Annotated in this window: 41 protein-coding genes; 28 read left to right on the top strand and 13 right to left on the bottom strand. The window is 33.5% G+C overall.

Annotated elements, in window-relative coordinates; all coding sequences use genetic code 11:
- Window positions 1-191: 191 nt before the first annotated feature.
- The gene (locus tag ABEY15_RS21045) at window positions 192-809 is read right to left on the bottom strand and encodes a GTP pyrophosphokinase (RefSeq protein WP_335473931.1); all 618 of its coding nucleotides are present in this window, start codon (window positions 807-809) and stop codon (window positions 192-194) included.
- A gap of 306 nt (window positions 810-1,115) precedes the next feature.
- On the opposite strand from ABEY15_RS21045, the gene ABEY15_RS21040 reads away from it, so the two are divergent.
- Window positions 1,116-1,895: a phosphatidylserine decarboxylase gene (locus tag ABEY15_RS21040; RefSeq protein WP_429892021.1), complete on the top strand. Its 780-nt coding sequence runs from the start codon at window positions 1,116-1,118 to the stop codon at window positions 1,893-1,895.
- Between the two features lie 128 nt (window positions 1,896-2,023).
- Here the strand turns inward: ABEY15_RS21040 and ABEY15_RS21035 are convergent, their stop codons facing one another.
- Entirely contained in the window at window positions 2,024-2,185 is a 162-nt protein-coding gene (locus ABEY15_RS21035) for a sporulation histidine kinase inhibitor Sda (protein ID WP_429892020.1), read from the bottom strand.
- A 238-nt stretch (window positions 2,186-2,423) separates the two neighbouring features.
- Here ABEY15_RS21035 and ABEY15_RS21030 point away from each other — a divergent pair, with 238 nt between their 5' ends.
- Genes ABEY15_RS21030 through ABEY15_RS21000 form a run of 7 tightly spaced genes read left to right on the top strand, consistent with a single transcriptional unit; the run spans window position 2,424 to window position 6,909 of the window.
- Window positions 2,424-2,945 carry a YqeG family HAD IIIA-type phosphatase gene (locus tag ABEY15_RS21030; RefSeq protein WP_069035111.1) on the top strand — a complete coding sequence of 174 codons (522 nt, stop codon included), beginning with the start codon at window positions 2,424-2,426 and terminating at the stop codon, window positions 2,943-2,945.
- Window positions 2,942-4,051 carry a ribosome biogenesis GTPase YqeH gene (gene yqeH, locus ABEY15_RS21025; RefSeq protein WP_429892019.1) on the top strand — a complete coding sequence of 370 codons (1,110 nt, stop codon included), beginning with the start codon at window positions 2,942-2,944 and terminating at the stop codon, window positions 4,049-4,051. Before ABEY15_RS21030 ends, yqeH begins: the two co-directional genes overlap by 4 nt.
- Window positions 4,052-4,074: 23 nt before the next feature.
- Window positions 4,075-4,911: a shikimate dehydrogenase gene (aroE, locus tag ABEY15_RS21020; RefSeq protein WP_335408096.1), complete on the top strand. Its 837-nt coding sequence runs from the start codon at window positions 4,075-4,077 to the stop codon at window positions 4,909-4,911.
- Complete coding sequence (yhbY, locus tag ABEY15_RS21015; protein ID WP_098846366.1) at window positions 4,905-5,195, top strand: ribosome assembly RNA-binding protein YhbY; 291 nt, start codon at window positions 4,905-4,907, stop codon at window positions 5,193-5,195. The genes aroE and yhbY overlap by 7 nt, the downstream gene beginning before the upstream one ends.
- A gap of 37 nt (window positions 5,196-5,232) precedes the next feature.
- Entirely contained in the window at window positions 5,233-5,808 is a 576-nt protein-coding gene (yqeK, locus tag ABEY15_RS21010) for a bis(5'-nucleosyl)-tetraphosphatase (symmetrical) YqeK (RefSeq protein WP_429892017.1), read from the top strand.
- Between the two features lie 4 nt (window positions 5,809-5,812).
- Entirely contained in the window at window positions 5,813-6,169 is a 357-nt protein-coding gene (gene rsfS / locus ABEY15_RS21005; RefSeq protein WP_429892016.1) for a ribosome silencing factor, read from the top strand.
- The gene (locus tag ABEY15_RS21000; protein WP_429892015.1) at window positions 6,166-6,909 is read left to right on the top strand and encodes a class I SAM-dependent DNA methyltransferase; all 744 of its coding nucleotides are present in this window, start codon (window positions 6,166-6,168) and stop codon (window positions 6,907-6,909) included. The genes rsfS and ABEY15_RS21000 overlap by 4 nt, the downstream gene beginning before the upstream one ends.
- Window positions 6,910-7,028: 119 nt before the next feature.
- On the opposite strand, the gene comER is transcribed toward ABEY15_RS21000, so the two are convergent.
- The gene (gene comER, locus ABEY15_RS20995; RefSeq protein WP_429892014.1) at window positions 7,029-7,844 is read right to left on the bottom strand and encodes a late competence protein ComER; all 816 of its coding nucleotides are present in this window, start codon (window positions 7,842-7,844) and stop codon (window positions 7,029-7,031) included.
- Between the two features lie 90 nt (window positions 7,845-7,934).
- Between comER and ABEY15_RS20990 the strand changes: the two genes are divergently transcribed.
- Window positions 7,935-8,552 carry a helix-hairpin-helix domain-containing protein gene (locus ABEY15_RS20990; RefSeq protein WP_429892013.1) on the top strand — a complete coding sequence of 206 codons (618 nt, stop codon included), beginning with the start codon at window positions 7,935-7,937 and terminating at the stop codon, window positions 8,550-8,552.
- An 11-nt stretch (window positions 8,553-8,563) separates the two neighbouring features.
- Complete coding sequence (locus ABEY15_RS20985) at window positions 8,564-10,903, top strand: DNA internalization-related competence protein ComEC/Rec2 (protein WP_429892012.1); 2,340 nt, start codon at window positions 8,564-8,566, stop codon at window positions 10,901-10,903.
- A 39-nt stretch (window positions 10,904-10,942) separates the two neighbouring features.
- Here ABEY15_RS20985 and ABEY15_RS20980 read toward each other — a convergent pair whose 3' ends face one another.
- On the bottom strand, window positions 10,943-11,077 hold the full coding sequence (locus tag ABEY15_RS20980; RefSeq protein ID WP_335408090.1) for a YqzM family protein: 135 nt from the start codon (window positions 11,075-11,077) through the stop codon (window positions 10,943-10,945).
- A 208-nt stretch (window positions 11,078-11,285) separates the two neighbouring features.
- Between ABEY15_RS20980 and holA the strand changes: the two genes are divergently transcribed.
- Together holA and ABEY15_RS20970 are read left to right on the top strand one after the other, a co-directional pair.
- Window positions 11,286-12,293 carry a DNA polymerase III subunit delta gene (gene holA / locus ABEY15_RS20975; RefSeq protein ID WP_429892010.1) on the top strand — a complete coding sequence of 336 codons (1,008 nt, stop codon included), beginning with the start codon at window positions 11,286-11,288 and terminating at the stop codon, window positions 12,291-12,293.
- A 194-nt stretch (window positions 12,294-12,487) separates the two neighbouring features.
- Window positions 12,488-13,297 (top strand): aminoglycoside adenylyltransferase domain-containing protein, encoded by an 810-nt coding sequence (locus ABEY15_RS20970; protein ID WP_429892008.1) that lies wholly within the window; start codon window positions 12,488-12,490, stop codon window positions 13,295-13,297.
- A gap of 89 nt (window positions 13,298-13,386) precedes the next feature.
- On the opposite strand, the gene rpsT is transcribed toward ABEY15_RS20970, so the two are convergent.
- On the bottom strand, window positions 13,387-13,653 hold the full coding sequence (gene rpsT, locus ABEY15_RS20965; RefSeq protein WP_056472820.1) for a 30S ribosomal protein S20: 267 nt from the start codon (window positions 13,651-13,653) through the stop codon (window positions 13,387-13,389).
- A gap of 219 nt (window positions 13,654-13,872) precedes the next feature.
- On the opposite strand from rpsT, the gene gpr reads away from it, so the two are divergent.
- From gpr to ABEY15_RS20905, 12 genes are all read left to right on the top strand, one after another.
- A complete protein-coding gene (gpr, locus tag ABEY15_RS20960; protein ID WP_129688143.1) occupies window positions 13,873-14,973 on the top strand; it encodes a GPR endopeptidase in 1,101 nt (366 codons plus the stop codon).
- 24 nt (window positions 14,974-14,997) lie between these two features.
- Window positions 14,998-15,348 carry a hypothetical protein gene (locus ABEY15_RS20955; protein ID WP_429892007.1) on the top strand — a complete coding sequence of 117 codons (351 nt, stop codon included), beginning with the start codon at window positions 14,998-15,000 and terminating at the stop codon, window positions 15,346-15,348.
- 109 nt (window positions 15,349-15,457) lie between these two features.
- Complete coding sequence (lepA, locus tag ABEY15_RS20950) at window positions 15,458-17,278, top strand: translation elongation factor 4 (RefSeq protein WP_097978151.1); 1,821 nt, start codon at window positions 15,458-15,460, stop codon at window positions 17,276-17,278.
- 284 nt (window positions 17,279-17,562) lie between these two features.
- A complete protein-coding gene (hemW, locus tag ABEY15_RS20945) occupies window positions 17,563-18,699 on the top strand; it encodes a radical SAM family heme chaperone HemW (protein ID WP_429892006.1) in 1,137 nt (378 codons plus the stop codon).
- A 167-nt stretch (window positions 18,700-18,866) separates the two neighbouring features.
- Window positions 18,867-19,895 carry a heat-inducible transcriptional repressor HrcA gene (gene hrcA / locus ABEY15_RS20940; RefSeq protein ID WP_429892005.1) on the top strand — a complete coding sequence of 343 codons (1,029 nt, stop codon included), beginning with the start codon at window positions 18,867-18,869 and terminating at the stop codon, window positions 19,893-19,895.
- A gap of 57 nt (window positions 19,896-19,952) precedes the next feature.
- Window positions 19,953-20,525 (top strand): nucleotide exchange factor GrpE, encoded by a 573-nt coding sequence (gene grpE / locus ABEY15_RS20935; RefSeq protein ID WP_429892004.1) that lies wholly within the window; start codon window positions 19,953-19,955, stop codon window positions 20,523-20,525.
- 95 nt (window positions 20,526-20,620) lie between these two features.
- Window positions 20,621-22,444, top strand: a complete 1,824-nt coding sequence (dnaK, locus tag ABEY15_RS20930; RefSeq protein ID WP_335408083.1) for a molecular chaperone DnaK — start codon at window positions 20,621-20,623, stop codon at window positions 22,442-22,444.
- 301 nt (window positions 22,445-22,745) lie between these two features.
- The gene (dnaJ, locus tag ABEY15_RS20925; protein ID WP_429892003.1) at window positions 22,746-23,879 is read left to right on the top strand and encodes a molecular chaperone DnaJ; all 1,134 of its coding nucleotides are present in this window, start codon (window positions 22,746-22,748) and stop codon (window positions 23,877-23,879) included.
- Between the two features lie 145 nt (window positions 23,880-24,024).
- On the top strand, window positions 24,025-24,975 hold the full coding sequence (gene prmA / locus ABEY15_RS20920) for a 50S ribosomal protein L11 methyltransferase (protein WP_429892002.1): 951 nt from the start codon (window positions 24,025-24,027) through the stop codon (window positions 24,973-24,975).
- Between the two features lies 1 nt (window position 24,976).
- Window positions 24,977-25,729, top strand: coding sequence for a 16S rRNA (uracil(1498)-N(3))-methyltransferase (locus ABEY15_RS20915; protein WP_429892001.1), 753 nt, complete (start codon window positions 24,977-24,979; stop codon window positions 25,727-25,729).
- A 4-nt stretch (window positions 25,730-25,733) separates the two neighbouring features.
- Window positions 25,734-27,068: a tRNA (N(6)-L-threonylcarbamoyladenosine(37)-C(2))-methylthiotransferase MtaB gene (gene mtaB, locus ABEY15_RS20910; protein ID WP_429892000.1), complete on the top strand. Its 1,335-nt coding sequence runs from the start codon at window positions 25,734-25,736 to the stop codon at window positions 27,066-27,068.
- A gap of 267 nt (window positions 27,069-27,335) precedes the next feature.
- Window positions 27,336-27,527 (top strand): hypothetical protein, encoded by a 192-nt coding sequence (locus ABEY15_RS20905; RefSeq protein WP_429891998.1) that lies wholly within the window; start codon window positions 27,336-27,338, stop codon window positions 27,525-27,527.
- A 46-nt stretch (window positions 27,528-27,573) separates the two neighbouring features.
- On the opposite strand, the gene ABEY15_RS20900 is transcribed toward ABEY15_RS20905, so the two are convergent.
- From ABEY15_RS20900 to nikC, 8 genes are all read right to left on the bottom strand, one after another.
- The gene (locus ABEY15_RS20900; protein ID WP_429891997.1) at window positions 27,574-28,248 is read right to left on the bottom strand and encodes an epimerase; all 675 of its coding nucleotides are present in this window, start codon (window positions 28,246-28,248) and stop codon (window positions 27,574-27,576) included.
- Between the two features lie 677 nt (window positions 28,249-28,925).
- Complete coding sequence (locus ABEY15_RS20895) at window positions 28,926-30,245, bottom strand: sodium:solute symporter family transporter (RefSeq protein ID WP_429891996.1); 1,320 nt, start codon at window positions 30,243-30,245, stop codon at window positions 28,926-28,928.
- 3 nt (window positions 30,246-30,248) lie between these two features.
- Entirely contained in the window at window positions 30,249-30,947 is a 699-nt protein-coding gene (locus tag ABEY15_RS20890) for a response regulator transcription factor (RefSeq protein WP_069035085.1), read from the bottom strand.
- Window positions 30,944-31,705 carry a sensor histidine kinase gene (locus tag ABEY15_RS20885; protein WP_429891995.1) on the bottom strand — a complete coding sequence of 254 codons (762 nt, stop codon included), beginning with the start codon at window positions 31,703-31,705 and terminating at the stop codon, window positions 30,944-30,946. The genes ABEY15_RS20890 and ABEY15_RS20885 overlap by 4 nt, the downstream gene beginning before the upstream one ends.
- A gap of 308 nt (window positions 31,706-32,013) precedes the next feature.
- Complete coding sequence (locus ABEY15_RS20880; protein ID WP_429891994.1) at window positions 32,014-33,000, bottom strand: ABC transporter ATP-binding protein; 987 nt, start codon at window positions 32,998-33,000, stop codon at window positions 32,014-32,016.
- Window positions 33,000-34,028, bottom strand: a complete 1,029-nt coding sequence (locus ABEY15_RS20875) for an ABC transporter ATP-binding protein (protein WP_429891993.1) — start codon at window positions 34,026-34,028, stop codon at window positions 33,000-33,002. The genes ABEY15_RS20880 and ABEY15_RS20875 overlap by 1 nt, the downstream gene beginning before the upstream one ends.
- 12 nt (window positions 34,029-34,040) lie before the next feature.
- Window positions 34,041-34,961, bottom strand: a complete 921-nt coding sequence (locus tag ABEY15_RS20870) for an ABC transporter permease (RefSeq protein WP_429891992.1) — start codon at window positions 34,959-34,961, stop codon at window positions 34,041-34,043.
- Between the two features lie 12 nt (window positions 34,962-34,973).
- Entirely contained in the window at window positions 34,974-35,876 is a 903-nt protein-coding gene (nikC, locus tag ABEY15_RS20865) for a nickel transporter permease (protein WP_429891991.1), read from the bottom strand.
- Window positions 35,877-36,088: 212 nt separating this feature from the next.
- Between nikC and ABEY15_RS20860 the strand changes: the two genes are divergently transcribed.
- The 4 genes from ABEY15_RS20860 to ABEY15_RS20845 all read left to right on the top strand — a co-directional run bounded on the left by ABEY15_RS20860 (window position 36,089) and on the right by ABEY15_RS20845 (window position 42,409).
- Window positions 36,089-37,645 (top strand): glutathione ABC transporter substrate-binding protein, encoded by a 1,557-nt coding sequence (locus ABEY15_RS20860; RefSeq protein WP_429891990.1) that lies wholly within the window; start codon window positions 36,089-36,091, stop codon window positions 37,643-37,645.
- A gap of 75 nt (window positions 37,646-37,720) precedes the next feature.
- Entirely contained in the window at window positions 37,721-39,199 is a 1,479-nt protein-coding gene (locus ABEY15_RS20855) for an amidohydrolase family protein (protein WP_429891989.1), read from the top strand.
- A gap of 31 nt (window positions 39,200-39,230) precedes the next feature.
- Window positions 39,231-40,727 carry a chlorohydrolase family protein gene (locus tag ABEY15_RS20850; protein ID WP_429891988.1) on the top strand — a complete coding sequence of 499 codons (1,497 nt, stop codon included), beginning with the start codon at window positions 39,231-39,233 and terminating at the stop codon, window positions 40,725-40,727.
- 116 nt (window positions 40,728-40,843) lie between these two features.
- A complete protein-coding gene (locus ABEY15_RS20845; RefSeq protein WP_429891987.1) occupies window positions 40,844-42,409 on the top strand; it encodes a glutathione ABC transporter substrate-binding protein in 1,566 nt (521 codons plus the stop codon).
- The last annotated feature ends 147 nt before the right edge of the window (window positions 42,410-42,556 follow it).

Below are 42,556 nucleotides of genomic sequence, written 5' to 3'. Positions count from 1 at the left end.
TCAACATCACTCTACTCCTTTACGAAAATTTGGTAAGTTAATTGGCAAAGTTGTTTTTCAACAGCGTGAAAACAAGGTATGTAAGTATACCTTGTTTTCTTATATTCTAATTTAATTTCGGATTAACAGGAAAGAAAAGAAAGGGTTCGAATCTATCATCTTCCTAAGATCTTTCCAAAATCCTGCCTAAATCAATTCAACTGTTCTACTTGATCTCTAATCAGTTCCATTTTGTAATCTAATGAATTTACAGTTGCGGAAGCTTCATTCAAACTTTCGATAATTGCTTTTGGAACCTTTTTATTGTATTTATAAAAAATCTTGTGTTCAAGGCTTGCCCAGAAATCCATCGCAACGGTTCTAATTTGGATTTCTACTTTTACTCTTTTCGTTTCAGAAGCAAGGAAAATGGGTATTTCAATAATCATATGAAAACTTTTATAACCATTTGGTTTTGGATTCTTTATATAATCTTTTATTTCTATTATATAAATATCGTCTTGTTGTTTTAACAGTTCATAGATCATATAAATATCACTAATAAATGAACAACTAATACGAACGCCAGCTATATCACTCATATAATTTTCTAGATTATATTGTGTTAATTCTAAACCTTTTCGCTCAAGCTTTTCCATTATACTGTCAGGTTTTTTTAAGCGTGATTTTACGTGTTCAATTGGATTATGATTATGAGTTAAAGTAAATTCTTCATTTAAAATTCTAATTTTAGTGTTGATTTCATCTAACGCAAATTTATATATTAAAAGTGTGTTAGTCCATTCACCTAAGCTTTGATCTTTCAACATAGGCAACCTCCTAATGTATATTACATCAGTATTCTACCAGCTTAATGTGAACTCAGTGTGAAATCTTGGTGAACAGTTAGTGACAAGTAAAGTATAGTATAGGGATATTTAAGGTATTAGGAAAAAGGGAATAGTAATAGTAGCAATGGCAGGAGCCTTAAACAAGGATCAAAGATGTAGAGAGTTCAAGTTATATTAAAAGAATAAGCAATTGATAGTAACAGCAGTAAGATCATTTAGGGTTTTGTTAGTTTTGGAATAATATGTTATAAATTTATATATATAATTTTAGTTAGGAGTACATTGATGAAACAAAGTTTTTATCGTTTGTTTATAGAGTTGACGAATAATCGTTTTACTTCTGGTCTTTTGCGTAGATTTGCTACTTCTAGATTTAGTAGACTGTTTATTAATCCATATATTAAAGCGTTTAATTTAAATATGGATGAAAGTAAAGAGACTGATTTTCCTACTTTACATGCCTTGTTTACTAGAGAATTAAAGCAAAATGTCAGACCGATTCATGCTGGTGAAAGTGAATTAGCTTCTCCTGTAGATGGTGTGTTAGAGTCTTGTGGGAAAATTGAAATGGATATTAAATTTGTCGTAAAAGGAAAGACATATAGCATTATTGAGATGTTAGGTTCAAAGGAAATGGCAGAAAAATATGATGAGGGTTATTATATGGTATTGTACTTAAGTCCTAGCCATTATCATCGTATACATAGCCCAATCGAAGGCGAAATTGTTTCACAATTCGAGTTAGGTGCTAAATCTTATCCCGTGAATAAAGCAGGATTAACGTATGGTAAAGATCCACTTTCAAAAAATTATCGAATTATTTCAGAAGTATTATGTTCTGAAAACAATAAACATGTTGCGATGATTAAAGTTGGTGCTATGTTTGTTAACACAATCGTAGTAACAAAAAAAGAAAAACGTGTGAAAAAAGGTGAAGAAGTAGGGTATTTTTCTTTCGGTTCTACAGTTGTTTTACTTTTTGAAGCTAATAGTTTTTCGCCAAATTTGAAACTTCAATCTGGCCAAGCGATAAGAGTTGGTCAAAATCTTGGTAAATTACACTAAGTATGCACTTTTTTTCACGAAATGGGAGCCATCGTATAGAAAGATGGTTCTTTTTCTGTTATTGTAAAGAGTACTTGTATTTTAATTTCACTTGTATTATTTGCACATATTGAAAATAATAAAAATGATTAAGATGTTTTTTTAATATAGAAATCTAATCCTCTTCGTTTAATTTCTTTTTCAATTAAATAAATGAAAGCCGGATCAAGCTGTAAACCAAGAGCTTTTTTGTACGACTCAAGTAACAACTCATCATTTAATTTGTACATATTTTTTGCCCGGTTGGGCATTCACCTCCGAGTGAGTAAAGTTTTTTGAATTTCTTCGTAAACTTACTGTATCAAATTTTTAAAAATAGAACAATCGTTCGTTTATCCACAGAAATAGGTGGATAAGTTGTGGGTAATTTGTTTATATATTCTGAAAAGGTAGGTTCTTGGACTAAGGATAATGTGTATAGATTTATCCACAGTTAGAATGGTTGTAGTTATTTGTCGAACGATTTTAAGAATATATTGAGGTGTAATAATGTTTAATAAATTTTTACCGAGTGAAACTGTTAATAATGTTTATGCAATTACGCCTGAGCATTTAAAAGGCTTAGGAATTAAGGGAATCATTACGGATTTAGATAATACGTTAGTAGAATGGGATCGTCCATTAGCTACTCCAGAGCTAACGAAATGGTTCAAAAGCATGGATGATGCAGGGATTAAAATTACAGTTGTATCGAATAACAATGCAGAGCGTGTTGGAAAATTTTGTGATCCTTTAGGAATTCCATTCATTCATCGTGCGCGTAAGCCACTCGCTACATCATATAAAAAAGCATATAAACAAATGAATTTAAAACCAAATGAAGTCGTGATGATTGGAGATCAATTGCTTACAGACGTATTTGGTGGCAATCGTCAAGGCATTCATACAATTTTAGTTGTTCCAGTTGCAAGTACAGATGGAATTTGGACAAGATTTAATCGGATGGTAGAACGTAGAATTCTTTCATCCTTAAGGAAGCAAGGATTGCTACAATGGGAGGATAAAAAGTGAGTAATACTGTAATAAGATGTATTGGTTGTGGAGTTGAAATTCAAACAGAGGATAAGAACAAGCTTGGATATTCACCTCCATCTTCATTAGAAAAAGAAGAGATTATTTGTCAACGTTGTTTCCGTTTAAAAAACTATAATGAGATCCAAGATGTGGAGTTGACTGATTCTGACTTTATTCGTATCTTAAATGGGATAGGTTCTAAGGATTGTCTTGTTATTAAAGTAGTTGATGTTTTTGATTTTTCTGGTAGCTGGTTAAATGGAATTAATCGATTCGTTGGAAACAACAAAATATTATTAGTTGGAAATAAGGCAGATTTAATTCCGAAGTCAGTTAAGAAAAATAAGCTTACGCAATGGATGAGCGGAACTGCAAAACGTTGGGGACTTAAACCCGCAGGTGTTCATTTAATTAGTGCAGTAAAAGGCACTGGTATAGACGAATTAGCTGAAAGTATTGAGAAGCATCGTGAAGGTAAGGATGTGTACGTAGTAGGTTGTACAAATGTTGGGAAATCAACATTTATCAACACAATGATTAAACGTTATAGTGAAGAAAATAGTAATATCATTACTACATCGCATTTTCCGGGTACAACACTTGATATGATCCAAATCCCACTTGATGATCAGAGTGATCTAATTGATACACCTGGTATTATTAATCATCATCAAATGGCTCATTTTGTTGATAAAAAAGGTTTAAAGATTATTACACCGAAAAAAGAAATTAAGCCTATGGTTTATCAATTAAATGAGGGGCAAACCTTATTCTTTGGTGGGTTAGCTCGTTTTGATTATTTAGAGGGTGGAAGACGTTCCTTTACTTGTCACTTCTCTAACGAATTATCAATTCATCGTACTAAACAAGAAAACGCTGATGAGTTATATGAAAGACAAGCTGGGGAATTATTAGTACCACCATATGGTGAACAAATAAATGAACTTCCTAAATTAGTGAAGCATGAATTTATGATAAAAGATGCTAAAACTGATATAGTTTATTCAGGGTTAGGTTGGATCACAGTGAATGAACCAGGTGCCAAAATCGTAGCTTATGTACCAAAAGGAGTAGCTATAACTCTTCGTAATTCTATTATATAAGAATAATTTGGGGGCTAAGAGAAATGAAAGACCAATATTATGTAATCGGTCAACCGATTGGTCATTCAATGTCACCAACTATGCATAATGAATGGTTTCTCTCAAATCAGATTTCGGGGCACTATTCAGCAAAAGAAGTTGGGATAACAGAATTAGAATCAGTTATGACAGAATTTCGTTCAACTGTAAAAGGATTTAATGTTACAGCACCACTAAAAGTAGAAATTATGCAGTACTTAGATGAAATTGATCCATTGGCAAAAGCAATTGGAGCTGTTAATACAGTTATCAATAAAAATGGAAAACTGTACGGTAAAAATACTGACGGTATGGGGTATTGTAGAGGCTTATCCTATGTTTTGAAAAATCCGATTGAAGAAGAAAAGATTTTGATTATCGGTGCAGGCGGTGCTGCTAGGGCGATCCTTTATAGTTTACTGCACTTGGGTGTTAAGCATATTACAGTCACAAACCGAACAATAGAAAAAGCAGAGGATCTACTAGATGGTAAGCTGATGAATGAGGTTAATATTATGTCTATTTCAGATGCTGAAGAACATTTAGGTCACTTTTCTCTTATCATTCAAACAACTTCTGTTGGAATGAAGCCAAATGAAAATAGCACGCCATTAGCGCTAACTAATTTATCACCAGATGCAATTGTATCGGACCTAATATATAGCCCATTTAAAACAGTATTCTTAAAAGAAGCTGAAGAAAGAAATGCGACTATACAAAACGGATTACCGATGTTTATTTATCAAGGAGCATTAGCATTTCAAGAGTGGACGGGAATTTTTCCAAATACGATTGATGCATACTCATTATTAGAAAGAAAACTTGGAGGAACAAAATGTTAACAGGTAAACAAAAAAGATTTTTACGTTCGAAAGCTCATCACTTAAACCCTATTTTTCAAGTAGGTAAAGGTGGAGTTAATGAAAATATGGTTAAACAAATTTCAGAAGCGCTAGAAGTAAGGGAACTTTTAAAAGTAAGTATACTTCAAAATTGCGATGATGATCGTTATGATGTAGCGGATCAGCTAGTTGAAGGTACAAACGCTGAACTAGTACAAGTAATTGGACATACAATTGTTTTATATAAAGAGTCTGAAGAAAATAAAACAATCGTACTGCCTTAATATGTAAAATACCGTTAATTAGAGGAGAAGCGGATTAATGGATAAACAAAAAGCACTTTCACTTGTAAAAGAAAAACTAACGAACGGGCGTTTTACACATACTATTGGTGTGATGGAAACTGCAGTTAGACTAGCCGAAAAGTACGGTGCGGATGTAAAAAAAGCAGAGCTAGCTGCAATTTTCCATGATGTCGCAAAATGCATGCCGATTAAAGAATTAAAATCAATTATGGAAGAAAATAAACTTTCATTAAAGCTTTTAAAGTACAATAAAGAATTATGGCATGCTCCTGTTGGTGCATTTCTTACTGAACATGAATATGGAATTGATGATCAAGAAATATTACAAGCAATCACATATCATACAAGTGGTCATAAAGAGATGAATTTATTAGATAAAGTAATATATGTAGCAGATTATATTGAACCTAATCGTAGTTTTCCAGGTGTAGAGGAAGCTCGTGAATTAGCGGATCAGGATTTAGATCGAGCTTTATTATTTGCATTAAAAAATACAATTACATTTTTGATTGATAAAGAACAAACAGTCTACCCATTAACGGTTAAAACATATAACTCAATATTAAAGCAAGTTAAAAGCCAGGGGGAATAAAAGAATGAATGAAAAAGAATTAATGATGCTAGCTGTAAATGCTGCTGACGATAAAAAAGCTGAGGAATTAGTCGTATTAGATATGAAAGGAATCTCTGCAATTGCAGATTATTTCATTATTTGTCACGGTAATTCAGATAAGCAAGTTCAGGCTATTGCAAGAGAAGTAAAAGATCAAGCTCAACAAAATGGTAAAGATGTTAAACGTTTAGAAGGATTTGACGAAGCTCGTTGGGTATTAGTAGACATCGGTGACGTTGTCGTTCATGTTTTCCATCGTGACGAAAGAAACTATTATAACTTAGAAAAACTTTGGGGAGATGCACCTTCTCTTGATGTTTACGGAGAGCTTCTTTCGTGACATACAATCGCTTCGCGTATTTGTATGATCAATTAATGAATGATGTCCCTTATGAAAGATGGGTTCAATTCCTAAAAAATGTATTTCAAAAATATGAAGTGCTTCAGCCTTCAATATTAGATATAGGATGTGGAACTGGTACATTACCCATCTCATTGGCAAAATTGAACTATTCAATTAGCGGGGTTGATTTATCTGAGGAAATGTTAAGTGTCGCAATGGCAAAAGCAGAACAGGAAAAAGTTAATATCCCTTTTTTCCAACAAAATATGGTGGAATTAGAAGGTTTTGATCAATTAGATTGTGTAACAATTTTCTGTGATTCACTTAATTATTTAGAAACAGAAGATCAAGTAAAACAAACCTTTATAAAAGTAAATGAAAGCTTAAAAGATAATGGTTTATTTTTATTTGATGTACATTCACCTTATAAAATTGAAGAAATCTTTGGTGAAGAGACATTTTTTATTGATGGTGCAGAGTTAAGCTTAGTCTGGTCTTGTACGCAAGGGGAATACCCATTAAGTGTTGAACATGATTTAGTTTTCTTTATGAAAGAGGAAAATCGTGATTTATATGAACGCTTCGAGGAATATCACAACCAAAGAACATTTCCTATAAATATGTATAAATCATTATTAAATCAAACCGGATTTGAAGTGAAAGAAATCATAGCAGATTTCGATGAAGCTGTAGATGATACTTCTGAACGAATCTTTTTTATAGCAATGAAAAAATAAAAAACCCTTTAAAGAAAATTCCTTTTCTTAAAGGGTTTTTTACTTTATTAGTACTACAAAATTGAATTTTGTATTTTTGTTACGAATGGAGTAAAGGGGTATAATCATTTCTAAGTTAATCAAAATTGTTCCTTTACTCGCTCAATTTCCTTATCAAATTTATCATGTGTTTTTTCAAAAATTTCTTCGAATAAATCCCCTACTCGTGCTTCTAATACTTTAATACCTTCTCCAGTAATTCCGCCTTTTACACATACTTTTTCTTGAAGTGTTTCAAGCGTAAAATGTTTTTGTTCAATTAGTTTACCAAAACCAATAATCATTTCTTCTGCTAAGATCGTTGCTTGCTCTTTTGAAATTGAAGTTTGACAAACAGCCGCATCGATAAATTTTCGAAGTAAGTAACTAAAAAATGCGGGTCCACAGCTTGCGATATCCGATGAAACTCTTGTTATATCTTCTGTAATCATGACAGGTTTAGAAACGTTCGAAAAAAGCTCGATTATTTGCTCCTTACTTTTGGCCGTGCATCTATTCCCAAAATTAACTAAAGTTACCCCACTCAATGCTTGATTCGTAATGCTTGGAATAACGCGTGCAACCTGACAAGGTAATATAGCTTCTAATTGTTCAACGTTAATCGGACTAGTGATCGATATAACACAATGTTTTTTAGTGAAATGCTTTTGTAAAGATGATAGAAGTGGCTGAATTTCTAAAGGTTTTACACACACTAATACAATATCAGAAGCGGTAATTACTTCTTTGGCTGTCTCAACAACATTTAAATCAGGATATATATTTTTTAGCTCATAAGCTTTATACATTGAGCGGTTTGTAACAGTTAATTCGGAGGGCTTCACGGCATTTGATTTTATAAATCCATTGAGCAATATAGTGCCCATATTTCCTGTACCTATGATTCCTACGTTCATGAGTACATCCCTTCCTTTGCATACATTCTCTCCTACACTATATGAAGCAAGGTAGAAAATAATGATATAAGTTAAAATGGAGGACTAATAATGAAAAAGTTAATTCATAATAAACTAGTTTGGATCGCTCTCGTAATTGTCGGTATTTTAGTCGTAAATTTTTATCAAACTGAGCGTAAAAATGAGGTAGTTTTTGCAAAAAAATCACTTGAAGAAGAAATAGTAAAGAAGAACGATGATCAGAAAAAAGAAGTTAGTATGCCAGTGATTTCAAAAGTATTTATGGTTGATGTAAAAGGTGCAATACAAAAACCAGGTGTAATCAAATGTAACGAAGGAGAGCGTGTTTTTGACGCGATTAGATTGGCGGGCGGATTTAAAGAAAAAGCTGATGTTAATAAGGTTAATTTAGCTGAAAAAATTTTTGACGAGATGGTCATTTATGTACCGTTTATTGGAGAAGAAACTGATCAAACTATAATTACTAATAGGGAGGATGAAACCAAACAAAATGAGACGATTGATATAAACCATGCATCACAGTCAGAATTGGAAAAAATACCGGGTGTTGGTCCAGCAAAAGCAAAAAATATTTTAGATTATATTGATCAAAATGGACCATTTACTTCAGTAGAACAATTAGAATCTGTAAATGGAATCGGCAAAAAATCCCTTGAAAAAATGACTCCGTTTATTGTCATTCGCTAAATTAAATTATTATGAGTATTTATCTTGCTTATATTGTTTTTGTACAAATAATAACAATCGTCTTTTTTAAAAACTATAATTTAATGTTTATATTAATATTTCTCATTTTAATAATTTTTTTAGTCGGAAAGAAAAAATGGCTACTTTTATTAATTTGCATTATTTCGCTATGTATTACATCTAGTATATGTTACCTACAAAACAAAAAGATGAATTCCCCTAAACCAAAGCCCTCGCAAAATGTTCGTGGTGAGATCACTTCTACTCCAATAATAGATGGTAACAAAGTTTCGTTTACATTTAAACTCCATAATCAAGAAATCTTACTAAATAGTTTTGCTAATACAAAAGAACAATTAAAAGTTTTTCAAAAAAGAAAAATAGGTGAAATATGTGAAGTAAAAGGTGAGGTTACTTTGCCTTTAGAAAATTCGAACCCATACTTATTTAATTATAAGAAGTATTTATTAAATCAAGGAATTCACTGGATTATTACTGCGAATCCAAATAGTTTAGGGGAATGTGAAAATGGAAAACGAACCATCCTTCAATCAATAAATTATAGTCGACATGCCATAACTAAATATGTAGAGATGAATTTTAATTCCAATACAGAAGGCTATATTAATGCGCTCTTATTTGGGGATCGATCAAAAATGAATTCAATTACAGAATCACAATATCAAATAGTGGGAATTGTTCATTTACTTGCGATTAGTGGTTCTCATATTAGTTTGTTGAGTCTTGTCATCTATTTTCTATTAATTAGAATTGGGGTAACAAAGGAAACCAGCTTGTTTATAACGATTTTGTGTATTATTTCTTATGGGTTTCTAGCAGGTGCTTCAGCATCAGTTGTCAGAGCAGTTATTATTGGTGTTCTAATTTGCTTCTACAAGTTAGCAAAAATGAAAGTTGATATTACTTCATTATTATTCATTTCTTGTATAATCATGTTATTTGCAAAACCAAATTATATTGATGATATTGGATTTCAATTTTCCTTTGTAACAAGTTTTGTACTCGTTTTAACGTCTGAACAAATATTAAATTACAAATCTTGGTATGCAAGGGCTCTTTATACATCGAGTATTACTCAACTAGTATCAATCCCAATATTACTTTTTAATTTTCACGAATTATCACCATACAGTATAATAATTAACTTACTTTTCATTCCTTATATTAGTTTTATTATTATGCCACTATGTATTTTTTGTTTTAGTTTAAGTTTTATTAATTTAGAAATAAGCGAACAGTTAACATTACTACTAACATTCTTTATTAACTTGTCAGATCAATTACTAAATATATGCATGCAATTACCGTTTATTAAGTTGATTTTTATACATCCATCAAAAGGAATTCTGCTTATATATATAGTTTTAATATTTTTAATTTTATACTTTATGGAAAGTGAGAAAGAAAAGAAATTATTTAATAATTGCCTGATTGGATTTTTTATTCTTATAAGCGGGCATTTATTTTATCCCACTATTAACCCAGTTGGAAAGATTATGTTTATTGATGTTGGTCAAGGTGACTGTATTCTTATAAAATTGCCTTTTAATAAAGGGAATTATGTAATTGATACGGGAGGTAAGTTAACTATAAAAGAAGAAACATGGATGAAGCGTAAAAAACCATTTTCAACAGGCAATGATTTATTGATTCCAATTTTAAAAGGAGAAGGAATTAGTAAAATAGATAAATTAATATTTACACATGGTGACATTGATCATATTGGAGGCGGAAAGGAGGTACTACAATCATTTTACGTAAAACAATTAATTGTAGGTGACAAGACGAATTTTAGTTCAGCAGAAAAAGAAAGAATTAATATAGCCATAAAAAAGGGAGTCGAGATTAAAAAAATAAGCGAAGGTATGAGTTGGAAAATCGGTCCGAATTATTTTCAAGCTATTTCGCCAATTAAGGATTATGAAGGTGAGGAAAATGAAGGGTCAATTGTTCTAAGGGCATACATTGGTGGGAAAAATTGGATATTTTCTGGCGATTTAGATGAAAATGGAGAAAATCGGCTGATCTCTAAATATCATGATTTAAAGGCAGATGTTTTGAAAATAGGGCATCATGGGAGCAAAACATCTACTTCCGAAAAATTTATTAAAGCAGTTATGCCTAAAATTGGCATTATTTCAGTTGGGGAAAAAAATAGATATGGTCATCCAACAAAAGAAGTACTTAATCGATTAAAAAAGTACAATGTTAAAATCTTACGTACTGATGAACTTGGAGCGATAACTTATGAATTTAAAAGAGGACAAGGTACCATTTATACATTTAAAGCATATCGTAAAACAAATAACAGAAACCAAGAAGTAAATTAAAAAGACTGCCGAGGCAGTCCAATCATTTGATTCTATGTATTATCTCGTAACAAACTCCACAACTGTTGCGATGATAAATAGAATTGCGAAGAAACCAAATGAAACAGCAAAGCCAACGCCAGAATCTGTTGAATCATTACGTTTGCTTTGAACATTTTTTTCAAAAGTATTCACAAATAACCCCTCCTAATTCAATTTTAGTATAAATCAATATAACTAAAAAATCCATAGTATGTTTGTTTAGTTATACCGTTTTAAATGAAGAAACCGGGTCTTTATTTAAAACGTTAATATAAATTAGAGATTAGTATTTACTAATCTCTTCCTTCTCATGTAGGACATGTTATACTATACTAAGAAAATTAGTGTAGAGGAGCAAAACATGATTAATGATTTACATAAAAAATTGAAAAAGAATGTGTCACCAATGTATTTATTGGTAGGTACTGAAGATTTTTTACTTCAAGAAGCGGAAAACTTAATCGTGAAAGCAGCTTTACAAGGAGAAATTGATGATTTTAACTATCAAACATATGATTTAAAAGAGGCTTATTTAAGTGAAGCACTTGAGGATGCTCAAACACCGTCCTTTTTTGGCGGCAACAAAGTCATCATCATAAAATCATGTTTGTTTTTAACAGCTCAAAAAGAAAAAAATGTACAAGATATAGAACCATTATTTGATTATATTGAAAATCCTGCACCTTTTACTACTGTTGTTTTTGTTGCTCCTTTTGAGAAATTGGACGAGCGAAAAAAAGTAACAAAAGCGTTAAAAAAACAAGTAGAGCTAGTTGAGTGTCATCCTGTTGAAACGAGTAATTTAGACGGCTGGATTAAAGAGCGGTTCACTGGGAATGTAACGATTACTAAAGAAGCAATTGAAAAATTAAAACTACTCGTTGGAAATAATTTATCGATATTAAAACTTGAATGTGAGAAACTACAATTGTTTATCGGGGATGAAGGCGAAGTTGATGCTGATCTTGTGGAAATGATGGTAGCAAAAACTATTGAACAAAACGTTTTTTCTCTTATCGAAAAAACAGCAGTTAGACAGACAACTGAGGCACTTAAAATTCTTCATGAGCTATTGTTTATAGGTGAAGAACCGATAAAGATTGTTGCATTATTAGCTAGCCAGTTTAGATTATTGTACGGAATAAAACAATTATCAAGTAGTGGGTACTCAAATAATCAAATCGCTTCTGCGGTTGGCGTATCTCCAGGAAGAGTATTTTATGGACAAAAGCAAGCGAATAACTTTCAGGCAAGTGAATTAAAAGAAGCAACACGATTAATTGCTGAAGTTGATTATAAAATGAAGACTGGTCAAGGAGATAAGGTTATGATCCTTGAAATGTTGATACTTCAATTAAATAAAAAATAGTAAGAAATTCAGTCTTAAATGAGTAGTATTTTAAAAAATTAAATAACAAATCAAATGGCAGTCCGATAACGTTAAATTGGACTGCCATTTTTGTGTTATAAAAAGGCTCAATTTTCAGTCTACTAATTATACAATTTGTTATAATGTAGTAATTGTGAAATTTTACCAACAAATGGTATTTGGGAGATGGGTGAATGGAGGAAATTCCTAAAGAAATAAACGTTGTATTAGATACATACTTTCATTATTTTGATTTAAAATTACCCAATTTAATTGATTCTTTTTATCTTTATGGATCGATTACATTAGGTGCTTTTAAGAATGGATCTAGCGATATCGATTTTATAGCTGTTGTTAAGCGCAAAGTATCTGATGCCGAATTAAAGATACTGAAAGAAATTCATAAAGCTGTGCAAAGAAAGTTTCCTAGTACAATTTTGGATGGGTGGTATATTCTTAATGAAGATATCAAGTCCTTAAATGAAGAAGGGAATTTATGTATTCGTTTCAATGATGGGAAGTTTCAAGGCTTAAATAAATTTCAAAAGAACTCCATTGATGCTTTTCAATTAAAAAAATACGGTATAACTGTAAGAGGGCTAAATATTGATAATGTGGATATTTCGGTAAACTGGGATACAATACTATCTAATATGGGAGATAATCTTAATTCTTATTGGCTTAGCTGGTTAAACAACTGTAAGAAGTTCCTTACAGTTAAATACTTGAGTTTATTTGTAAGTTTAAGAAGTATTGAATGGGGAATTTTGGGAGTTTCTCGACTTTATTACACATTTAAAGAAAAAGATATTACATCGAAAGTAGGAGCAGGTGAATATGTTTTAGAGGCGGTTCCCCAAAGATGGCATAAGATTATTAAGGAGTCAATGAGATTACGAACTGATCATAAGAAATCATATTACAAATCAATTTATACAAGAAGAAAAGATGCAATTGACTATATGGAGTTTTTGATTAAAGAATGTAATAAACTTATTCGATAAGTAAAACATCTGATTAGATTAAAAAAACGTCAGCGAAAAACTTTATTGCACGAAAAAATGGTGTCTCAGATGAGACACCATTTAATTCATTACGCGTTCATAGCGTTAACTTTTTTAGCTAAACGAGACTTTTGACGTGAAGCAGCGTTTTTGTGGATTAGATTGCTGTTAACAGCTTTATCTAATTTTTTAGAAGCAGTTAATAAAGCTTCTTGCGCTTTTTCAGTTTCGTTATTAGTAACTAAAGCTTCAACAGTTTTCACTGCAGTACGCATTTCTGATTTTAGAGATGCGTTGTGAGCACGATGAGCTTCAGCTGTTTTTACACGTTTAATAGCTGATTTAATATTTGGCATACCTTTCACCTCCCGAATGCAGTCGAGAAATTTGCCTCGAATACAAATAGAACAAAACTTATTTTATCAAAACAAGTCCCATTTGGCAATAGAATTCATAAAGCTATTTTCGCCTTTTCAAAAGAAAAATAAACAACTCGTTTAGAATTGGTAACATCTAGCTAAACTAGTTAAGAAGAGAATTGTTAAATTTCGATGAGTATTGTGGAGGCTAGATAAATGAGTGAGTTAGATTTAAGTCAATATAGTGTTCGAACAGATTTAGCAGTAGAGGCAAAAGAGATGCTCGAGGAGCGAGAACAAACAAAGGAAGAAATTACCGGCGTAATCGTCAAAGAACGTGAAGCAGATGGTGTAAGTATTTCTCATGTTCATATTAAAGAATCGGCATCTGAAAGAATTGGTAAAAAGCCAGGGAATTATTTAACACTTCAAGTTCAAGGTATTCGTGAACAAGATACTGAACTTCAAGAAAAGGTCGAAAAAGTTTTTGCAAACGAGTTTTCTGCTTTCTTAAAAAATTTAGGCATAACGGAAGATCAAACTTGTTTAGTAGTTGGATTAGGAAATTGGAATGTGACGCCTGATGCACTTGGTCCAATGGTTGTTGAAAATTTAGTTGTTACGAAGCATCTTTTTGAATTACAGCCTGAAAGTGTACAAGATGGTTATCGTCCAGTTTGTGCTTTATCCCCTGGTGTAATGGGGATAACTGGTATTGAAACGAGCGATATTATTTCAGGTGTCATTGATAAAGTAAAACCAGATTTTGTTATTGCGATCGATGCACTTGCAGCTAGGTCCATTGAACGAGTTAATACAACAATCCAAATTACAGATAATGGTATTCATCCAGGTTCTGGAATAGGGAATAAACGTAAAGAATTGAGCAAGGAAACACTAGGTATTCCGGTAATTGCTATAGGTGTTCCAACTGTTGTTGATGCTGTTGCGATTACAAGTGATACAATTGACTTCATTTTAAAACATTTTGGACGAGAAATAAAAGAGGGAGACAAGCCTGCTAAAGCGCTAATCCCTTCAGGAATGGCATTTGGAGAAAAGAAAAAGTATACCGATGAAGATATGCCTAGTGAAAAGGAACGAATGGCATTTATGGGGATTGTAGGAACACTTGAAGAGAATGAAAAACGAAAATTAATTCATGAGGTACTATCACCACTAGGTCATAACTTAATGGTTACACCAAAAGAAGTGGATACATTTATTGAAGATATGGCAAATATTATTGCTGGCGGTATGAACGCTGCTCTGCATTCTAAAATTAATCAAGACAATATTGGCTCATATACTCATTAATATTTCGTAAGTGAGGAGTAACAAATGAAATATATGGTTCGGTATTTTACGCTAATCATTATTTTTTCGATAACAATCATTACTTGTATGCAAGTTGCGAAAGACGGAATAAGTAAAGTTACTTCGACTGATTACTATCATGTAGACGATGTAGTAAAAATTTCAAAAGAAGATGGGAAAGCTGGTCCAGTACTTTTTGGAAAAGATTACACGAAAGAAGGACTAGCAATTAGAGAAGATTATTTAGAAAGATTAGGGGCATTTAATTATTTTACAGTTGTTGGTAAAGGACTATCCCATTTTGTTACGTATGTAACTGAAAAAGGGGTTAAGATTGTTGAAAAAATTCCTTCTATTATTGATAGCTTTAATTAGACCTTCTAAACTTCATTCGACATATACTGCTAATAGAGATTGAATATTTCCCTATTTTTTTGATATAATCAAAACTATCTATGCTGTCGAGAAATTTAGGAGTGATGAAATGAATAAAGAGTCAAGATCAGAAAGACAAAAGAGAATTAGAAACTTTTCAATCATCGCACACATTGACCATGGAAAATCTACATTAGCAGATAGAATTCTTGAGAAAACAAATGCATTAACTCAGCGTGAGATGAAGTCTCAGCTATTAGACTCAATGGATTTAGAGCGTGAACGTGGAATTACCATTAAATTAAATGCTGTGCAGTTACAATATAAAGCTAAAAATGGTGAAGAATATATTCTTCATTTAATCGATACACCTGGACATGTCGACTTCACTTATGAAGTTTCACGTAGTTTAGCAGCGTGTGAAGGCGCAATTCTTGTAGTTGATGCTGCACAAGGTATCGAAGCACAAACGTTAGCCAACGTATATTTAGCTTTAGACAATGATTTAGAAATCTTACCAGTTATTAATAAGATTGACTTACCAAGTGCTGAGCCTGAACGTGTAAGACAAGAAGTTGAAGAGGTAATCGGTCTAGATGCTTCTGAAGCGGTATTAGCTTCTGCTAAAGCAGGAATCGGAATAGAAGAAATTCTAGAACAAATCGTAGAAAAAGTACCAGCACCAACAGGTGATCCAGATGGGCCTTTAAAAGCACTTATTTTTGATTCATTATTCGATCCATATCGTGGTGTAGTTGCTTATATTCGTATCGTAGAAGGTACTGTAAAAGTAGGTCAAAAAATTAGAATGATGGCTACAGGTAAAGAATTCGAAGTAGTTGAAGCTGGCGTATTTACTCCTCGTACTACACAACGAGACGAATTAACTGTAGGTGACGTAGGTTTCTTAACAGCTTCTATTAAGAATGTTGGAGATACTCGCGTTGGGGATACAATTACCCTTGCTGAGAATCCAGCAACTGAGCCACTACCAGGTTATCGTAAATTAAATCCTATGGTATTCTGTGGATTATATCCAATTGATACTTCTAAATATAATGATTTACGTGATGCACTTGAAAAGCTTCAATTAAATGATGCAGCTTTACAATTTGAAGCAGAAACTTCACAAGCTTTAGGATTTGGTTTCCGTTGTGGATTTTTAGGATTATTACACATGGAAATCATTCAAGAGCGTATTGAACGTGAATTCAAAATTGATTTAATTACAACAGCACCAAGTGTTATCTATAATGTATACACAACAAAAGACGAGATGATTATTGTTGATAACCCTGCTCATATGCCAGACCCTCAATCAATTGATCGAGTAGAAGAGCCTTACGTTAAAGCAAAAATAATGGTTCCAAATGACTTTGTTGGAGCAATCATGGAGCTTTGCCAAAAGAAACGTGGAAACTTTATTGATATGCAATATTTAGATGCAAACCGTGTAACATTAACTTACGAAATTCCATTATCTGAAATTGTTTATGATTTCTTTGACCAATTAAAATCAAGCACAAAAGGTTATGCATCATTTGATTATGAATTAATTGGCTACAAAGTTTCTAAACTTGTGAAAATGGATATTTTATTAAACGGTGAACAAGTAGATGCTCTATCATTTATCGTTCATAGAGACGCTGCTTATGATCGTGGAAAAATTATCGTTGAAAAATTAAAAGAACTTATTCCAAGACAACAGTTCGAAGTACCAGTTCAAGCGGCAATCGGACAAAAAATCGTTGCTCGTTCAACAATTAAGTCAATGGGTAAAAACGTATTAGCAAAATGTTACGGTGGGGATATCTCTCGTAAACGTAAGCTATTAGATAAGCAAAAAGAAGGTAAAAAGCGAATGAAAGCCGTTGGATCTGTAGAGGTTCCACAAGAGGCATTCATGGCTGTTTTACGTATGGATGACTAATAATTAAAAGGAATTCATCAATTGTAGAATTGATGAATATCTAAAGTTGCCACCGTAATTTATTTACGGTGGCATTTTTCATTTTAGATTCATTATTTTTTTACTTAAATTGTTATTAATAAAAAGTAAGATGTAAATAATGATTAATAATAGTAAAGCGATTAATTAGACAAATATCATAAGAAAATATACAATCATAAAAGTTAAAATCAACAAAAGTCCCTGAATCTGCACCTTAGTTGGTATTGGATCAGGGGCTTTTCACATAGAAAAGAGGAGAAGGTATGGCATCTTCCGTTTATATTCATATACCATTTTGTCAGCAGATTTGTTACTACTGCGATTTTAATAAATTTATGATGGACCGTCAGCCGGTTGATCAGTATTTAGAATATCTAGAGAAAGAGATTGTTGAAAGTTTAAAAAGAAATCCGATTATAGATTTGAAAACAGTTTTTGTAGGTGGAGGTACGCCAACCGCATTAACTTTGCCCCAAACTCAAACGTTAGTAGATATGATTAATAAACATATCATTAAAGGGAAAAAAGAAATTGAAATGACTTTTGAAAGTAATCCAAATGAAATTTCAAAAGAGAAACTTCAGATCTTAAAAGATGGTGGAGTGAATCGAATTAGTTTTGGAGCGCAAACATTTGATGAAGGTTTACTGAAAAAGATTGGAAGAACACATTCACCAAATGAAATAGAAGAAGCAATTCAAACCGCCAAAGAAGTCGGAATTGATAATATTAATCTTGATTTAATGTATGCATTACCTGGTCAAACAATGGAACAATTCGTTGATTCTTTAGATAAAGCAATGAAGTTACCGATTCAGCATATCTCAGCATATTCATTAATTATTGAACCAAAAACGGTTTTTTACATAGAAATGAATAGGGGCAAGCTTAAACCAGCCCCAGAAGAAGATGAAGCGGCTATGTATGACTTTTTAATGAACTATTTAGAGAAAAAGGGCTTTCATCAATATGAAATCAGCAATTTTGAAAAAAATGGCTTAGAAAGTAAACATAATCTTGTTTATTGGAATAATGAAGAGTATTTTGGATTTGGTGCAGGAGCACATGGCTATATTAATGGAATTCGATATTCAAACGCAGGACCATTAAAGAAATATTTCCAGTTGATAGATGATACTGGTGTCCCAATTGTTCATGAGCATACGGTAACGAAGCAAGAAAAAATGGAAGAAGAAATGTTTTTAGGGCTACGTAAAATGCAGGGAGTTTCGGAAAGAAAGTTCCAAGAGAAATTTGGTTCTAACTTTAATGAAGTATTTCCGAACGTAATTGAAAAACTAATGAGAGATGGATTAGTCGAGATGAATGGAGTATATCTTCGATTATCCCACAAAGGGAAGTTACTAGGAAACGAAGTATTTCAGGCATTTTTACTTTAAAAGCATAAGGGACAATAGATCATTCTGATGTATTTATTATTTCCTAATCCATGAATCCTGCACTTCTTTTTTCCTGCCCTTAACTTCTTGACATCGTATAAAGGATTTGTTAAGTTAATAATATATTTAGCACTCACTAGATAAGAGTGCTAATAGAGGTGATAAACATGTTGACTGAAAGACAGTTATTGATACTCCAAATTATTATCGATGACTTTATTCGCATGGCACAACCTGTTGGTTCAAGGAGTTTATCTAAAAAGGAAGGTATTTCATTTAGTTCAGCAACGATACGAAATGAGATGGCTGATTTAGAGGAACTTGGTTATATTGAAAAGCCTCATAGCTCTGCAGGTCGAATCCCTTCTGAAAAAGGGTATCGTTTTTATGTAGACCATCTGTTATCACCACAAATTGTTAATGAAGATGATGTTCGTTCGATAAAAGGTATTTTTGCCGAGCGTATTTTTGAAATAGAAAAGCTTGTGAAAAATTCAGCTGATATACTATCTGATTTAACAAACTACACAACAATTGCACTGGGACCAAAAGTTACTGAAAATAAGCTTAAAAATATTCAGCTTATTCCAATAGGACCTAATACAGCAGTATCAATTATTGTGACAGACACAGGTATTGTTAAAAATCGAACAGTAACTATACCACCTGGTGTGTCTATGAGTGATATTGAGAAAATGGTAAATATATTAAATGAGCGACTAGTAAATGTTCCAATTCATCAAATAAATGACAAGCTTTATAAAGAAATTGCAATGATTTTACGTACGCATATTTCGAACTATGAAAGTGTTATTAAGATGATTGGTGGCACTATTGACGTACCGATTGAACAAAAGCTGATTTTAAGTGGAAAAACGAATATTTTAGCTCAACCAGAATTTCATAATGTTGAGACAATGAAAGTATTGTTAAACATGATTGAAAAGCAAGATGAACTAAAAAGTATTATTCCTTTTGAACAGATGGGTTTAAGTGTCAAAATTGGTAAGGAAAATGAAAAGTCTGGATTAGAAAATGTAAGTATCATTAGCGCAACCTATTCATTAGGTGAAGATCAAATTGGTACAATCGCAGTATTAGGACCTACTCGAATGGAATACTCTCGAGTAATCTCATTAATGCATTTAATAACAGGGCAATTGAATTTATTATTTTCATCTAAGGATGTTGAATAAATCCATTGTGAAAAGAAACAATGGATTACATATAAAAAAATAGGAGGTGAAGGTGACATGACAGAACGTCAGGAAGAACTTTTAAATGAAGAAGTAGTGAATGAAGAAACTACTGTTGAAGAGCCTTCAATCTTTACAGAAGAAAATACAGAAGAGAAAACTGACAATGTGAATTCTGCTGAAGAAGAGCTTCAAAAACTTCGTGCTGAAGTAGATGAGAAGGAAAATAAGTACTTACGTCTACATGCTGATTTCGAAAATTATAAACGTCGTGCACTTTTAGACCAACAATCTTTAATGACTTATCGTGCTCAAAGTTTAGTAACTGATTTATTACCAGTACTAGATAATTTCGAACGTGCACTACAAGTTGAAGCATCAGACGAGCAAACTGCTTCTTTAAAACAAGGTATGGAAATGGTTTACCGTTTACTTGTTGAAGCTGTGAAAAAAGAAGGTGTAGAAGAAATCCCAGCACTTGGTGAACAATTCGATCCGAATGTCCATCAAGCTGTAATGCAAGAAAGTGATGATTCTAAGCCATCTAATGAAGTTTTACAAGAATTCCAAAAAGGCTATAAGCTAAAGGACAGAGTAATTCGTCCATCAATGGTAAAAGTAAACGAGTAATTAGTTAAGCGTCTATTTAAATCGCTAACATAAATATAAAAATTTTTTTAAAAAAACTAAAATAGAACTTATGTAAATTTTAGGAGGAACATGCAATGAGTAAAATTATTGGTATTGACTTAGGTACAACTAACTCTTGTGTCGCAGTATTAGAAGGTGGAGAACCAAAAGTAATTCCGAATCCAGAGGGTGGACGTACAACTCCGTCAGTTGTTGCGTTCAAAAATGGTGAGCGTCAAGTTGGGGAAGTAGCAAAGCGTCAAGCAATTACAAACCCTAACACAATCATGTCTATTAAACGTCATATGGGTACTACACATAAAGAAAACATTGAGGGTAAAGATTTTTCTCCACAAGAGATTTCTGCAATTATTCTTCAAAACTTAAAGGCATCTGCTGAAGCTTATTTAGGTGAAGCAGTAACGAAAGCAGTTATTACAGTACCTGCATACTTCAATGATGCTGAGCGTCAAGCAACTAAAGATGCTGGTAAAATCGCAGGTTTAGAAGTAGAACGTATCATCAATGAGCCAACTGCGGCTGCATTAGCATACGGTTTAGATAAAATGGATGAAGACCAAACAATCTTAGTTTATGACTTAGGTGGCGGTACATTCGACGTTTCAATCCTTGAATTAGGAGATGGAATTTTTGAAGTTAAAGCTACAGCTGGTGACAACCGTTTAGGTGGAGATGACTTCGACCAAGTTATCATTGATTACTTAGTAGCTGAATTCAAAAAAGAAAACGGTGTTGATTTAAGCCAAGATAAAATGGCATTACAACGTTTAAAAGATGCTGCTGAAAAAGCGAAAAAAGATTTATCAGGTATTACTTCAACTCAAATTTCATTACCATTCATTAGCATGGGTGCAGCTGGTCCATTACACTTAGAGTTAAACTTAACTCGTGCAAAATTCGAAGAGCTTTCTCACAACTTAGTAGAAAGAACTTTAGGCCCAACTCGTCAAGCAATGAAGGATTCTGGCTTAACAGCTAGTCAAATTGATAAAGTAATTTTAGTAGGTGGTTCAACTCGTATTCCTGCTGTTCAAGAAGCAATCAAAAAAGAAACAGGAAAAGAACCACATAAAGGTGTAAACCCAGATGAAGTAGTAGCATTAGGTGCTGCAATTCAAGGTGGAGTATTAACTGGTGATGTAAAAGACGTAGTATTACTAGACGTAACTCCATTATCATTAGGTATCGAAACAATGGGTGGAGTATTTACAAAGTTAATCGAACGTAATACAACAATCCCAACAAGTAAATCTCAAGTTTTCTCAACAGCTGCTGACAATCAACCTGCTGTAGACATTCATGTACTACAAGGTGAGCGTCCAATGGCTAATGACAATAAAACATTAGGTCGCTTCCAATTATCGGATATCCCACCAGCACCACGTGGAATTCCTCAAATTGAAGTATCATTTGATATCGACAAAAATGGTATCGTAACAGTACGTGCAAAAGACCTAGGTACTCAAAAAGAACAAAACATCGTAATTCAATCTTCTTCAGGTTTAAGTGATGAAGAAGTAGAACGCATGGTAAAAGAAGCAGAATTAAATGCTGATGCTGATGCAAAACGTAAAGAAGAAGTAGATCTTAAAAACGAAGCTGATCAATTAGTATTCCAAGTAGAGAAAACTTTAAAAGATCTTGAAGGAAAAGTTGAAGAAGCAGAGGTTACTAAAGCTAACGAAGCTAAAGACGCATTAAAAGCAGCTTTAGAAGCTGGTAACTTAGATGATATCCGTACGAAGAAAGATGCTCTTTCTGAAATCGTTCAAGCTTTATCAATGAAGCTTTATGAGCAAGCTGCTGCTGCACAACAAGCTGCAGGTGGAGCTGAAGGCGGAGCGAAACAAGACGATGTAGTAGACGCTGAGTTTACTGAAGTTAAAGAAGATAAATAATACCGAAAAGTGGAAGGCGTTTGCTCAGTAACGCCTGGAACTAGACAATAACGAAAAGTGGAAGGCGTTTGGTCAGCCCCGACAAGCATAAGAACAATAACGGAAAAAGTTTGGTTTTTAACTTTTACCGTTATTGGGCTTATGACCTCGAGGGGCTAACGCCTGGAACTAGACAATATATATATCTAAAAAAGGGAAGTCAAAGTCAGGGTAGCCTTGGCTTTGACTTTTTCTTTTTCTTTTAGAAATGCACAGGATATGTTAAAATATTCTTTATGTGAAAGGAGCGGATTGTAACACTATGAGTAAACGTGATTATTATGATGTGCTTGGTGTGAGTAAAAGTGCATCACAAGATGAAATAAAAAAATCGTTTCGTAAATTAGCAAAAACATATCATCCGGACGTTAATAAGGATCCTGATGCACCTGAAAAGTTTAAAGAGGTGCAAGAAGCATACGAAAATTTATCAGATGATCAAAAACGTGCTCATTATGATCAGTTTGGTCATACAGATCCAAACCAAGGTTTCGGCGGTGGCGGATTTGGCGGCGGCGGATTCGGTGGATTTGAAGATATTTTCAGTCAGTTTTTTGGTGGTGGCGGTGGACGTCGTCGTGACCCGAACGCACCAAGAGCTGGAGCTGATTTGCAATATACAATGACGATCCAGTTTGAAGAAGCAGCATTTGGAATGGAAAAAGAAATTGAAATTCCAACTGAAGAAACATGTCATACATGTAGTGGTTCAGGCGCAAAACCTGGTACATCAAAAGAAACTTGTAATCATTGTCATGGCTCAGGACAGATGAGTGTTGAACAAAATACTCCATTTGGACGTATTGTAAACCGTACGACATGTTCACACTGTCAAGGTACTGGTCAGATTATTAAAGATAAATGTAATACTTGTCATGGTGCTGGCCGAGTAAAAACTCGTAAGAAAATCATGGTTAAAGTACCAGCCGGTATCGATGATGGACAACAAATTCGACTTTCAGGTCAAGGAGAACCAGGTAAAAATGGAGGTCCTGCTGGAGATTTATATATCGCATTCCATGTTCGTGAGCATGAATTCTTTGAACGTGACGGAAATGACGTTTACTGCGAGCTTCCATTAACATTTGCACAAGCTGCATTAGGTGATGAAGTTGAAGTTCCTACATTGCATGGTAAAGTAAAAACGAAAATTCCTGCTGGAACACAAACTGGTACTAGAATGCGTTTAAAAGGTAAAGGTATCAAAGATGTGCGTGGATACGGTCAAGGTGATCAGCACGTAATCGTAAAAGTTATCACACCAACAAAACTAACAAGCCGTCAAAAAGAATTGCTTGAGGAGTTTTACAATATTGGCAAAGGTCAAAAAGACGACAAACACGATTCTTTCTTTACAAAGTTAAAGCGTGCAGTTAAGAATTTTGGCGAACAATAAGGAAGTTATTAATTCAGTACGTTAGTTAAGGTAAAAAGTGGAAACACTAAATAGAAGAAGTAATTTAAATGGCACCCTCTAATTCTGACTATGATTAGAGGGTATTGCCAAGTAAAGAAGAGAGTATGAATGGAGTTGGTAGATTATGAAATGGTCAGAATTAAGTATTCACACTACACAGGATGCGGTTGAACCGATTTCTAACATTTTACACGAAGCTGGTGCAAGTGGTGTTGTCATAGAGGATGTGTTTGATTTGACGAAGGAGCGAGCACAGGTTTACGGTGAAATCTACCAACTTAACCCAAAAGATTATCCAGAGGAAGGTGTAATCGTTAAAGCATACCTTCCTGTGAATAGTTTTTTAAACGATACGATCGACGGTATAAAAGAAGCAATTAATAATTTAATTTCATATGATATTGATTTAGGAAAAAATACATTTGCTGTGCATGAAGTAAACGAAGAAGATTGGGCGACTGCATGGAAAAAATATTATCATCCAATTTCAATCTCAGATCGATTTACAATTGTACCTTCTTGGGAAGAGTATGAAGTCAAATCATCAGACGAATTAATTATCGAATTAGATCCAGGAATGGCGTTTGGTACTGGTACTCATCCTACAACCGTTATGTGTATTCGTGCACTTGAGAAAATTGTTAAATCAACTGACCGTGTAATCGATGTAGGTACTGGTTCAGGAGTATTAAGTATTGCAGCTGCTAAACTTGGCTCTACAAATATAGAAGCTTATGACTTAGACGATGTAGCTGTTCGAAGTGCAAAAGAAAACGTTGTATTAAACAAAGTTGACGATGTAATAAAAGTTGGACAAGGTAACTTACTACAGGGTATTGAAGGTCCGTTCCAAGTAGTTGTTGCGAACTTACTTGCTGAAATTATTCTTCGCTTCGTAGATGATGTTTTTAATGTTTTAGAACCAGGTGGAACATTTATTTCTTCAGGAATTATTGGTGCTAAACAAGAAGACATCGAAAATGAGCTTAAACGAGTTGGTTTTGAAGTGAAGGAAGTATTACATTTAGAGGACTGGGTTGCAATTATTGCAAAAAAGCCAGAACAAGGAATGTAATATGCAAAGATATTTTATAGAAGAAAAGCAGCTCCAAAATGATCTAGTTACAATAACTGGTGATGATGCTCATCATATCGCAAATGTAATGCGAATGAAGCTAGATCAAGAAATCATTTGTACAGTTCCAGGTTCTTCAACTGTTCGTTGTACACTTACAAATATTTCTAGTGAACAAATAACTGCAGCTGTTGTAGAATATGTTGAGAATACAAATGAACTACCAATATCAATTACGATTGCTAGTGGACTACCAAAAGGTGATAAACTAGAGTTAATCATACAAAAAGGTACGGAGCTTGGTGCTTCTGGTTTTTTACCTTTTGCTGCAGCTAGATCAATTGTTAAATTAGATGATAAAAAAGCTGGAAAAAAGGTTGATAGATGGCAAAAAATTGCAAAAGAAGCGGCGGAACAATCATATCGATTTATTGTACCAACTGTGGAACAGCCAGCAACTTTTCAACAATTACTTAACTCAATACAGTATTATGATGCGTGTATTGTTGCATATGAAGAAAGTGCAAAAACAGGAGAATCAGCAGGACTTGTTCAGACATTCCAGTCATTAAAGGAAGGTTCACGATTATTAGTAGTTTTCGGACCAGAAGGTGGTTTGTCAGAGAAAGAAGTTAATCAGCTAGAAGAAAAAGGTGCTAAGCTATGTGGACTTGGACCAAGAATTCTACGAACAGAAACAGCACCATTTTATGTTTTAGCTGCTGCCTCCTTTCATTTTGAATTAATGGGGTGAAGAAATGCCACAAGTAGCTTTTCATACATTAGGCTGTAAAGTTAACCATTACGAAACAGAAGCAATTTGGCAACTGTTTAAAGCAGCAGGCTATGAACGTACTGAATACGAGACAAAAGCTGATGTTTATGTAATTAATACTTGTACAGTTACAAATACAGGTGACAAAAAAAGTAGACAAGTAATCCGTCGTGCCGTGCGCAAAAATCCAGATGCAGTAATTTGTGTAACTGGATGTTATGCACAAACATCTCCAGCCGAAATCATGGCAATTCCTGGGGTGGATATCGTTGTTGGTACACAGGACCGTACTAAAATGCTAGATTATATCGAGCAATATCGTGTAGAACGCCAACCAATTAATGGCGTAGGAAATATTATGAAAGCACGAGTTTATGAAGAGTTAGATGTACCTGCTTTTACTGATCGTACACGTGCTTCATTAAAAATTCAAGAAGGTTGTAACAACTTCTGTACGTTCTGTATTATTCCATGGGCACGTGGTTTAATGCGTTCTCGTGATCCAAAAGAAGTTGTAAAACAAGCTACGCAATTAGTTGAATCAGGATATAAGGAAATTGTTTTAACTGGTATTCACACTGGTGGATACGGTCAAGACATGAAAGATTACAACTTAGCAATGTTATTAAAAGATTTAGAAACAGTTGAAGGATTAAAACGTGTTCGTATTTCTTCAATTGAAGCTAGTCAAATTACAGATGAAGTAATTGAAGTTCTTCGTCACTCAAATATTGTCGTTCGTCACTTACACGTACCATTACAATCGGGATCAGATACTGTCCTAAAACGTATGCGTCGTAAATATACAATGGCTGAATTTGCTGAAAGAATTGAAAAATTACGCGAAGTATTACCAAACTGTTCAATTACATCTGATGTAATCGTAGGTTTCCCAGGTGAAACTGAAGAAGAGTTCATGGAAACGTACAATTTCATTCGTGACAATAAATTCTCTGAATTACACGTATTCCCATACTCTAAACGCACAGGTACACCAGCTGCACGTATGGAAGATCAAGTTGACGAAGAAATTAAAAATGAACGTGTACACCGTTTAATTGAATTATCAAATCAACTTGCAAAAGAATACGCATCAATGTTTGATGGAGATGTTCTAGAAGTTATTCCGGAAGAAAAGTATACTGAAAATAGCGCAGAAGGACTATTAATAGGTTACACAGACAATTATCTAAAAGTCGTCTTCGAAGGAACAGAAGACATGATCGGTAAAATTGTAAAAGTTAAAATCGCTGAAGCTGGTTATCCAGTTAATAAAGGTGAATTTGTCCGAGTATTAGAAGATGTAGCTGTTAATTAAGGATAAAATAAATAAAAGGATAGGTAATCTAGAATTCATCTGGGATTATCTATCCTTTTTTGCTATTTATTTTTGTTAATTGATAAAATCGATAAATGTTTTGCTTCTCCAGAACAAGAGAATGAATTTTTTCATTTTTTTCCTTAAAGAAAAAAGAAGTTCAAAAAGATTAAAACTTTGAAATAGACCTATATAATTAATTCCCTCAAACTACCTGTAATTTAAAGTTACATCTATACACAATATAAATACAGAGGTGAAATAATAATGTCAAAAGATAATTCAAGAAAAACGGATGACAATCATATCCACGTTGCTACCAACTCATACTTAGACACGAGCGAAAACGACTCTAATAAAATTAATTATGACGAAGGTGGTAGCCCATATCTAGATACAAATGAAGACGCATCTTCAGCAGCCAACACAAGAAGAGGAGCTCCATATTTAAATACTTAAACGAAAGAGGAATGGGGAAAGAAGAAAGCATCTTTCCCTATACCTTTTAATCACTCTTTTCTCCTGTCCTATTAATATCTTCAACCTCAATCAAAGGCTTATGGTAACCAGCTTTTGCAATATGGATCATTGATCGGCCAATTTGTTCTGAAGTTGTTATTGAGTTTGGAAAGACTTTTTTTAGTATCGGATAAATAGGTTTCGTGACGTTATAGCCGTATTGATATAGTTTAGTTTTAGATTTTATATCTTTATGTGGAATAATTGCACCTGGTCGAAACATGTATGCAGCTTTAAACGGTAATTTTAACAAGTCATTTTCTGTTTTTCCCTTCACTCTAGCCCACATTGTACGACCTTTCTCAGTACTATCGGTACCTGATCCTGTGACATAAATGAATGTCATTTGAGGATTCAATATTGATAATGTACGTGCGATGGATAATGTCAGGTCATATGTAATCTTACGATAATCTTCCTCGGTCATTCTAAATGATGAAACACCTAGACAAAAAAAACATGCATCAAATCCAGATAATTGACTTTCAATTGGGGATAAATCAAGCAGATTAGAATGTTTAATTTCATGGAATTTTTCATGTTGAATTCCTGTAATGCTACGACCAATTGAGTAAATCGAGCTAACAGAATGATCTTGTAAGCATTCTCTTAATACACTTTGACCAACCATTCCAGTTGCTCCAAAAAGTAAAACCTTCATAATGTAAACCTCCAAAATTTATTTTCATCACTCATCTCATGGGCAAATAATAAATGATAAATCATTTTTAAGCAATTTAAAACTGAAAAATAATCGTTCAAAATATGTAAGTGAATATTAAATATAATCTAATAAAATAGGATGTTTCTTAAAGGGGTGAAATTTAGAACTATTACTTACTTTTTAGCTGATAAATAACTTCAAAATCGAAAAGAGCTGATCAAGTAATTGATTAGACCTTCAGAGTGTTGAAATATAAAACGGTCATTAGGAAAAACGTACATTAAGTACATTTATTAATGATTAAATTAACATTTTTTGGATGTTCTATTAATGGTTTTAAATGTTAATATGTTTTAGCATTTTATGATTCGAATAACACTAGTGATGTTTTTTTTCAGAGATTAAAAATATTATGAGTTAATTTTTAACACAATTTCTATTGATTAGTTTATGAATTAATGTTTGATAATAATTGACCTAAACAATTGTAATTTTACTCTAAGTAAAGGTTATTTGATTAGGTTTTTATTGCAGACTTTTTTTGATAAATAAGTTGTTGGAACGGAGGGATGCTCGACTCCTATGGNNTCCTTTTACGAAAATTTGGTCATTTAATTGACAAGATTGTTTTCAACAGCGTGAAGAGCTAATCAAGTCAACTGATTAGCTCTTTTTTATGTCATATTTATAGACTCTTTCTTACTAAAAAATTGAATTGAAAAACCTAAAATAATAATCACAATAGAAAATAATAAACTCAACCAAATGCTTTGAAATTCACCTACATACGGCTGAACAATATAAGAAAGTATGATACTGATTACAATACTAATTGGAATGTAATTACCGACTTTACCCTTACTAAAGACAATAACTAAAATTGGAAATAACAATGCAGAATATACATTTCCTGAGTAAAATAATAGTTCAATAATTTTTTTTGATTGAATAATAGTAGCGAAAAAGATGATCGCCCCAATCATCACGGATAGAAGATAAGAAAGTTTTATTTTTTTTTGATCATTTTTTATCGTGTGAAATGGCTCTATTATATTGATGATGATTAAGCTAGCAAGCGAATGTAAAACCGCACCAAATGTTGATGTAATCGCATTAAATGCACATAATACAAAAAGTATAAAAAAGAAGGGTGTTGTAATTTTATTTGCTAAACCAACTAAAATTGATTGAATATCTGTAAATCCACCTGTAAATATAACAATAATAAAAAGACATGAAAATGAAAGAGGGAAAATACACCATATTAACCCGGATATTGAGAATGTTAAAGGAAGTTTTTTCGATTCAATCATAAATAATCGGTGCCATGAAGTAATGTCAAAGAAAAACTGACCAAATCCAACTAATAAGCCTGAAAATAAAAAACCCCATAAATCGTAATGATCAATGACTAGCATGTATGGATGGTATAATTTAATCCCATCATATACAGGTTGAACGCCTTCCTTTACGAAAAAATACAACGGAATTAAAATTGCCGCTGCAAACATTGTAATGACTTGGAAACCAGCTAATCCATGTATCATCTTTAATCCACCAAAACCTGCAAAAAGTACACAAAAGCTTATAAAAATGATTATTTCTATGTACAACGGTAAATTAAAAAGAAAATGAAATAACGTAGATGCAGTCATCGACTGTATATATAATATGTGTAAACTAGTTAATATTAAAATACAAATCATAATCCAATAACCAAGTGGATGTAGTTTCTTCTTCAAATAATCTCCAATTGTTAAACCATCTGGGTACTCCTGTCGAACCTTTTTCCCAATAAAACTAAATACAAATAAAGCAATCGCACCTAAAAATGCATATCCGATTCCACCAAATACACCATATTTAATCATTGATTCTGGCGAAGATAATATCGTAGTTCCTGTTACCCAACGTGCCAAGAGAGAAATAATTCCCATTCCCATTCCAATTTGAATAGGACCTTGCACGTATTCTCTAAATGAACGTGAATTCACTGTTTATTTTCCTTTCTCACGATACTCTTTCGGAGTAATGCCCTCAATTTTGCGGAACAAAGTACTAAAGTAATGCTGACTATTAAAGCCTGAGTTTTCTGCTACATCGGATATGTTCCAATTTGGATTATTTGTTAAATATCGCTTGGCTGCTTGTATTCTATAGTCTATTAAATATTCTGAAAACGATACACCGACTTCTTCGTGAAATTTTCTACTTAAATAAGTATGATTCGTGTGAACCTCTCGAGCAACGTCAGAAAGAGAAAGTTTTTCAGCGAAATGATCATGAATATATAAAAGAGTTTGATGTATTAAACTAGAATATTGATTTGATGTGTCGGTCTCACTATATTTAGATAAAACTTTATATAATTCACTTTCTATTATTGGCTTAGTTAAATAATCTAGAACGCCGATTCGGATTGACTGTTGGGCATAATCAAAACTTTGATATGCTGTAACCATAATAATATCTACGTCTTTATTTAGGGCTCTAAGCTCTTCACCAAACTCTAGTCCTGAACGCCCAGGTAGATTTATATCTAGAAACGCAATATTAATTTTATGATTTTGATTAATTGTGATTGCTTGGCATGCATCAGCAGCTTTAAAAAACTTCCATAATGGGAACATATTTTTTATTAAATATTCCATCTGTTCAAGCTCTAATGGTTCATCATCTACTAATAATACATTCAATTTATTTTCCCTCCTTTGCTCTCATATATAAGTGGCCAGACGACCTTAACATTTGTTCCTGATTCATTTGAAGTAATCAGTACATGACCACTATTACCAAAATATAGTTGTAATCTCTTTTTTATATTGTCTAATCCATGGCCTTCTTGATTAGAAAAAGAATTAGTCATTCCCATTAAACCATTATCAATAACTTCTAAACAGACTAGCTCGGAATCTTGATAAAATCGAATATGCAGTAAAGCCTCTCCAACCTTTTTTTCTAAACCGTGTTTAAATGAATTTTCTACTAAGGTTTGCAAAATAAAAGGGGGAACTAGCGCGTTATATAAATCTTTTGGACAATCTAACTGTGTTTTAAGACGATCTCCAAACCGTAGATTTTGAATGTCTAAATAATATTGAGTATATTGTATTTCTTGATTTAACGGAATTAAAGGCTCGGATGATTTATATTTAAATTTTAAAAATTGAGAGAACGTTTCTAGGGCCCGGATTAATTCCGATGTTCGATTTAATCTCGCTAAGCTTAATATGACATTAAGTGTATTAAATAAAAAGTGCGGTTGAATTTGCTGATTTAATTTATTGTATTGAGCTTCTTGTAATGCATGTTCTAACCGAATTTCTCTATTTTTATTTTCAAGTAAGTCAATTCTTTTTTCAAAGATAAACAAAAACAATAAAGCAATAGCTCCCATAATAGGAGCTAAAATAAATAGCATAATTAGTAAAGTAAATCCCTCGTAACTAAGCATGAAGAACCTCAAATAGTTTTTTTAATAATATTTTTAATTTTTTCGAAAACTTTGTTTATAAATGGTTGATTTCAACTAAAGTTGCTCCAATGGAATGGAACGAATGCTGAGTATCCCATTGGAGTTTCTTAGAGGAGTCTCTAACCTTCGCGCTTTTTCCATAGGAGCTTTACAATATCTTAAACCAATCGACATTCGATTTATAAGCCAATTTTATAAGCATTTAATATATTTAATGGAAGTAGAATTTCTACATGGCAGGATCAATTCTCTTCTTTTCCTTCACTTCATGCCTATAAGAATACTATTTAATTAATTATGTGACAAGCAACTTGATGATTTTGCTCAGATATTTTTAATTCAGGTGCTTTTGTTTTGCAAATATCAATCGCGAAAGGGCATCTTGTGTGAAAACGACAGCCGCTTGGAGGATTGATTGGAGAAGGTACATCTCCTGTTAACATAATTCTTTCTCTTTGATGTACCGGGTTCGGTACTGGAATAGCTGATAATAGGGCACGTGTATAAGGATGCTGCGGATTTTCGAATATAGATTTTTTATCGGCAATCTCAACAATTTTTCCTAAATACATTACCATTACTCGGTCAGAAATATGTCTTACTACACCTAAATCATGTGAGATAAAAAGAAAGGTAAGTGAGAATTTTTTCTGTAACGATTTTAATAAGTTTAATACTTGAGCTTGGATTGAAACATCTAGTGCAGAAACTGCTTCATCACAAATGATTAGTTTTGGATCAACTGCAAGTGCACGTGCAATTCCAACACGCTGACGTTGACCACCACTAAATTCATGAGGATAACGCTCCATTGCTTCTGGTCTTAACCCAACATGTCCTAATAATTCCTCAATTCTAGCTTTACGTTCTTCTTTTGGAACGACATTTTGAATGGCTAATGCTTCACCTAAAATTTGTCCAATTGTTTGTCTAGGATTAAGTGAGGCAAACGGATCTTGGAAGATTACTTGTAGATCCTTTCTTATTTTACGCATTTCTTTTTTTCCTAAGCTTAATAAATCTTTTTCCTTAAAATGAATGCTTCCACTTGTAGGCTCGTCTAATCTTAGAATGGCTCTACCAGTAGTAGACTTACCACAACCAGATTCACCAACTATACTTAAAGTTTCTCCCTCGTAAATGTGGAAGCTAATATCGTCTACCGCTTTTACGTGATTAACCGTTCTTCCTAAAACGCCACCTTTAATTGGAAAGTATTGTTTTAAATGATCTACATTAAGTAGTATTTTTTTATCCACTAGTTGTAATGCCATTATTCAATCCCTACTTTCTCTTGGATGGTATGATCTGATTCCCATAGTGATGTGTACATCCAACAACTGACTTCTGTATTTTTGTCGAGTGTTTGTAAATCTGGCACTGATTCATGACACATTGGCTTTGCATGTGCACAGCGTGGTGCAAAACTACAGCCCTTTGGCATATTGAATGGACTAGGTACAGTACCAGGTATTGTTGTTAATTCATCTTGATCCATATCAAGACGTGGAAGGGAGTTTAATAACCCGATTGTGTATGGGTGCTTAGGGTTATTATAAAGTTCTTTTGCTGATGTGTATTCAACAATTCTTCCAGCGTACATGACAGCCACTCGATCGCAAGTCTCATAAACGACGCCTAAATCATGCGTGATTAAGATTACGGCTGTGCCAAAATCTTTTTGGAGTGATTTAATTAATTCCAGAATTTGAGCTTGAATTGTCACATCAAGAGCGGTAGTCGGTTCATCTGCGATTAGCACTTCTGGGTGACAAGCAAGTGCCATTGCGATCATAACCCTTTGTCTCATTCCACCACTAAGTTCATGTGGTTCTTGCTTTGCACGTTTTTCAGGAGAAGGGATCCCTACAAGTCGCAGCATTTCAACTGCTTTATCCCAAGCTTCCTTTTTGCTTAATTTTTGGTGAAGACGAATCGCTTCTGCAATTTGTTCGCCAGCTGAATAAACAGGGTTTAAAGATGTCATTGGCTCTTGAAAAATCATTGAAATTTCATTACCTCGAATGGAACGCATTTGCTTTTCAGTTTTTGCTAGTAAGTCTTCACCTTTAAAAAGAATACTACCACCAGTTATTTTTCCTGGAGGAGAGGGGATTAATCGTAAAAGGGATAATGATGTAATACTTTTACCACTTCCAGATTCTCCTACTATTCCAAGTGTTTCACCTTTTTTTAATTTAAAGCTAATTCCATTAACTGCTTTACTTATTCCATCATCTGTATAAAAGTAGGTTTGTAGATTTTTAACCTCAAGAATTGTTTCATCAAATTGTTTTTTCATAGTAGTACCTCCTTAATTCAAGTCAACTCGTTTATTAAAGTAACGGTAGAGAATATCAACAGCTAGATTCATAAATACAAAGATAACCGAAGCGATTAATACGCCACCTTGAACCATAGGTAAATCCCTTGTCCTAATTGCATCAACAATTAATCTACCAAGTCCATTAATTGCAAAAACTGACTCTGTTAAAACGGTACCACCGAGTAAAGCACCAAATTGTAGACCAACAACAGTAATAACTGGAATTAATGCATTTTTTAAACCATGTTTGTAAATAATGACATGTTCCTTTAAACCTTTTGCTCTTGCTGTACGCATATAGTCTTGACGTACAACTTCTAACATACTTGATCTAGTCATTCTAGCTACAATTGCAGCACCACCTGCACCTAATGTTAATGCTGGTAGTACCATATGTTTAAACGTTCCCCACCCAGCAACTGGAAATATATGAAGATTAACTGAAAAGAAGTAGATCAACATTAAACCAAACCAGAAACTTGGTAAAGAGATTCCTAGTAAAGCGACAATCATAATTGTAATATCAGCTGCAGAGTACTGTTTAGTTGCTGATATAATTCCTGCTAGCATACCAAGTACGACTGTAATGAAAATACTAGCCAGTGCAAGTTCAATTGTAATTGGCAAACGAATCATAATCTCATCTAATACTGGACGATTATTTCGAAGTGATTCGCCAAAATCACCTTGTAGTACATGGTATACATAATCGAAATACTGAATAGCGACAGGACGATCAAGTCCAAGTTGATGACGAATCATTTCGATCGTTTGCTTCGTAGCACCTTCACCAGCAAGTAGAGTTGCTGGATCTCCAGGAACCATCTGCATAATTAAAAAAACAACTAAACTTACACCAAGTAAAACTGGAATAGTTTGTATAATTCTTCTGACAATAAATAGAAACATTTACTTTCCTCCTTATTTTTTCATCCTTGGATCAAGAGCATCTCTTAGACCATCACCGAAAATATTAAATCCTAAAACTAATGTTGAAATGGCAATACCCGGAAATAAGGCAATGTGGGGTGCACTAAATAAATAATCACGTCCACTACTTAACATTGCTCCCCATTCTGGAGATGGAGGCTGAGCACCTAATCCGAGATATGACAAGCCTGCTGCTGAAAGAATAGCAGTAGCAAGTTTTAACGTAGCTTGGACAATTATTGGTGAAAGAATATTTGGGAGAATATGTTTAAAAATAATTGTTGCATCAGTTGCACCTAAAGCGCGAATTGCATCGATATATTCAAGTTTTCTGACGGATAACGTAGATCCTCTAACGATTCGTGCAAACATAGGGACTGAAAAGATACCGACAGCAACCATAACATTTATTAGACTAGGACCTAATGCACTAATAATCGCAAGTGCTAATAAAATACCCGGAAATGCTAGCAAAACATCAACAACCCTCATTATGATCGTGTCCATCCATTTTCCGTAATAACCTGCTATCAACCCGAGTGTGATTCCGAAAATTGCTCCAAATAAAACAGATACGAAACCTACAGAAATTGAAAGACGACTTCCATAAATGATTCTACTTAAAATATCTCTTCCTTTATCATCTGTTCCCATCCAATGTTCTAGTGATGGAGGTTGCAGCTTATGCATTAAATCAATTGCAAAAGGATCCTTCGGCGAAATGAGTGGTGCAAAAATAGCTACTAAAATATAAAAAAGTACAATATAGGCTCCAACTAGTGCCAATTTATTTTTTTTAAACTTTTTATAAAATACTTTCCATCTTTTTAGTTTTTGAGATTCTTTTTTTTCTAATTTGATTTCATTGTTATTCAATACAATCTCTGTTTTCATTGTTTTTTCCCCCTTTTCTTTGTTTAAATTTATTCAAAATTAGAATTGAAGTAAATATAATGCGGAAAAGCAGTAAAGATAATTAAAAAACGAGTAAAGATTCTGAAAATATAAAATTTTATTTTTTTTTATAATTTGATTAAGCCTACGTACTCAAAAAAAATGGTGAACAAGAGAATCATAGGGAAAGTAATAAGAGGAGGAAGAAAACAATGAAGAGAAAGACAGCTGGAGTATTATTTGCATCATTATTAACAATTTCTACTGCGCTTGCAGGTTGTACATCTGACCAAACAAGCAGTAGTACAACAGGAACAAAAGCTAAAGCAGGTGGAACTTTGGTCGTAGCTAGACTATCTGATGCGACTACATTAGATCCACATTTTATTACTGATATACCATCAGCAAACGTTGTTTATGAAAAGGTATATGAAACTTTAGTTGAACCAGATAAAAATATGGAGCCACAACCTCTTTTAGCAACAGAATGGAAGCAAGTAGATAATGTGACTTGGGAATTCAAATTACGACAAGGCGTTAAGTTCCAAGATGGATCACCATTTAATGCAGATGCAGTTAAAACAAATTTTGATCGAGTACTTGACCCAAAAACTGCATCACCTCAGGCTGGTAAATTTGAAATGATAAAAGAAGTTAAAGTGGTAGACGATTCAACTGTTCAATTTATTTTAAAATACCCATATGCTCCACTTTTATCAATTTTAATGAGTAATGAAGGAAGTATTATTAGTCCAAAATCGATTAAAGAAAACAGTGATAAAATTGGGCGAAATCCAGTTGGAACTGGTCCTTATGTATTTAAATCTTGGAAATCAGGAGAAGAAATCAAAATTGAAAAAAATAAAGATTACTGGGGAAATAAACCTAAAATTGATGGTGTAGTCTTTAAAGTAGTTCCTGAAGATGCTACAAGACTAGCAATGATTGAAACTGGTGAAGCGCATGTTACTGATCAAGTGCCTGTAACAGAAATCGATCGTATTGAAGCTTCTGACACAATGGATTTATACCGTACAGATGGACTAGCTGTTGAATATTTAAGCTTCAATACAAAGAAAAAACCATTTAATGATGTTCGTGTCCGTCAAGCGATTGCACATGCAATTGAAGTAGATTCAATTATTAAAGGTGTATATAACGATGTTGGAACAAAAGCAAATTCAACAATGAGCCCAAAAGTATTTGGATATGACTCTAATATTAAAGGATATAACTACGATATTAATGAATCTAAAAAGCTATTAAAAGAAGCGGGAATTAAGGACGGTCTTTCATTTACACTTACAACTAGTGACCGTAAAGAAAGAATAAATATGGCTGAAGTTATTCAATCTCAATTAAAAGGTATTGGTATTAATGTAAAAATCCAAGTTCTTGAATACGGAGCTTACATTGATGCAATCGCAAAAGGTGAACATCAAGTTGCAATTGGTGGATGGGGAAATGCTACTGGTGATGGCGACTATAACCAATTTAACTTATTTGATAGTAAATCCCAAGGTGCAGCAGGAAATAGTTCATTCTATAGTAACCCAGAAGTTGATAAATTAATTGAATCAGCTCGTCAAGAAGCGGATAGCGAAAAACGTAAAGAACTTTATGCTCAAGCACAAGAAATTGAAAACAAAGATGTACCATATGTACCTATTCGTAACTATGAGCATTTAGCAGTTACTGGCTCATCAGTTAAAGGACTTTGGTTAAACCCAGCAAGTTATTTAATGCTTGATGATGTAACAGTGAAATAAGTCATTCAATGAAACAGCATAATTAAATTATGCTGTTTCAGTTTTTAAGGAGAAATTTGCATTAGGAGGAAAAAAATGATTGATTTGCTATTAGTTAATGGAACTGTTATCACAATGGACACAGAAAGAAGAATTATCGAAAATGGTTCCGTTGCGATTCACAATGGGAGAATAGTAGACATTGATCTCACCGAAAACTTGAAAACTAAGTATGAGGCGAAAAAAGTAATTGATTGTAGTCATCAATGTATTTTACCTGGATTAATAGATGTTCACGGTCATGGTGGTCATTCAATGTTTAAAACAATCGCGATGGAGAATATCGATTTTTGGATGCCGATTATGACGAATACGTATAAGCACTATGTGACGGATGATTTTTGGTATTACGAAGGAAAGCTGTCAGCACTTGAACGACTGAAAGCTGGTATAACAACAGGCGTTAGTGTGTTAGGCTCAGTGCCGAGATCTGATGATCCCATATTTGCAATAAACCATGCGAAAGCTTACAACGAAGTAGGTGTGCGTGAAGTAGTTTGTACTGGTCCGTGTAACCCACCTTGGCCACATTCATTTAGTAGATGGGTTGACGGAAAAAGAATTGAGAAAGAAGTTACTTATGAAGAAGTTTTAAAAGGTGCAGAAGCTGTTATCGAGGCATTAAATCACGCAAATGATGATCGAACAAGAGCCTTTATTACGCCATTTGTTATTGTAACGTCTGTTGATCCTTCATATCCAACTTCTCCAGATCGACTATACGGGTTAACAAAACATGATCTTTATCAAGCTAAAAAAATAAGAGAGATTGCTAGGAAATATAATACAAGAATTCATTCAGATGCATTTGGTGGAATGATTCATTTAGCAATTCAAGATAAAGAAAATGCGCTATTAGGTCCTGATGTGCATCTTCAGCATTGTCGAGGAATTTCATTCGATGAAGCCAAAATATTAGCTGAAACTGGTACAAACATTAGTGCTTCTCCTGGTTTTGGACAAGTTAATGCACGTACACCAATCACAGAATTAATTGAAATGGGAGCAACTGTTGCAATTTCTACAGATGGTACTTCACCATCTACGAGCTTTGATTTATTCCAAGCAATGAGGAAGACGCAGTTTGTACATCAAGCAGCTCTTAGAGACTATTACTATTTACCCCCAGGTAAGCTTTTAGAAATGGTAACAATTGATGCAGCAAAATGTATAGGGTGGGATGATGAAATAGGTTCACTTGAAATTGGGAAAAAAGCTGATGTCATCACAGTTAATCTTCATCAACCACATTTGACTCCAGAGTATATGCATGTTCACCGTTTAGTGTTTCAAGCCGTGGCAAATGATGTAGACCATGTGATTGTTGATGGAAAACTTATTATGGAAGGCAGAAATGTAAAGTCCGTTCATGAAAGCACAGTTTTAAATGAAGCAAATGAAGAAGCTTTTGCAACGATAAAACGCGCTGGATTAGAAAAGTATATGCAACCTACAAAGTATTTCTGGGGACATGCTCGTGCCTATGTTGACGAGATGAGATATGTTGAAAAATAATAATAAATTTTCAAGTTCGAAGGGAGAAAAAATGAAAACGAAGCTAAAGGGAAGATATGTAATTGGTTTTGATGGAAATGAACATGTCATATTAGAAAATGCAGAGATTGTATATGAAAAAGATACAATTTTGTTTGTTGGAAAAAACTATACGGAAATAGTAGATCAAGTAATAGATGTTGGAAATGCGATCCTTAGTCCTGGTTTTATAGATTTAAATGCGCTAGGTGATATTGACCATGATATTTTGCATTTAGAAGCTAAATCAAATAGACAAAAAAATCTCCTTTGGTCTGAGGAGTTTGTAAAAAATGGGCATCATGAGCTAATGAGTGATGAGGAAGAAGTATTTAAATCTTTATATGCATATTCGCAGCTTATTTTAAATGGAATTACTACTGCAATGCCGATTACATCCGTATTTTACAAAAATTGGGCTGAAACTTTTGAAGAGTTGGAAGCTGCGGCGAATCATGCAGGAAAACTAGGGTTGAGAATTTACCTTGGACCAAGCTATCAAGCTGGAATTAGAGTTGTCGAACCAGATGGAAACGTTAAAATTCATTGGGATGAAAAGGCGGGCGAGGAAGGATTAGAAAGAGCAGTAAAGTTTGTTGAAACCTTCGATGGTGCATTTGATGGATTGGTCAGAGGGATGTTAGCTCCAGAAAGAATCGAATCACAGACTGAAGAAATTTTGATAAAAACAAAATATTATAGTGACAAATTAAACGTTCCAATCAAGCTCCATGCTGCTCAAGGAAGTTTTGAATTTAATACAATTTTAAAAGAACACGGAGTTACACCAATTAAATATTTATATAATCTTGGATTTTTAGGTCCAAATACTGGAATACCCCACGCTCATTTTGTATCAGGCTATAGTGGAGCGAATTACAATATTGATAATGATATTTCACTTCTGAAAGAAACAAATACTACTGTTATCCATTGTCCACTTATTATAGGAAGACACGGAGAAGGGCTTGAATCATATGCAAAATATAGGAAGGAGGGAATCAATATTGCATTAGGTACTGATACTTTCCCTCCAGATATTTTTCAAAATGTACGTATTGGTAGTATGCTTTCAAGATTTGTAGAAAAAGAAGTTGAAGGATCTACATACGCTGATTTCTTCAATTCTATCACTCTAGGAGCAGCGGCATTTCTTAATCGCGAAGATATAGGTCGAATAGCAGTCGGAGCAAAAGCGGATATCATTGCAATTGATTTAGATGGATTTCATATGGGCATTATTGATGATCCAATTCGAACAATGTTTGTAAGTGGCTCAGGTAGAGATGTAAAACTATCAATTATAAATGGAAGAATTGTGATGCAAGATCAAGTAATTCCTAATCTTGATATAGAAGTATTAAAACAAAAAGGACAAGTGTATTTTAACAAGATGAGAAGAGGATATATGGAAAGAGATTACGAACAACTTCCTGAAAATGATCTATTTCCACCATCTTTTAAAAGGCTTGAATCAATTAAAGAACTAGAAACAAAGCCAAATAATTAAAAAATAAGTAAAGAAACTGAAAAAACAGGTAAAGATATTCAAAAATAATTATCAGAATATTTTATATAATTAGATAAATATTTGTAAGACAAACTTTAAACAGGGAGGCAGTGCCATTGAAACTAAAATCGGGAATAGGTAAATTTTTTCTAGTACTATTTTCTGCTGTAACAATTACAGGATGTTCATCAAATCAAGAGGTAGGTACGAAAGCAAATGGACAAGCAAATGATTCAAAAGGAGGAAGCACGCTAGTAATTGCTCGGTTATCAGATGCCGAAAATTTAGATCAGCAATTTATGTCTACAATAAATGCAGCAAGCGTTACTCATCATAAAATTTACGAAGGTCTAGTCCAGCGAGATCGTAATAACGAAATTCAACCAATGTTAGCAGAGTCATGGAATCAAATCAATGATAAAACTTGGGAATTTAAACTACGACATGATGTAAAGTTTCACGATGGTACACCATTTAATGCAGAGGCTGTAAAGAAAACATTTGATCGATTATTAGATCCTAAAGTTGCTTCACCAAGAGCTGTTGTATTCAAAATGGTAAAAGAAGTTAAAGTAGTCGACGAATATACAGTACAATTTATTTTAAGCGAGCCATTCTCACCACTTCTTTCAGTTTTAGCAAATCATGAAGGTGGAATTATAAGTCCTAAAACGATTGATAAATATGGTAAGAACATTATTCAAGAACCAAATGGAACAGGTCCATTTAAATTTAAATCATGGTCCCCTGGACAGGATATTATACTAGTTAAAAATGAAGATTACTGGGGGAAAAAACCAAAGATTGACAAGGTTGATTTCAAGGTTGTTCCAGAGGACTCAACAAGAATTTCAATGATTGAAACAGGAGAAGCTCAAATTGCAGAACCACTCCCAATAGCAGTTATGAATCAAGTTGAATCATCCTCGGCTATGGAAGTATACCGAAGTGAAGGTTATGGAACGGAGTATATCGGATTCAATGTAACAAAAAAACCGTTTAATGACGTACGTGTACGTAAAGCAATCGCTCATGCAGTTGAAATGGATTCGATTATTAAAGGTGTATTTAACAATGTTGGTAAAAAAGCCAATTCAGCAATGGGCTCAAAAGTATTCGGATACGATGAGCAATTAAAAGCATACAATTACAATTTAAAAGAAGCGAAGAAACTATTAACAGAAGCTGGATATCCAAATGGATTTGATGCAACGATCCTAACGATGGATAGTAAAGAACGAGTAAATTTAGCAGAAGTTATTCAATCACAATTAAAAGGAATTGGCATTAATTTAAAAGTACAAGTGATGGAATACGGTTCGTTCGTTGAAAAAGTAAATAAAGGTCAATCAGAAATGTTTATAATAAGCTGGAGAAACGCAACAGGAGATGCTGATTACAATCAGTACAACCTATTCCACACAGACTCACGCGGAGCTGCAGGAAACACATTCTTCTATAGCAATCCAAAAGTTGATGACTTAATTAATGCCGGAAGAAAAGAAAAAGACGAAGCAAAACGTAAAGAAATTTACGCTAAAGCACAAGAAATTGAAATGGATGATTCACCTTATATTCCTGTAAGAGTAATAGAAAATGTCGCTGCAATCTCGAAAAATGTAAAAGGCTTCTCAATCAGCCCTTCAGGCTATTTAGAGATTAACGATGTAACAATTAAATAATCTGATTTTTCTGCAAGTGGAGGTTCATCCTGATTTAGGGGTGAACTTTCTTGCTTGTGTACAAACATACTCAGAACCTGTTATGAGGAAGTAAAACAGGAAAAAGAAGAAACTAACTTCCTCATAAAGGGTTCATGAGGAAGAAAA

The organism is Gottfriedia acidiceleris, assembly GCF_050457485.1.
In the GTDB taxonomy this organism is placed as follows: domain Bacteria; phylum Bacillota; class Bacilli; order Bacillales; family Bacillaceae_G; genus Gottfriedia; species Gottfriedia acidiceleris_D.
The sequence above is the reverse complement of the archived record's forward strand: the minus strand, read 5'-3'. Positions and strand labels throughout refer to the sequence as shown.

What these genes read in the sequence shown, in the direction of transcription:
- ABEY15_RS20875 (WP_429891993.1), bottom strand. Translation starts at nt 34,028, where the DNA reads ATGAAAAAACAATTTGATGAAACAATTCTTGAGGTTAAAAATCTACAA.
- ABEY15_RS21035 (WP_429892020.1), bottom strand. Translation starts at nt 2,185, where the DNA reads ATGCCCAACCGGGCAAAAAATATGTACAAATTAAATGATGAGTTGTTA.
- ABEY15_RS20860 (WP_429891990.1), top strand. Translation starts at nt 36,089, where the DNA reads ATGAAGAGAAAGACAGCTGGAGTATTATTTGCATCATTATTAACAATT.
- hrcA (WP_429892005.1), top strand. Translation starts at nt 18,867, where the DNA reads ATGTTGACTGAAAGACAGTTATTGATACTCCAAATTATTATCGATGAC.
- ABEY15_RS20990 (WP_429892013.1), top strand. Translation starts at nt 7,935, where the DNA reads ATGAAAAAGTTAATTCATAATAAACTAGTTTGGATCGCTCTCGTAATT.
- ABEY15_RS21040 (WP_429892021.1), top strand. Translation starts at nt 1,116, where the DNA reads ATGAAACAAAGTTTTTATCGTTTGTTTATAGAGTTGACGAATAATCGT.
- mtaB (WP_429892000.1), top strand. Translation starts at nt 25,734, where the DNA reads ATGCCACAAGTAGCTTTTCATACATTAGGCTGTAAAGTTAACCATTAC.
- ABEY15_RS21030 (WP_069035111.1), top strand. Translation starts at nt 2,424, where the DNA reads ATGTTTAATAAATTTTTACCGAGTGAAACTGTTAATAATGTTTATGCA.
- prmA (WP_429892002.1), top strand. Translation starts at nt 24,025, where the DNA reads ATGAAATGGTCAGAATTAAGTATTCACACTACACAGGATGCGGTTGAA.
- dnaJ (WP_429892003.1), top strand. Translation starts at nt 22,746, where the DNA reads ATGAGTAAACGTGATTATTATGATGTGCTTGGTGTGAGTAAAAGTGCA.
- ABEY15_RS20870 (WP_429891992.1), bottom strand. Translation starts at nt 34,961, where the DNA reads ATGTTTCTATTTATTGTCAGAAGAATTATACAAACTATTCCAGTTTTA.
- ABEY15_RS20985 (WP_429892012.1), top strand. Translation starts at nt 8,564, where the DNA reads ATGAGTATTTATCTTGCTTATATTGTTTTTGTACAAATAATAACAATC.
- aroE (WP_335408096.1), top strand. Translation starts at nt 4,075, where the DNA reads ATGAAAGACCAATATTATGTAATCGGTCAACCGATTGGTCATTCAATG.
- grpE (WP_429892004.1), top strand. Translation starts at nt 19,953, where the DNA reads ATGACAGAACGTCAGGAAGAACTTTTAAATGAAGAAGTAGTGAATGAA.
- ABEY15_RS20970 (WP_429892008.1), top strand. Translation starts at nt 12,488, where the DNA reads ATGGAGGAAATTCCTAAAGAAATAAACGTTGTATTAGATACATACTTT.
- holA (WP_429892010.1), top strand. Translation starts at nt 11,286, where the DNA reads ATGATTAATGATTTACATAAAAAATTGAAAAAGAATGTGTCACCAATG.
- ABEY15_RS20850 (WP_429891988.1), top strand. Translation starts at nt 39,231, where the DNA reads ATGAAAACGAAGCTAAAGGGAAGATATGTAATTGGTTTTGATGGAAAT.
- dnaK (WP_335408083.1), top strand. Translation starts at nt 20,621, where the DNA reads ATGAGTAAAATTATTGGTATTGACTTAGGTACAACTAACTCTTGTGTC.
- ABEY15_RS20885 (WP_429891995.1), bottom strand. Translation starts at nt 31,705, where the DNA reads ATGCTTAGTTACGAGGGATTTACTTTACTAATTATGCTATTTATTTTA.
- ABEY15_RS21045 (WP_335473931.1), bottom strand. Translation starts at nt 809, where the DNA reads ATGTTGAAAGATCAAAGCTTAGGTGAATGGACTAACACACTTTTAATA.
- ABEY15_RS20900 (WP_429891997.1), bottom strand. Translation starts at nt 28,248, where the DNA reads ATGAAGGTTTTACTTTTTGGAGCAACTGGAATGGTTGGTCAAAGTGTA.
- gpr (WP_129688143.1), top strand. Translation starts at nt 13,873, where the DNA reads ATGAGTGAGTTAGATTTAAGTCAATATAGTGTTCGAACAGATTTAGCA.
- ABEY15_RS20855 (WP_429891989.1), top strand. Translation starts at nt 37,721, where the DNA reads ATGATTGATTTGCTATTAGTTAATGGAACTGTTATCACAATGGACACA.
- nikC (WP_429891991.1), bottom strand. Translation starts at nt 35,876, where the DNA reads ATGAAAACAGAGATTGTATTGAATAACAATGAAATCAAATTAGAAAAA.
- ABEY15_RS20955 (WP_429892007.1), top strand. Translation starts at nt 14,998, where the DNA reads ATGAAATATATGGTTCGGTATTTTACGCTAATCATTATTTTTTCGATA.
- yhbY (WP_098846366.1), top strand. Translation starts at nt 4,905, where the DNA reads ATGTTAACAGGTAAACAAAAAAGATTTTTACGTTCGAAAGCTCATCAC.
- comER (WP_429892014.1), bottom strand. Translation starts at nt 7,844, where the DNA reads ATGAACGTAGGAATCATAGGTACAGGAAATATGGGCACTATATTGCTC.
- rpsT (WP_056472820.1), bottom strand. Translation starts at nt 13,653, where the DNA reads ATGCCAAATATTAAATCAGCTATTAAACGTGTAAAAACAGCTGAAGCT.
- lepA (WP_097978151.1), top strand. Translation starts at nt 15,458, where the DNA reads ATGAATAAAGAGTCAAGATCAGAAAGACAAAAGAGAATTAGAAACTTT.
- yqeK (WP_429892017.1), top strand. Translation starts at nt 5,233, where the DNA reads ATGGATAAACAAAAAGCACTTTCACTTGTAAAAGAAAAACTAACGAAC.
- ABEY15_RS20915 (WP_429892001.1), top strand. Translation starts at nt 24,977, where the DNA reads ATGCAAAGATATTTTATAGAAGAAAAGCAGCTCCAAAATGATCTAGTT.
- hemW (WP_429892006.1), top strand. Translation starts at nt 17,563, where the DNA reads ATGGCATCTTCCGTTTATATTCATATACCATTTTGTCAGCAGATTTGT.
- ABEY15_RS20880 (WP_429891994.1), bottom strand. Translation starts at nt 33,000, where the DNA reads ATGGCATTACAACTAGTGGATAAAAAAATACTACTTAATGTAGATCAT.
- rsfS (WP_429892016.1), top strand. Translation starts at nt 5,813, where the DNA reads ATGAATGAAAAAGAATTAATGATGCTAGCTGTAAATGCTGCTGACGAT.
- ABEY15_RS20905 (WP_429891998.1), top strand. Translation starts at nt 27,336, where the DNA reads ATGTCAAAAGATAATTCAAGAAAAACGGATGACAATCATATCCACGTT.